This window comes from Streptomyces sp. NPDC002817, from assembly GCF_053592055.1.
On sequence record NZ_JBSFUY010000022.1, the window covers coordinates 1 to 55810 of the forward strand.

Here is a 55810-nt window from a genome sequence, read left to right on the forward strand (position 1 = left end):
TCTACCAGGAGCCCCGTTGCCATGACCTGGGCTTCCCCGAAAACCCTCGATCCCGTTGACAACCGGGGATCCGCTCTAACTCCGTGGTCTTGCAATTACCCGGACAGGCAGGCCTCGCCGCCTTGCCCCGCCATGGCCCGGCTCCGTAACGTGCGATGTCGAGGGGGTGTCATGGGGCGACGTGAGCGACCGCTTGACCCGACCGCGGGTGCCGTCGCCCGATTCGCCTACGAGCTGCGGAAGTTGCGGCAGGAGGCCGACGGCCTCACCTATCGCGCCATGGCCGCGCGGGCCCACTACTCCACCGCCACGCTCGCCCAGGCCGCGGCAGGCGACCGCCTCCCGTCCTTACAGGTCACCCTCGCCTATGTCGCCGCGTGCGGCGGCGACCCGGACGAGTGGGAGCGGCGCTGGCACCGGGCGGCCGAGGAGGAGACGGCGGACCGGCGTGCCCTGGACGACCCCGGCCAGGCCCCGTACCTGGGTCTGGCCCGGTTCGAGGCCGGAGACCACCAGCGGTTCTTCGGCCGCGACCGACTCGTCGAGCGGCTGGTGGGGATGGTGGGCCGCGAGCCCGTCGTCGTCCTGGTCGGTCCCTCGGGCAGTGGAAAGTCCTCACTCCTGCGCGCCGGGCTCGTCCCCCGGCTTCCGAAGGGGCCCCGTGTCCATGTCCTCGCGCCCGGCCCGTACCCCGCACGCACCCACGCCGACGCCCTGGCATCGGGGTCCGTCGTCCTGGTCGATCAGTTCGAGGAACTCTTCACCCTCTGCACGGACCCGGACGAACGCGCCCGCTTCCTGGACCTGCTGTTCGACGGCTCCCGGCAGCGGGTCGTACTCGCCGTACGCGCCGACTTCTACGGCCACCTGACCCGCCACCCACGCCTCGCCGAAGCCGCCCAGGACGCCACCCTGCTCGTCGCCCCCATGGGCCCCGACGAGCTGCGCGAGACCATCGTCCGGCCCGCCGCCCTCGGCGGCCTGGTCGTGGAACGCACGCTGACCGCACGCCTGTTGGACGACGTGTCCGACGAACCGGGCGCCCTGCCGCTGATGTCCCACGCCCTGCTGGAGACCTGGCGCCGTCGCCGGGGACGGAACCTGACGGAAGCGGCGTACGAAGCGGCCGGCGGTATCCATGGAGCCATCGCCCACACCGCGGAGGAGCTCTACGCGGGCCTCACCCCCGCACAGGCCGTGACCGCCCGCCGTATTCTGCTCCGGCTGGTCACCCCGGGCCAGGGCACCCCGGACACCCGGCGCCCGGCCGACCGCGCCGAACTGGCCGTCGGCGACGAGGCCGCCGGTGCCGAAGCCGTCGGGGGAGACGCTGCCGGGGATGACGCCGTCAAGGAGGACGTCGACACCGTCCTCGTCCTCGAACGCCTCGCCCGCGCACGGCTGATCACCCTCGACGACGGAACCGTCGACCTGGCCCACGAGGCACTCCTCACCGCCTGGCCCCGGTTGCGCACCTGGATCGACGAGGACCGCGAACGCCTACGCGCCCAACGCCACCTCACCGACGCCGCCCACACCTGGGCGTCACTCCACCGCGACCCGGACTCCCTGTACCGGGGCGTCCGGCTGGCCGGCGCCGAGGAACACTTCGCGAGACGTGAGTCCGAACTCACCCCTCTGGAACGGGAGTTCCTTGACTGGAGCACCGGTGCCCGTCACCGTGAGCGACGACGGGCCCGGACACGGTTCACCCTGCTGTCCGTCCTGGTGGTGCTCAGCCTCGTCGCGGGCCTCGTCGCCTGGCAGCAGAACCGGTCGAGCGAGCAGCGCCACACCGAGGCCGAGGCCCGCCGGATCGCCGGCGTGGCCGAGAGCCTGCGGATGTCCGACCCGGTCACGTCGATGCGCCTCGGCCTCGCCGCCTGGCGGGTCGCCGACCTGCCGGAGACCAGGTCCGCGCTGCTCGCGGCCGCCGCCCAGCACGAACAGCACGTCTTCACCGATCCGGACCGCGGCAAGCAGACCATGCGCAGGCTCAGCGCCGACGGACGCACCCTGCTCAGCCTGGGCACGGACCGGGTGACCCGCTGGGACGTCGACCACGACCGCCGCACCGCCGGACTGCCCGGCCTGGGTGCCACCATGACGCGGGCGGGCTTCCCCCGGACGGACGCGGACTGGCTCCCCGTCTTCGAGGGCACCGAGGTCGCGGTGCACGACCTCGCCACCGGGCGCGCCGGAGCGCCCCTGACCGACGCCGACGGCGGCGTGGAGATGAGCCCCAGCGGTCGCACCCTCGTCGTCCACGACGGGACGCGTATCCAGCTCTGGGACGCACGGTCCCGACACAAGCTGCTGGAGATCGAGAACCCCGGGACCCTCAGCGAGGGTGGCACCCCCTGGGCCCGCCTGACAGCGGTGCGCAAGCAGTTGCAGCGCGAGCGCCGTACCGCGGTGCTGTCCGGCGAGGGCATGCCCGACGCGACGGTGAGCCCCGACGACCGTCACCTCGCCCTCTGCGCGCCCGGCCGCCGCCTCCAGCTGTGGGACGTCGGGCGACAGCGCCGGATCAGTGCCCCCTGGCTGCCCGAGGTCTCCGTGGGCACCTGCCTCCAGGAACAGATCACCTTCAGCCCCGACGGCCGTCTGCTCGGGATCATCGACACCAGCGGCTTCCGCGCCTGGCGGATCGACACCGGCAGGCCGGTCGCCGCCGTGGAGTACAGCGGCCTCAAACTGGCCCAGTTCAGCGCGGACGGCACCTTCATGGCGGCCTCGGACGGCGACGAGATCCTGGTCTGGCGCCTGGCCACCCCCGTCTTCCCGGTCTTCCGCCACCGGCTCTCCGGCGAGGTCGTCAAGGAGATCCGGCTCGACACGAACACCCTGCGCTACCTCGGCGGTGCCGAAGGAGTGTGGGGCCCCACCGTGCACACGGTCACCCTGGGCAGAGCGACGACCTCCGACTGGAGCACCACCCGGACCTCCGCGGAACGGTTCAGCCCGGACGGCACCACCCTCGCCACGGTCCGGCCGGAGCCGGACGGCAAGCACCTCCGCTTCCGCCTCCTGGACGCCCGTACGGGCCGCGATCTCGCCGACCTCGGCCGTATGCCGTGCGAGATCCCCAAGGGCGACACACCGCTCATCCACTGCACCGTCACCCTGTCCTACGACTCGACGGGCAAGACGCTCGCCTACGGGGTGGCGCACTACGTCACCGCCCGGACGCCGGAGCGCATCCGGCTCTACGACATCCAGGACCGCCGGGTCACCACGACCCTGACCCCCGGCGAACTCGGCCCGGCACCCCTCGCCCACATCGCCTTCGGCCCGGACGACCGCTCCCTGCTGCTCACCGAGGAACCCGGCCCCGACACGGCCGAGACCCGAGTGTGGGACATCGGACGCCGCACGACGACCGCAACCCTGCCCGGCACGTCCGGCGGCACCCTCCTGCATCCCGACGGCGATCTCGTCGTCACCACGGGCGGCGAGGCCTACCGGCTGCCCGCCGGCACACGGCTGCCCTCGACAGGTCTCCCCGGCGGCGGGACCGCCATGGCCTTCAGCCCGGACGGCAGGCACTTCGCGGTCGGAGAGGGTTCCGGCCGGGTCGAGCTCTGGGACGGCCGGCTGAAAGGCAGACTCGGCGTCCTCGCCGACCCCGACACCACCACGTACCAGTACGTCTCCGCGGTGGCGTTCTCCCCGGACGGACGCACCCTGGCGGTCGTCGGCGACGAGGGCACGCTCCGTCTCTGGGACGTCGCCTCCCGTCGCCGTATCGGATCACCGCTGCCCACCCCGGGCGACACCGTCGGAGCCCTTGCCTTCAGCCCCGACGGCACTCTCCTGCACGCCGCGGGGGACCACACCCCCGTGCAGACGTACGAGATCACACCGGAGGCCGCCGCCGACACCGTCTGCCGACGGGTCCGCGACGGCCTCCCACCCGAGGAGTGGCACCGCCAACTGCCGGACGTCCCCTACCGGGAGACCTGCACGTCGACGTCCGCCGCCCGCACGAACGCCACCCGGTGACCGAACTGGATCTCGTAGTAGAGATCCTTGCCGACCACGACCCGGTGCGAGTCCGTGGTGAACGTGACCGCGTAGTAGTACTCACCCGGCACCTTGTCGCCGACCACGTACTTCTGGCCCTTGGGCAGTTTGTACGGCAGCGGCGACACCGCCTGTGCGGGCACTCCCGTCGGGTACGCGGAGGCCTCGGGGTACGCGCGCCCGTACACCGGGACGCTCTCCACGTCGGCCTTCGGCGTCACCACTTGGCCCTTCGTGCTCACCGCCGTCGGGTCCTTCTTCGGGTTCTCGAACCAGGCCTTCTGACCCAGGTACCAGATCGCGGTCCAGTTGCCGTCGCGCCCGGCGACCGCGTACTGCTGACCGGTGGAGACCCGCGAGGAGATGTCGTTCACCCCGGTGCCCGGCACCGTGCCCAGACCGATGTCCTTGATCAGGGGGTAGCTCTTGCCCGGCCCGGAGTACAGCCGCACCTCGCTGGAGCCGTGCGCCGCGCACGGCTCGCCCTTGGCGACGCAGCCCGTGTACTCCGGCTGGTTGGTCGTGTAGTCGGGGCGGATCGTCACCAGCCCGGCGTCCTTGCCGCCGGTGGCCTTGAAAGGGTGGCCGAGCAGCTCGAAGTAGTGCCGCCAGTCCCAGAACGGCCCGGGGTCGGTGTGCATGCCGCCGACGGTGGCCGTGGTCGGGCCCGGCACATTGTCGTGGCCGAGGATGTGCTGCCGGTCCAGCGGGATGTCGTACTTCTTGGCGAGGTACTTCACCAGTCGCGCCGAGGAGCGGTACATCGCCTCCGTGTACCAGGCGTCCGGATCGGCCAGGAAGCCCTCGTGCTCCAGACCGATCGACTTGGCGTTGACGTACCAGTTGCCTGCGTGCCAGGCCACGTCCTCGGCCTTCACATGCTGGGCGATATGGCCGTCGGTGGAGCGCAGTGTGTACTGCCAGGAGACGTAGGTGGGGTCCTGGACGAGGTTGAGGACGCCTTCCCAGGCGCCTTCGGTGTCGTGGACGACGATGTACTTGATGCTCTGTGACTTCGGCCGGTCGCCCAGGTCGTGGTTGCCGTAGTCGTTGTCGCCGAACTCCTCGTACGGCGCCGGGATCCACTCGCAGGACACCGACTTCGGGCACTCCGTGTCCCCGGTGTCGAACGTCCGGAGACCGGCCCGCTGCATGCCGGAGGTGTCGGGGGCGACGTCCGGCTGGGCCGCCAGGGCGACCAGCTGACCGGCGTCCGTGGCGCGTTCCTCGCCGGTGCGGATCACGCCGTACACGTCATTGGCGTACGCCGCCGCCGTCGCGGTGTCGTCGGCGCCCGAGAAGCGGGCCACCGCCGCGTACCAGTCCGCCGGGTCCTCGCTGAGCGGTTCGCCCAGGTCCTTCTGCGTGTGCGCCAGGAGTGCGGCGCCGCCGGCGATGTTCGCCACGGGATCGGTCCGCAGCTCCTCGGCGCTCAGTCCGGTCAGTTCCGCCGCCTTCGGCAACGTCGTGAGCCGGGCCGGGAACTCGGTCGGTGCCGGCACCTCCGTCTCGGGCAGCAGGGCCGCCCGGGCGCTGTCGCCGCGCGCGTCCTCCGTGCCCTCGCTGTGGTGCGGGGCCTCGGCGAGCGCGGTCCGGGCGTCGGTCAGGTGCATCGGGCCGTAGCCGCCGGTCACACTCGGCGCGCCGGCGTGCGCGTCCCAGCGGGACTGAAGGTAGGAGACGCCGAGGAGGACGCTCTGCGGGACCTCGTATCTGGCGGCCGCCGAGGCGAACGCCAGCTGGAGGCTGTTCGCCGAGGTCTGTGCGCCGGAGGGGGTCGCGCCGAGCAGGGGCAGCAGCAGTGCCGCGGTGGCGACCGCGCCGACGGCGGCTCGCGTATGTCTGTGCCCGGAGGCGCTGGTCGGGTCGGATCCTCGCATTGCAGCCTCCTGGGACGGTCGGTCGCGATGAGCCGTGCGGGGCCGGGCGTGCGTCAGTGGTACCGGCTGGCCGACGATCCGTCAATCATGCCCAGGGCAAGGAGAATTCCCTTGTCAACCGGGGGTCCCGGGAGTTTCGTGGCGGCACCTTTCGGGCCTGCGGGGCGTCAGTGGCTTACACCAATGGGCCGTTTGCGAGGGGCCGTGCGAGGGCGGACATACGAAGATCCGCGGTGCGTCGCTGTCTCAGGCGCACCGCGGACCTGCGTCCCCGTCAGCGAGTGCCGACCGCCGCGCGTACGGCCCGTCGGGCCAGCTGGCAGTCGTCGTGCAGCCGCCTCAGCAGTAGGCGCTGCTCCTCGCCGGACGGCGCAGCACCTGGGTGGGCCACTCCTGGTGCCGCCGGGGTCGTGTCGTGCATCGAACGCTGCACGGCCGTTTCATAGGTACGGATCTCACGGGTCAGTACGAGCATCAGGTTCACCAGGAACGCGTCGCGCGAGGCCGGGCCCGCCGACTGCGCGATCTGGCTGATCTGACGACGGGCCACCGGCGCGTCCCCGAGCACCGACCACAGCGTCGCCAGGTCGTACCCCGGCAGATACCAGCCCGCGTGCTCCCAGTCCACCAGCACTGGACCGGCCGGTGACAGAAGGATGTTCGAGAGCAGTGCGTCGCCGTGGCAGAACTGTCCCATGCCGTGCCGGCCCGCGGTCGCCGCGATGCCGTGCAGCAGTTTCTGCAGGTCACCCATGTCGCGGTCGGTGAGCAGCCCCAGCTCGTGGTAGCGGGAGATACGGGCCGCGTAGTCCAGCGGAGCGTCGAAGGTGCCCGCCGGCGGCCGCCAGGCGTTCAGCCGGCAGATCGCGCCGAGCGCCGCCCGGATGTCCGCTCGCGGCGGGGCCTCCGCCGGGTGCCGGTGCAGAGCCGCCACCCGTCCGGGCATCCGCTCGATCACCAGGGTGCAGTTGTCCGGGTCCGCAGCGATCAACCGGGGCACCCGCACGGGCGGGCGATGCCGGACGAACGAGCGGTATGCCGCTATCTCGTGGCGGATCCGCTCGGCCCACGCGGGGGAGTGGTCCAGTAAACACTTCGCTACGGCCGTACTGCGCCCGGTCGTCCCCACCAGGAGGACGGAGCGGCCGCTGCGGCGCAGCACCTGGACCGGAGCGAACTCCGGACAGATCCGGTGCACCGACGCGATCGCCGTACGCAGCTGCGCGCCCTGAGGGCCGGACAAGTCGAGTCTCCCGCTGAGCGGTTGGGTGCCGAGCCCCGGAGCGCGCCGCGTCCTGCCGGCACCGAGCACGGGGGCCGCCGGGCGAGCGGGGTCGAGGTAGGGGCCGCTGCCCGCCGGGCGGGGGTGCAGGGGCCGGGGCGGGGCGGACACGGAGGACGATGCTGCGTACATGGGAGAAACAGATCCCTTCGTGTGCCTGCAGTGCATGTCTGCGCTGTGCGCTACCCGGCCCGACCGCCCGAGGTGCACCCTGGGGAATGCTCCCGTCATATGGCAGCGGCCGGGTCGGGGTGGCGCGTTCCTACCTGACACCCATCGCCCAGTGGCACACCATCTGGCGCACCCTGGCGAACCCTGGCGAATAGTCGCTCGGCACCTCCCACCGGGCTACTGTCAACTCAGCCGAGAACCTGGGGGCTTGATGTGAGCGGACAACCCAACACCCGACTTTCGGACCTGTTCGGCCTGGCCGGCTGGTCCAAGGGTGAACTCGCGAGGCTGGTCAACCGGCAGGCGGCGGCCATGGGCCACCCCCAGCTGTCGACCGACACCTCACGGGTGCGGCGTTGGATCGACACGGGAGAGATCCCGCGCGATCCGGTGCCCCGTGTGTTGGCTGCCCTGTTCACCGAGCGTCTCGGCCGTGTCGTGACCATCGAGGACCTCGGTCTGGTCCGGCACGGGCGCGCGGGGAAACGGCAGGACGCCGGGAGTGTGGAACATCCCGACGGTGTGCCGTGGGCGCCCGAGCGGACCGCGGCGGTCCTCACCGAATTCACGGGAATGGACCTCATGCTCAACCGACGCGGCTTGGTGGGTGCGGGCGTCGCGCTCACCGCAGGATCCGCACTCAGCAGCGCCATGCACGACTGGCTGCACTCCGATCCGGCCCTGACGGCCGACGCTCCCAGGTTCGACGATCCCCTGCACGCCGACCCCGCTGGGTTCGACCGCTACGAGGCCGCCCCCATCGGATCGCAGGAGATCGAGGAACTGGAGCGTTCCGTCGAGGTGTTCCGGGCGTGGGACGCGGCTCGCGGCGGCGGGCTGCAGCGCAAGGCGGTCGTAGGCCAACTCAACGAGGTGGGCGGCATGCTCGCCTACCGACACCCCGAACATCTGCAGCGGCGCCTGTGGGGCGTCGCCGCCAACCTCGCCGTCCTCGCGGGCTGGATGTCGCATGACGTCGGCCTGGAGCCCACGGCCCAGAAGTACTTCGTCATCGCCGCCCATGCGGCCCGTGAGGGCGGCGACCGGCCCCGCGCCGGGGAGGCGCTCTCCCGAGCGGCTCGCCAGATGGTGCACCTGGGCCGGCCCGACGACGCACTCGACCTGATGACGCTCGCCCAGTCCGGCTCCGGAGAACAGGTGCTGCCGCGCACCAGGGCGATGCTCTACACCATCGAGGCCTGGGCGCAGGCGTCGATGGGCAAGGGGCAGGCGATGCGCCGCACCCTCGGACAGGCGGAGGACCTCTTCGTCTCGGACCAGGGCGACGTGCCACCGCCGAGCTGGATGCAGACCTTCAGGGAGGAGGATCTGTACGGCATGCAGGCCCTGGCCTACCGCACGCTGGCGGAGCACGAGCCGACCGCGGCCGTACACGCGCAGCACTACGCGGAGAAGGCCCTGGCCCTGCGGGTCGACGGGCGGCAGCGGTCGAAGATCTTCGACTTCCTGTCGATGGCCTCGGCCTGCTTCATCGCGGACGACCCGGAACAGGCGGACCGGTACGCCCGGCTGGCCCTGGTGTCGATGGGATCCAACTCCTCGCACCGCACCTGGGACCGGCTGCGCCAGATGTACCGGCTGACCGCCGAGTACTCCAGCTATCCGAAGATCCACGAGCTGAGGGAGGAGATCAAGCTGGCCCTGCCGAGGACGGCCAAGGGCGGCAACAGCGCACGGGCATAGGGGGTTTGTGCGCTGAAGCCCTCAATTCTCAGGCTGTCGATCTCAGCCGGTCACCTTGGCGATGAGCACGCAGGCGTCGTCCTCGCGCTCGGTCTCGCCGAACTCCTCCACGACCATCCGTGCACAGTCCTGTGCGGTGCGCGCCTCGTCGAAGCGCGGGGCCAGGTCGAGGAGAAGGTTCACGGCCGCCGTGCTGTCGTGCCCGGGCAACAGCCCGTCGGTGTGCAGCAGGATCAGGTCGCCGGCTTCGAGGGGCTCTTCGGCCTGCTCGTAGGAGGCACCCGAGGTCGCGCCGAGCAGGACGCCGTCCGGTGCGCTCAGCCTGCGCCCCGTCCCGTCGCGGAACAGCAGCGGGGCGGGGTGTCCGGCCTGTGCCCAGGCGAGTGTGCGGGTCTCGGGCCGGTAGCGGCAGCAGATGGCGCTGCCGAGTGCGGGTTGCACGGTGGCGTCGAGTAACTGGTTGAGCCAGGACAGCAGTTGTCCCGGCTGGGTGCCCGCCATGGCCATGCCGCGCACGGCACCCAGCAGGGTCGCCATGCCCGAGGTCACGGCGACGCCGTGACCGGTGAGGTCGCCGACGCTGAGCAGCATGTCGCCGTCGGCGAGTTCGAGTGCGTCGTACCAGTCGCCACCGATCAACGCGCTCGTCGAGGACGGCAGATAGTGCGCCGCCAGATCGAGGGTCGCGGGGCTGCGTTGCGGGAGCCGCAGGGAGCCGCGCCACGGCGGTAGCACAGCCTCCTGCAGCTCGACCGCGAGCCGGTGCTCGGTCTGCGCGCGGTGCTGGTGGTGCTGCAGCGAGTCACGGGTCTCGCTCACCACCCGTTGGCTGCGGCGCAGTTCGCTGACGTCCCGCAGCACGGCCCACATGGACGCGGTGCTGCCGTCGGCGTCGAGCACGGGCTCGCCCATCATGTGCACGGTGCGCACGGCACCGTCCGGGCGCAGGACGCGGAACTCCCCGTCGATGGGCTTGGCGTCGACGAGGCAGTCCGTCACCATCGACGTCAGCTTCGGCCGGTCGTCGTCGAGCACCAGGGACGGCAGTTCGTCGAGGGTGAGCGGGGGAGCGGCCGGGTCGCGGCCCAGGATCTGGTAGAGCTCGCCGGACCAACTGGCCTCGTCCGTCAGCAGGTTCCACTCCGCGCTGCCGACCCTGCTGAGCAGGGAGTCGCGCCGGGGAGCGGTCGGCGCGGCAGGGGTGGCGGGTGCCGGCTCGATGACTGCGGGCGCGGGTGGGCCCTCCCGCAGCTGCGCCAAGTGCTCGTCGAGGTCGTTGAGTTGGTGCAGCGCCAGGTCGTACAGCGCGCGCTGCCAGCGTCCCTGCGGGTCCGATCCGTCGTCCTGGGCGTCCCGTCGTACGGCGTCCACGTCGCCCTTGAGCCGTCGCGTCTGCGATATGAGCGCGTCGACCGAGCCGCCGCCCGGCGGCTGGGCGGCTGGGCGGTCCGCAGAGAGATGGGACGGCATGACGCGCTCCGATGCGGGGAGATACGACCAAGGCTGACGGAGGGACCGTTACGACTGTGGCACAGCCCGCGACGCCCTGTAAGGGATTCGGCAACACACGATACGGTGGTGCTTCTGGCATATGCCACAGTCTTCACGGAGAGGTTTCCCCGTGTGATTGGCGTACGTCGCCCGATGGGGCAAGTCGTAGTCAGAGTACGTGAGTTGACGGACCGTCCGGGCCTCCGGGTCGGCATTCATTTGTGTGTTCGACGGCTCCGTGTTCTATGAGGTGTAGCAGGCGTGGATCGGGTCGCGCCAGGGCTCGCACGCAGTGGGCTCGACGGTGGGTTCGGTGGGCGAGGAACGGCCCGGACCGCTTGGTGAGTGACGCAGGTCACATCAATTGATTCGGGCTTCGGCGTAATGCAAACGGCACCTGCGAGGTCGTACAGACATCGGCACATTCGGCCGACCTCCGACCGGCAGTGGAGACCGACCATGGACATCGACCTCGAGCAGCCCGCCCACGGATGCCTGATCACCGCCGACGAGCAGGAACTGCCCGTCCCCACGACGCTCCGCTACACCTCCGCGGACCCGCTCGCGGTGCACCTCGACTTCCCGCCCGAGGTCGCGCTCGACGGTGAGGTGGTCAGCTGGACCTTCGCCCGCTCCCTCCTGGAGGCAGGGCTGCGCGGCCCGGCGGGCGGCGGGGACGTGCACCTGTGGCCGTGCGGCCGTGCCCGTACGGTCGTGGAGCTCCACTCGCCGTACGGGCTGGCCCTGCTGCAGTTCGACACCTCGGCGCTGCGCCGCTTCCTGCTGCGGACGTACGCGGTGGTCCCGGCCGGTCAGGAGGACGTGAGCGCGGAGGTGGACCGCGGCCTGAGCGCCCTCTTCGGAAATGTCTGAGGGCGCTCCGGTGTCAGTACCGCAGAACTCCCGCGATGCCGCTCGCGTCGCCCAGCGTGCCGTCCGGTACGAAGCGGACGTCGGCGCCGGTCTCCAGGCACTGCTCGACGATCTCGTCCACGATGTCCTCGCGGGCGTCGAGATCGCCGCTCATGGCGGGGATCAGGTGGTCGCCGCCCTCGTCGCGGACGGTCACCCGGTAGTTCTCCTCGACGGCCAGCAGGCGTACGCGGCCCTCCCGGGCGCTCCGCCACACCTCGTCGACGCCTGCCGCGAAGGCCCGGCGACCGCGCGCCGTCTCCAGCTCACGAGCCACGGCAGCGGTGTTCTTGCGGGTCTCGGCCTCCTGCAGAGGTCGTACGGTCTGCCACACCGCGTCCGGGGTGCCGTGCGCGAGGCCGCCGTGCGGGACGTGGACGGCGTCCTTGGTGGCGCTTCCGACCTCGTCCAGTGCCGACAGCGCCGCGGTCTCACCCGTGATGTAGAGCGGCCGCGGGTCCTCCCGCAGGAGTCTGCCCATCGCGGTGTCGGCATCCCGTAGGAAGTGCCGGGTGCCCTCGTCGCGGAAGGTGCTCGGCAGATCGCCGATCCGCTCCTGGCGCTCGGCGTCGAAGTTCTCCCGGCTCCTGGTCAACGGGAAACCGCCGGTGCGGTGCTCGGTGACCCGGTCCGTGCCGCCGTTCCACAGCGTGACCTGGTCGGCGGAGACCGAGAGCACCCAGAACGGGCGCTCGGAGGCCTGCGCGGAGACGAGATTGCGGGTCAGGAAGGTGTCCGAGAGGACCACGCGTTCGGGTACGGCGCGGGCCAGCGACCACACCTGGTGCTCGCCCGGAGCGGCGAAGATCACCAGGCCGTCCTCGGCATGGGCCAGGTCGACCTCGGAGAGGGCCTGGTCGAGCTGTCGTTCGACGTCAGCGCGCCGCTCCCGGCTGACCGCGGGATCGGCCTCCAACTGCTTCTTGGCCTCGGCCACGACATTGCGCAGCCGGACCGGGTCCTGGGTGTTCTCGGGCTCCCGGCGATGTGTCGGCGTCAGCACGGACACGGCCGGATAGGGGCGCGGGCGCCGCAGCTCTGTGAGGGTCGTGGGACTGAGTGCGTGCTCCATATCAGCACGATAGGACTGATTGCCGGATAGGGCATTAGGGGCAATCAAGTCGGGCATTCAAGTCAATTCGCTGCTAGCGTCGCTCGAGTCGCCGGATGACGTTCTCCGCACCATCGAGGGACGGCCCTGTGCCGCGTACGACGGTGGTGCCCTCACCGTCGTAGGACGCACATGACCCAGGCCGACACACAGCCCCAGGCTCCCCCCGCCGCGAAACTCTCCCTGCCGACGCTCACCACCATGGTGGTCGGCTCGATGGTCGGCGCCGGTGTCTTCTCCCTGCCCCGCCGGTTCGCGCAGGAGACCGGTGTCGCCGGTGCCCTGATCGCGTGGGCCGTGGCCGGTACCGGCATGCTGATGCTGGCCTTCGTCTTCCAGACGCTCGCGGTGCGCAGACCCGACCTCGACGCGGGCGTGTACGCCTACGCCAAGGCGGGCTTCGGCGAATACCTCGGCTTCTTCTCGGCGTTCGGCTACTGGGCGAGCGCCTGCGTCGGCAACGTGACGTACTGGGTGCTGATCATGTCGACGGTCGGTGCGGTCGCGCCCGCGCTCGGCGACGGCGACACCGTGCTCGCGGTGGTGCTCTCCTCCGTGGGGCTGTGGCTGTTCTTCGCGCTCATCAGCCGGGGCGTGAAGGAGGCGGCGGTGATCAACCGGATCGTCACGGTCGCCAAGGTCGTGCCGATCATCGTCTTCGTCATCCTCGCGCTCTTCTGTCTCGAGCCGAGTGTGTTCGCCGACAACTTCGGCGGCGCCGACTACGCCGGTTCGCTGTTCAGCCAGGTCAAGGGCACGATGCTGGCCACCGTCTTCGTTTTCCTCGGCGTCGAGGGCGCCAGCGTCTACTCCCGGCACGCCAAACGCCGTGCGGACGTCGGCCGGGCCACGATCCTCGGCTTCCTCAGCGTCTTCGCGGTCTTCGCGTCGGTGACGATCGTGTCGTACGGGCTGATGCCGATGGAGGAGATCGCCGAACTGCGCCAGCCCTCCATGGCGGAGGTTCTGGAGCACGCCGTCGGCACCTGGGGCCAGGTCTTCGTCAGTGTGGGCCTGATCGTCTCCGTCCTCGGTGCCTATCTCGCCTGGACCCTGATGGCCGCCGAGGTGCTGTACGTGGCCGCCAAGGACGACGACATGCCGCGGTTCCTGAAGCGCGCGACGGCGGCCGATGTGCCTGTGCCCGCCCTCGTGATGTCCACGCTGCTCAGTCAGATCTTCCTCGTCATCACGCTGTTCTCGGACGACGCGTTCAACTTCGCCCTCGATCTGACCAGTGCGCTGACGCTGATCCCGTTCCTGCTGGCGGCCGCCTTCGCGGTGAAGATCGGATGGGGCGGGCAACGGGGGCAGCTGGCGATCGCGGCCCTCGCCACGATCTACACCGCGTTCCTCATCTACGCGGCCGGCCTGAAGTTCGTCCTCGTCTCCTTCATCATCTACGCCCCCGCCACCGTGCTGTTCGTGATGGCACGCAGGGAGCAGGGCAGACAGCCGTTCTCGCCGCGCGAGTACGTCATCCTCGCCGTCTCGGTCGCCGGCGCGATCCTCGGGATCGTCGCGCTGGCCCTGGGCTGGATCAGCCTCTGACCTCCCAGTCGTCCGGAAAGGTGCCCCACCGTGACCAGTCAAGACACCCGTCCCGCCTACGGCGTCCACTCCGAGGTCGGCAGACTGCGCAAGGTGCTGGTCTGCGCCCCCGGGCTAGCCCACCGCAGGCTCACCCCCACCAACTCCGACGACCTGCTCTTCGACGACGTCATGTGGGTGGAGAACGCCCAGCGAGACCACGCCGACTTCGTCAACAAGCTGCGCGAACGCGACGTCGACGTGGTCGAGTTGCACGATCTGCTCGCCCAGACCATGGCGGTCCCCGGCGCCCGGGACTGGCTCCTGGACCGGAAGATCGTCGCCAACGGGGTCGGCCTCGGCCTCGTCGACACCACGCGCGCCTACCTGGAGTCCCTCGAACCCGACCGCCTCGCCAAGTACTTGATCGGCGGCCTGGCCACCACCGACCTGCCCGAGGACCACCGCACTCCCTACCTCGAGCTGGCCCGCGAGTCGACCGGCGTGCGCGAGTACCTGATGCCCCCGCTGCCCAACACCCTCTACACCAGGGACACCACGTGCTGGCTCTACGGCGGGCTCACGCTCAACCCGCTGTACTGGCCCGCCCGGCACGACGAGACCCTGCTGATGAAGGCGGTCTACAGCTTCCATCCCGACTTCGCGGGTGCCACCGTCTGGTGGGGCGACCCCGAACTCGACTGGGGGCAGGCGACGTTCGAGGGCGGCGACATCATGCCCGTCGGCAACGGCGTCGTCCTCATGGGCATGAGCGAGCGCACCTCACGCCAGGCCATCACCCAGGTGGCCGCCGCCCTGTTCGAGAACGGTGCCGCCGAGCACGTCATCGTCGCCGGTATGCCGAAGCTGCGTTCCGCGATGCACCTCGACACGGTCTTCACCTTCGCCGACCGCGATCTGGTCACCCTGTACCCGACCATCATGAACGGCGTCCACACGTTCTCCCTGCGGCCCAGCGACAAGGCGCCCGGCATCGAACTCGTCGACGAGGGCTCGACGCCCTTCGTGGACGTCGTGGCCAAGGCGCTCGGGCTGCCGGGCCTGCGGGTCGTGGAGACCGGGGGAGATGTGTACGCCTCCGAACGGCAGCAGTGGGACAGCGGCAACAACGCGGTCGCGCTGGAGCCCGGCGTGGTCTTCACCTACGACCGCAACACCCAGACCAACACCCTGCTGCGCAAGGCCGGCATCGAGGTCATCACCATCGTCGGCGCCGAGTTGGGGCGCGGGCGCGGTGGCGGGCACTGCATGACGTGCCCGATCGTGCGGGACCCGGTGGAGTTCTGACCTAGCTCTTCGAGTCGATCACCGCGATGTTCCCCTGGGCCACCGCGCACAGCGTCTGCCGTCCGTCGGCGTCGACGGTGCTCACGTCGCAGCGGCTCACGACACGGGTGCGGCCGGCCCGCACCACCTGGGCGTGCGCGCGCAGGATCTCGCCCGTCGCCGGGCGCAGATAGTCGATGGTGAAGCCGGAGGTGATCAGGCCCGGCCCCACCACGGTGGCCGCGGCGAGCGTCAGCGTGTTGTCGGCCGCATAGGAGACCACTCCGCCGTGGACGAAGCCGTACTGCTGGAGCAACTCCTGCCTGATGTCCAGTTCGAGGGTCGCCTCGCCGTCCCCGAACGCCGTCACGCGGGCGCCCAGCAGTCTGCTGAAGGGCTGCTCCGCGAGGACCTTCTGCGCGAGTTCCAGATCCATCGTCAGGCCCGCCCCTCTCTCACTTCACTAGTGAAGTGAGGGTGGCGTGGCTCGGTGTCGTCTGTCAAGATCGGCCCATGGTCGAGCCGGATCAGCGTCTGTACTACCTGCTGCAGCGGGCGGCACACCGTCTGCGCACCACGCTGGACCGGCGCTGTCTCGCCGTCGCCGGCGTCACCACCGCACAGCTCGGTGCGCTGTTCGCCGTACAGGAAGCGCCGGGCATCACCCAGCAGGGGCTCGCACACACCCTCGGTCTGCGCGAGTCCGCCGTCACCGGACTCGTCGGACGCCTCACCACGGCGGGGCTGCTCTCGCGGCAGGCGCACCCGAGGCAGCACCGGGCCGTGGTGCTGGAGTTGACGGAAGCCGGGGAGACGGCACTGGAGGCGGCCCAGCCCGAGATCGACCGCTTCAACGCCGAAGTGCGCGCCCTGCTCGGCGACGACGGCTTCGGGCAGACCGCGGCCGCCATGAACCGCCTCGCGCACTGGGAGGAGTGAGTCCCGGACGAGCGGAACGCAGGCGACGGGAGACAGAGAAAGGTGCACGGCGTTCGGGTTCACCCGATGCCCAGCGCCCTGTCCGCGGCGGCTGCCGAGGGTTGCCACCGGCTCGTCGCCGGCTCCCGGACCCGGATCGCGTCACCCGCCCCGAGCTCGGCCGCCGTGAAGGCGCGGCCCCAGTGGGACGGGTCGGCGGCGACGGCTAGTGCGTCCACACGGCGGGCCTCGGGATCGGCGGGGTCGGCGACGGTGCGGACAGTCGCGTAGGCGTGTCGCCCGGGTCCAGGCGGTAGCGCCCCGTCGTGCCCCGAGGCACCGGGAGGGCGGAGCCGTCGAGGTTCTCGAAGGTCACGAGGGGTGCCCGGTCCACCGTGCAGGTTCGCCCGCCGTGCCGGGTCACGCTCACGCGCACCACGTCCGGACCGGTCGACGAGGCCCGCAGAACGAGCGCCCGCTCCGGGCAGACGGGGGAGGAGACGGTGGCCCGGCTCGGCGGGGCGGCCAGGAGGAGATCGGCGACGGTGGAGGCGACGGCGACGGATTTCACCGGTCGTCCTCCTCCGAACCGCAGGAACTGCCGCTGGGCGGCAAGGTCCCGTACAGGAGGAAGCTGTCGACCTTGCGCTGGACGCACTTGGAGGAGCCGTATCCGGTGTGGCCGTCGCCCTTGTTGTCGAGCACGACCGCCGAGCCGCCGAGCCGCTTCGCCGTCTCCACGGTCCAGCGGTACGGCGTCGCCGGGTCGCCGCGGGTGCCGACGAGGAGCATCTTCGGGGCGTGGACGTCCCGGACCTCGTCGCGGATGAAGTCGGTGCCCTTGGGGCGGCCGTAGCACGTCAGCACCTCGGTGAGACGGTAGCGGCCGAAGACGGGGGAGGCGTCCTCGTACTCGGCGCGCAGTCGGCCCAGGTCGCGGGTGATCTCGTCGGCGGTGGGCCGGTCGGGGTCGTCCGCGCAGTTGATCGCCATCAGAGCCGCCGGCAGGTTGTCCGGCGGGACCTCGTCCTCGTCGGCCAGATCGCCGTCGTTCCTCGCGCGGCCCGGGAGTGAGATCCCGCCCGACGCGAACGCCTCGATGCCCCGGGTGTCCCCGTCCTCGACGAGCTGGGCGAGGGCCCGCTCCAGCAGGGGCCACAGTTCCCTGCTGTAGAGGGCCTGGCTGATGGCGCCCACGAGGTCCTGGCCGGTGAAGTCGTAGCCCCAGTCGGACGGCAGCGGATCCTGGTCGAGCGAGTCGACGAGCCGCACGACCTGCTCCCGGGCCTTGCGCGGATCCTGGCCGAAGGGGCAGGCGATGTCCTCGGTGCACCAGTCGACGAAGTCCTCCAGCGCGGTCTGCTGGCCCTCCGCACCCACCCTGCTCTGCTCGGTGAGCGGCTCCGTCAGTGTGTCCACACCGTCGAGCACCAACCGGCCTACCTTCTTGGGGAATTGAGCGGCGTAGACCGCGCCGAGCCGGGTTCCGTAGGAGAAGCCCAGGTAGTTGAGCTTCTTGTCGCCGAGGGCCGCGCGCATCACGTCCATGTCCCGGGAGGCGTTGACCGTGCCGATGTGCGGGAGGACGGGGCCGGAGTGCTCGGCACAGGCGGCGGCGACCCGCTTCAACTGCCGCAGCAGCGCCCGCGGGTCGTCGCCTCCCTCGGCCGCCGCGAGCGCCTCGTCGGTGCCGTCTCCGCAGCTGACCGGCGAGGACCGGCCGACGCCGCGCGGATCGAAGGACACGACGTCGTACCCCTTGGCCAGACCCATGAACTCGTTGCCGCTCGCGGCGAGTTCACTCACCCCGGCGCCACCGGGGCCGCCGAAGTTCAGCAGCACCGAACCTCTCGACTTCCCGGTGGCCCGATAGCGGGCCAGGGCCAGTTGGAGCGTTCCCGACGCGGGCTTGGCGTAGTTGAGGGGGACCGTGACCTTGCCGCACCGGAGATCCTTGGGCGCCTCCATACCCTCGCACTTCGACCACCTGACCTTCTGGTCGTAGAACCGTGAAAGGTCGGGCCCGTCGCGGTGGGTGGTCGCCGTCGGCAGACCCACGCCCAGCAGGGCGAGGCCGACCGCTCCGGTCATCACGCAGCGCCGCGTGGACAGCTTGGCCAGCATCGATGCCTCCAGTGGCGCCCGCTGCGGACCGCGAGAACGGCGCCCTCGATCACGATAGGCGGCCCCCGGAAGCGCCGCCTCCGGACGGGCGGGCCGGTGCGGAGTGCCTTATCCTGCGCCCCTCCACATGCATTCGACGGTTTTACGACCAGTTCGACAACCGTGACGCTCGATGGGGTGAAAGGCCGATAAGCCATAACTCGGATGGTTCGCCTGCGTTTTATGCCATGCGGGTGAGTGCCCGCGAACCATGTTCTGGAAGGCAGGGAACCTATGAAACGGGTTACCCGAAACGGTGTGATCGCCGTCGCCGCCGTGTCCGGCGCGATGGCTGTGGCGATGCCCGCTTACGCCGACTCCGCGGCGGACGGTGAGGCGGCCGGCTCGCCCGGGGTCGTCTCCGGCAATACGATCCAGCTCCCGGTGCATGTCCCGGTGAACGTCTGCGGCAACACGGTGAACGTGGTGGGGCTCCTGAACCCCGCCGCGGGCAACACCTGTGCGAACGAGGGCGGCGAGGACGGCCCGGCGCCCGCGGGCGCCGCCGCGCAGAGCAGCGGAAAGGATTCGCCGGGGGTGGTCTCCGGCAACGGTGTCCAGCTTCCGGTCCACCTCCCGGTGAACGTCAGCGGGAACGGTGTGAGCGTGGTCGGAGTCGGCAACGCGGCCGCCGGCAACGAGTCCGTCAACACCTCCGGCGGCCGGCCCGCCGAGACCCCGGTGAAGCCGGCACCCGAGCCGGAAGCCGCCCCTCCGAAGCCGCACCCGGGTCCGCAGGCCGACCAGCCCGGGCCGGGGCAGCCCGGGGCCTCGCTCGCCCACACGGGAGCGGACCGGACCCTCCCCGCCGTCGTGGGCAGCGCCGCGCTGATGCTGGGCGGAGTCGCCCTGTACCGCCGCTTCCGGCCGCAGTCGGAGCGCTGACCGCTCCCCGTGGAGACGGAAGGCCCCACCGGGCGATGACCGGTGGGGCCTCCGCCGACACCGGCCGGGCACACGCGTTCCCCTTTCGTCACGAAGCCGGAGCTCTCCCGTCGGCCACCGCCGCGAGCAGGACCGTCCCGTCCGGTGCTGTACGCCGGTACCGCGGGCGTCACCCCTGGTGGAAGCGCCGGTGGAGCGTGTGCACCTCCTCGGCGAGCGTCGGCACCGGGCCCTCCACGGCCACCCCGGGCGCCACCTCGTGCACCGGCAGGGTCCGCACCGGTGGCGCCGGAACCCCCAACTGGCTCAACCACTGGGTCAGTTGTTCCGAGGAAGCGACGTAGACGATGCGGCCGAGGCCCACCCAGGCGTGGGCGGCCGCGCACATCGGGCAGTGCTCACCGGAGGTGTAGACGGTCGCCGCCGCCCGCGCCTCGGGCGACATGTGGGCCGCGGACCAGCGCGCCAGCTCGAACTCGGGATGGCGGGTGCGGTCCCCGGAGGCCACCCGGTTGTGGTCCTCGGCGAGCACCTCGCCGTCCGCCCCCACCAGCACCGAACCGAACGGCTCGTCCCCCGCCTCCAGAGCCTCGGCGGCCAGCTCCACACAGCGGCGCAGATACGGCAGCTCGGCGTCCTTCACGACCATGACGTACGACCCTTCCGGCGGTGTGATCTTCGCTCAGGCACCCTATGTCCGCCCGAGCGCGGCCGGGAGGGCGCGGCGCCCGCACCTTCTGGTGATGGCCCGTAAACGTGTTGCCGCACGGGCTCTCTGGTGCTGGAGTGAATCCATGGATCACGCCGCGGTACTCGCCCTGTACGACCGGGACATGCGTGAAGGCGCACAGCCGGACAGCCCCGAGTCCCGGATCGAGCGGGTCGGCAAGCTGGTCCGCCAGGTCTCCTCCGAGCGGGGCTGGAACGGCGTGGTCTGGTCCGACCTGGACGCCGGCGGCGCGGACGCGGCGATCGCCGAGCAGATCTCGTACTTCTCCGGGCTCGGTCGCGAGTTCGAGTGGAAGCTCTACGGGCACGACCTGCCGGTCGACCTCGGACAGCGGCTCAGGACGGCAGGGTTCACCGCGCAGCCCGAGGAGACCCTGATGATCGGCGAGGTCGCCGACCTGACCCTCGACGCCGAGCCGCCCGAGGGCGTCCGCGTCCTGCCCGTGACCGACCGGGCGGGCGTCGACCTCGTCGCGGACGTGCACGAGGCGGCCTTCGGAACCGACAGCACCCGGCTGCGTCACCAACTGCTCGCCCAGCTCACCGCCGACCCGGACACCGTGGTCGCCGTCGTCGCCCTGGCCGGGGACACCCCGGTCAGCGCGGCCCGGATGGAGCTCGTGCCGGGCACCCGGTTCGCCGGTCTGTGGGGCGGCGGCACCGTCGAGGCCTGGCGCGGCCGTGGCATCTACCGAGCCCTGGTCGCCGTGCGCGCCCGCGAGGCGGTGGAGCGCGGCTACCGCTATCTCCAGGTGGACGCCATGCCGACCAGCCGGCCCATCCTGGAGCGGCTCGGCTTCGAGCCGCTGACCACGACGACGCCGTACCTCTACACGCTGTGACGTGGAGCATGTTCCCCGGGATGTCACATCCGCTGGAGCTCGATCCGTCCTCATGACATGACGACGAACCAGAGCATCCTCCTCGCCGGCGCCGGCGGAGTCCTCGGCCGGCACATCACCCAGGCCCTGACCGAGGCGGGCCACAAGGTCACCGGGCTCGGCCGGAGCCAGGGCAACGGCATCCGGGCCGACGTCATGGACCGCGACGCCCTGCTGCGGGCCGTCGACGGTCACCACTTCGACACGGTGATCCACGCCGCGACCGCCCTGCGCAAGGCCCCCATGCGCCACCGCGACATGTACGCCACCGACGCGCTGCGCACCGAGGGCACCGCCCACCTGATCGAGGCCGCCCAGGCTGCCGGGGCCCGCCGCTTCGTGTCGGAGTCGATGGTCTTCGGCTACGGCTACGGCGACCACGGCGACCGGGAGGTCACTGAGGACGACACCTTCGGCCCGCGCGGCAGCGACCCGGAACTGGAACGGCACCTGGCCGGCATGCGCACCAAGGAGCGGCTGACCTTCGAGGCCGAGGGGCTGGAGGGGATCGCCCTGCGCTACGGCGCCTTCTACGGTCCCGGCGGCACCGAGAACCTGCTGCCCATGCTCCGCAAGCGCCGGCTGCCCCTCCCCGCCGACCACGGCCGGGTCCTGCCGTGGATCGAGCTCACCGACGCGGCCCGCGCGATGGCCGCCGCCGTCGAACGCGGGCGTCCGGGCCAGGCCTACAACATCGCGGACCGCACGCCCCTGGGATTCCGGGGCCATGTCGCGCGCGTGGCCGAGGAGTTCGGTCTGCCGAAGCCGATGACCGTACCGATGCAACTGATGCGACCGATGTCGTACGCCTATGTGTTGGTGGCGTCGTCGCTGCGGGTCTCCATCGGGAAGGCGGAGCGGGAGCTGGGCTGGACGCCGGTGTACGCGTCGAGCCACGAGGGCCTGGCGGCGCTGCGTGCCTCACAGGTCTAGTTGGTACTCCACCGCCTTGTGGGTGGGCACGTAGCCGAGGGACTCGTTGACGGCGAGCATGGGCGCGTTGCTGTTCGCCGTGTCGGTGAGCAACCCGGCGAGTTCCGGGTGCCGTGCACGGGCCCGGCGGATCGACGCCGCCTTCATCCAGCGGGCGAGGCCACGGCCGCGGTGCTCCGGCAGTACCGCCGTACCGTAGTGCTGTCCGTCGCCCCGGCCGTCACCCGGCACGACGAGTTCGGAGAAGCCGACGACCGATCCGTTCGCCGCGTCCACCGCGGCGACGGTGTGCAGCAGTTCACCGCGCCCCGCGACGGCCTCGGCCGCGGCGACCACCCGCTCCACGTCCCAGACGACCGTGCCGTAGTCGGTGCCCTCCATCGGCATGTCGTCCATGGCGCGCCGTGAGTCGGCGTACGACTGGGCGAGTTCGTCCGGCACGATGCCGTCCCACTCGGTCAACTCGTAGCCGGGGCACGGCTGTTCCCTCGCCGCGGTGACATCCGCTTCGGCCAGCGCAAGTCTGGCGTACGTTAGGGAGAGCACCGGGCGGAAGTCCCGGGCCGCCAGGAACCGGTCGGCGGGGGAGCCCTGTTCGGCCTGCGCGACGACGGTCCGCCGCCCCTCGGCCCGCGCCGCGGCCACGGCGGCCTCCAGCAGGAGGGTGCCGACGCCCCGCCGCCGCTCGGCGCCGTGCACGGCGATCTCCAGTTCCGCGAGATGGTCCTGCCCGGCCTTCGTGAACAGCCGCAGGAAGGCGGACCCGGCGGGTACTCCGTCGGCCGCCGAGGCCAGCCAGGCCAGACGGCGGCTGGAAACGCCGGGTTCGGGGTCGGCCAGCGGGATGATGCGCACGGTCAACGGGGCTCCGTCAGCGTCGGGTCGGGCGGTGGGCCGCAGAAGCAAACCACCGCCGGACCACGCCCGCAAAGGGATTTCGGTGCCGCCGATCGCATCCGCCGCACCGGTCGGACTCGTCGCGTGACCCGTACTCGCCGCACCGTCGCGCCCGCCCTGCTCGCCGGGTCCGTCTACTTGCCGAACCCGTCGCGCACGGTCAGCGGCGCGCCCTCGGCCTCGACCGGTCCAGCGCGGCGACGCCGAGCGCGGCGAGGCCGATCTGGATGAGCCACTCGGCCCAGTCGATGCCCTTGGTGTCGGCCACGTCGAACCCCGCGGCGATCGCCGAGCCGAGCAGTGCGGCCACGATGCCGACGACGATGGTCAGCAGGATCCCGATGCGCTGCCGGCCCGGGATCACGAGTCGGCCCAGCACACCGATGACGATGCCGATCACGATCGCGCTGATGATGCCCGAGATCTCCATCTCCGCCCCTCTTCTCCAGACCCCCGCAGTGGTTCGGATGCCCCCGGGCGGCGCGTACAGTCCGTCCGGTTTCCACCACCGGTCAACACGGCGTCAAGCTCTGGCCCGGTGTTCGAAGTGATGCCTGTTCAGTTCCCGGCTTGCCATGTACCGTTCAATTCACCGTCGCCCGGCACTCGTACAACCGAAGTTCTACGCGCGCAGAGCGGTCCCCATTTTCTACGCGCGTAGCCCCCGACTCTTCACGGAGGTACGCCGGATGCCCGGACCCCGCCACCGACTCACCACCTCACTCGCGGTACTCGGCCTGCTCGTGGCGGGCACCGCCGTCCACACCGCAGCCACCGCCACACCCGCCGAGGCGGCCACCCCACACCGCATCCTCTTCGACAACGCCCACGCCGAGACGGCCGGCAACGCCGACTGGATCATCTCCACCGGCCAGCCCGACCCGTTGGGCCAGGACTCCTCGCCCTCCGCGGAGACCGACTGGACCGGCGCCATCTCCTCCTGGGGCGTCGCCCTGCAGAAGACCGGTGACTACAGTCTGAAGACGCTCCCGTCGGGCGGCAGCCTCAGCTACGGCGGGTCCGGCGCTCAGGACCTCGCGAACTTCGACACGCTGGTCCTGCCGGAGCCCAACACGCTGTTCACGACCGCGGAGAAGACGGCGATCATGAACTTCGTGAAGAACGGCGGCGGCCTGTTCATGATCTCCGACCACACCGGCGCCGACCGCAACAACGACGGCGAGGACGCGGTCGAGATCCTCAACGACCTGATGACCGCCAACAGCGTCGACTCCACCGACCCGTTCGGCTTCTCCATCGACTCGCTCAGCATCGGCTCGGACTACCCGTCGGCCATCAGCGACAGCACCAACCCGGTGCTGCACGGCTCGTTCGGCACCGTCACCAAGAGCCTGATCGCCAGCGGTACGACGGCCACCCTCAAGCCCGCGGACAACTCGTCGGTCAAGGGCCTGCTCTACCGCACCGGTTACTCCGGCAACACCGGAGCCTTCTTCGCCACCAGCACCTTCGGCAGCGGCCGGGTCGCCTTCTGGGGCGACAGCTCACCCATCGACGACGACACCGGCCAGTCCGGCAACACGCTCTACGACGGCTGGAACGACACCGGCGCCACCAACGCGGCGCTCGCGCTGAACGCCACCGAGTGGCTGGCCGGCGGCAGCGACGACGACGGGGGAGACGACGGCGGCACCTGCACCGCAGCCCAGCTCCTCGGCGACAACGGCTTCGAGTCCGGCAGCACCACCTGGACCGCCACCAGCGGTGTCGTCACGAACTCCAGCAGTCAGTCCGCCCGCACCGGGTCCTACTACGCCTGGCTCGACGGCTACGGCTCCGCGCACACCGACACCCTGTCCCAGGCGGTGACCGTCCCGGCGGCCTGCACCACCGCCACGTTCAGTTTCTCTCTGCACATCGACACCGCCGAGACCACCAGCACCGCCTACGACACTCTCAAGGTGCAGGTGCTCAACAGCTCGGGCACGGTGCTCGGTACGTTGGCCACGTACTCCAACCTCAACGCGGCCAGTGGCTACACCCAGCGCAGCTTCAGCCTGGCGGGCTACGCCGGGCAGACCGTCACCCTCAAGTTCACCGGCACCGAAGGGTCCACGCTCCAGACGTCGTTCGTCATCGACGACACGGCGCTGAACGTCAGCTGATCCTCGCCGGAACCCATCCGGTGGCGGCCGCCACCTCGGCCGCAATGTCGATCACGGTGCGCCCGTCGGTCCCCACCCGCAGGGTGTCGGCGGGCGCACGCTCGTCCAGCAGCCGTGCCTTGCGTGCGCCGCTCCGGAGCTCCGCGTCCAGCTCGGAGCCCAACTCCCGCCCCGTCAGCCGCCGTTCGGCCGTCTCGTCGGTCGCGGTGAGCAGGACCCTGACGATCCGGACGGTGTCACCCATCGCCCGGCGGAACACCCCCGTCGCCTCGTCCAGAACGCTCACCGTGTTCACGTACACGAGGCGCCGGTAGCCGAGTTCGGCGTAGTTGCGCCACACGGCGGTCAGGTTGCGCTCGCCGATCACCGCCCGGTGCGGATCCCCCTCGGGTGCGGGGTGCACCTGCCCCATGAAGTCCCCGTCGATCACGGCATGAGCGACCCGCGCGCTCCGCAGTCGCGCCGAGACCTCCCAGCCCACACTCGTCTTGCCGACGCCGGCGCGACCGCCGATGAGCAACACCTCGCAGTGATCCATGGGAGGAGCGTGGCAGCCGCCCCTTGCCCCCGGACACCTCTTTTTCGTGCCGCGTTGACATGCAGGTAAATGCCTGCATAACGTGGAGTGTGCGATCAGAGGGCGACTCGGCCATGGACAAGGTCTTCAAGGCGCTGGCCGACGACACGCGCAGACGGCTGCTGGACCGGCTGCACGAGCACAACGGTCAGACGCTCGGCGAGCTGTGTGAGCGCATCGCCATGACACGTCAGTCGGTGACCCAGCACCTGGCCCTCCTGGAGGCGGCCAACCTGGTCAGCACGGTGCGGCGGGGGCGGGAGAGGCTGCACTACCTCAATCCGGTCCCGCTCCATGAGATCCAGGAGCGGTGGATCGACAAGTTCGAGCGCCCGCGCCTGAGCGCGCTCGGAGCCGTGAAGCGACGAGCCGAGGAAGTCATGGCCGACAAGCCCGCGTTCGTGTACGTCAGCTACATCGAGAGCACACCCGAGAAGGTCTGGGACGCCCTCACCGACGCCGACCTCACCGCCGCCTACTGGGGACACAGCAATGTCTCCGACTGGCAGCAGGGGTCCCGCTGGGAGCATGTACGGACCGACGGCTCCGGCGTCGCCGACGTCGTCGGCACCGTCGTGGAGAGTGAGCGCCCCACCCGTCTTGTCACCAGCTGGGCCGCGCCCGAGGACGAGGGGCAGGACGACAAGTGCTCCCGGGTCACCTTCGACATCCGGCGGTACGGCGACATCGTCCGGCTCACCGTCACCCACGAGAACCTGGCCGACGACAGCGAGCGCGCCGCGGCGGCCTCCGGCTGGGCGGCGGTGCTGTCCAACCTCAAGTCGCTGCTGGAGACCGGCAGTCCGCTCCCGCAGGAGCCGTGGCTGGTGCCGTGACACGGAGCGGCCGGCCCGCGGGGGCGCGGACCGGCCGGGGTCGCTTCCTCTCCGGGTGTTCCTACGCCCTGGGGGCGCTCTTCGCCGCGGTGACGGTGCACATCAGCCCCAGGATGACGGCCAGGGCGCCGATGATGACGTTGTTCAGGATGACGCCGGCGTCCGGGCTGTCGCCGACGATCCACGCCGAGACGATCATCCACAGGCCTACCGCGCAGAAGGCCCAGCTGAGGCCGTACATGCGTTCCGGGGTCTGGGTGAACCCGAGGGCCAGCAGTCCGATCGCGATGCCCACGATCAGGTTGTGGGGCACGAGGGCGGGCTGGCTCGTCGTGTAGTGGAGTATCCAGGGGGATACGGCGCAGTACAGACCGAGCAGGAACACCGGTCCGTCCACGAGCGCCACATCGCGACCGCCGAGCATACGGGCGTACCGTGCCCGCATTTCGGAAGCATCAGGGTGGCTGGTGATGTCACCTCGGGTGGGCGAGACGTTGGCCATGACTCGTCTCCTTTGACTCGCAGGCCGGACCGCGTTGTGTGCGGTGTGCGGTAAGCGCCGCGCAGGTACATTCTGCGCTTATTTTTCCCTTATGTGTAGAGGTGGCAACAGCCTCCGGGGAGCGCCGACTCTCCCCGGAGGCTGTCGTGTCCCTTTTCGGGAGCGGTCCCGGCGGTGGATGCAGGGGCGGGGCCGGAGTTGTGCCGGTCGGCAGTCGTGTGCATCATGCATGCAACGTTTCTGCGTCGAAAGGGTGTGCGCCCCGTCGTGGGGGCACCCCTAGCCGAACGCCTCGTCGCGCATGCGCCGGTGCAGCAGGTGAAGGCCGCGGCGCGCGTGGCTCTTGACCGTGCCCAGCGGCCAGCCGGTGCACTCCGCGATCTGCGCCTGGGTCAGGTCCTCGTAGAAGGTCAGTCTCAGGACCTTCTGCTGGGCCGAGGGCAGCTTCGCCAGCTCCTGACGGACGAGGACCCGGTCCAGGACCGACTCGGGCTGCCGAGCGGACGGATCCGTGAGCGGCAGGGAGGATCCGGCGACGGCGAGGAGGTCGGTGCGGCGGGTCCGGGCGGTGAGCGCGTCGGCGATCTTCCGCCTGGTGATGCCGACGATCCAGCCGCCGAACGCGCCCCGCTCGGGGCGGAATCCGCCGCGGCCCCGCCACACTCCCAGGAACACCTGCTGGGTCACGTCCTCGGCCTCCCTGAGGTCCCCCAGGGAACGCCAGGCGAGTGTGTGCACCAGCGTCGACCAACGGTGGTAGGCCGCTTCCAGACATGCCTCGTCGCCGGCCGCCAGGCCCCGGGCGAGCTCCTCGTCGGCGTACGACTCCTCCACCGGTGCCCACAGGGGCGCGACGGCGGACGGGAGCGTGCCGTTCCGCTGCTGGCTCATGGCGACCGCTCCTCACGTCGGGCGTCTTCCGGACGCGTCCTGTGAGCCATCGTGGAAGCGGTCGAGCAAGGTCATCAACTTGCATCGATTCTGCGTCGTATAGTCGCCCCATGACTGAGCCGCCGGTCGACCCGGGGCCCCGGGTCCCTCCGGGACCGTTTCCGGAGACCGCCGACGTGCCCTTGACGACCGGTGCGCTGGCCCGGCGTCTGGGGGTCTCGCCCACCACGCTGCGCTCCTGGGACCGCCGGTACGGCATCGGGCCCGCCGTGCGCGCCGACGGGCGTCACCGTCGCTGGAGTCCCGGGGACGTCGAGGTGCTGGAGAGGATGTGCCGGCTGACCTCGTCGGGGGTGCCGCCGGCCGAGGCCGCCCGCCTCGCCAGGCGGGCGACGGGCTCTCCGCCGTCCGTCGTCGACGCCCCTGAACAGCCCCGTCCGCGTTCGCGGGCGGCGGGCACACTGCCGCTCGGCGATGTACGCCAGGAGTGCCGGGGGCTCGCGCGAGCCGCCGTGCGGCTCGACGCCCCTGCCCTCGAACGACAGCTCGAGGCCGCCGTGGAGCAGTACGGAGTCACCGGCGCCTGGCAGGAGGTGATGGTGCCCACGCTGCACGCGGTGGGGCGCAAGTGGGCGTCCTCCGGCGACCGTTACGTGGAGGTCGAGCATCTGCTGTCCTGGCATGTGTCGACCGCACTGCGCCGGTGCACACCGTCCGCCGCGCCGCAGGGCAAGGCCTCGGCCGCCGGGCCGGTCGTCCTGGCCTGCGCGCCCGGTGAACAGCACACCCTGGCGATCGAGGCGCTCAACGCCGCGCTGTGTGAACTCGGCCTGCCCACGCGGATGTTCGGTGCGGCAGTGCCCGGAGAGGCGCTCACCGCCGCGGTGCAGCGCCTGGGGCCCGTGGCGGTGTTCCTGTGGGCGCAGGCACGGTCCACCGCCAGCCTGCCGCTGGCCCGGCATGTCGCCGACACCTCGTGGGGCGTCAAGGGCGCCCGGCGGCAGCCCGTGGTGGTGCTGGGCGGGCCCGGCTGGTCAGGACCGGCGGCGCGTGAACTGCCGCGGCCACCGACCCTCAAGGACGCGGTCGCGATCCTGTCCGGAGCGTTCGCGGGCGCCGGCGAAGGGCACTGACGCGCTCGAGACGGTGCGGGCTCGCTTCAGTCGAGTCCGCGGGCCCGCTTGAACCGGGCCAGGCCGTCGGACAGGTCGACCACCGGGTCCGGATAGTCGTCGATCGCCGCCCGGTCCAGGCCGCGCAGCTTCCACGGCTCGTGCACCGAAGGGGCGTCGAGGCCGGACAGTTCGGGCACCCAGCGCCGGACGTACGCGCCGTCCGGGTCGTACCTCTTGGCCTGAGTGACCGGGTTGAGCACCCGGTTGGGACGGGAGTCGGTGCCGGTGCCCGCCATCCACTGCCAGTTGAGCTGGTTATTCGCCAGGTCGCCGTCTACCAGGAGCTCCAGGAAGTGCCGGGCGCCGACGCGCCAGTCGACGTACAGCGTCTTGGTGAGGAAGCTCGCGGTGAGCAGCCGGCCGCGGTTGTGCATCCAGCCCTCGTGCCGCAGCTGGCGCATCGCCGCGTCGACGACCGGGAAGCCAGTGCGCCCGTTCTTCCAGGCCTCGATGTCCTCACGTGCCGACTCCTCGGACCGCCAACGGTCGTGCTTCGTGCGGTAGTCGGCGGTGACTGCGGCCGGGCGCGCCGCGAGGACCTGGCGGTGGAAGTCCCGCCAGGCGAGCTGTCGTACGAAGGCCTCGGCGCCCGGTCCGCCCACCTTGCGCGCCCGGTGGACCAGTTCGACCGGGGACAGGGTGCCGAAGTGCAGATGCGGCGAGAAGCGCGAGGTGGCATCGCCGGCCAGGTCGTCGTGACGGTCCTCGTACGAGGCGATGCCGCTGCGCAGCCAGGACGCCATACGGGCCCGGCCCGCCTCCTCCCCACCGGTCGCCAGACTCTCCGAGAGGCCCGACAGCCCGCCGCGGTCGGGCAGTCGCTCCGAGCCGACGCCGTCCGGGACCCGTACCGTGCGCGGGGCCGCGACGGGCTCGCGCAGCCGTACGCCGCTCCAGTGCCGGAAGTACGGGGTGAAGACGGCGAAGTGGTCCGAGGAGGCCGGGGCCACCGCGCCCGGCGGGACCGCCGAGGTGACCGTTTCGTGGACGTGGAGTCGTCGGCCCTCCGTTTCCAAGGCGCGTCTGAGCCGCTGTTCGCGCCGGTGCGCGTAGGCGCTGACGTCGGCTGCCATGTGCACCTCGTCGGCGTCCGTCTCGGCGGCCACCTTGCACACCTCCTCGACGACGTCACCGCAGCGGATCACCAGGCGGCCGCCCCGGCGGCGCAGCCCCGCGTCGAGGTCCCGCAGACAGTCGGCGAGGAAGGCCAGCCGGTTCGGTGCGGCGAACCCGGCGTCGGTCACTCCCCGGTCGCGCACGAACAGGGGGATCACCTGAGCGGCCTCGTGCGCGGCCCGCAGCGGTGGATGGTCGTGGAGGCGCAGGTCGGCGGTGAACAGGACGATCGAGACGGTCATGGTGCGAGCTCCGGGGAGGGAGGGGCGAAGGTCGGTGGGGCGCGGGGTGGTCAGCCGGCGGGGGAGGGGTGGTGCGCGGAAGGTGCCGCAGTGCGAGCCGCGGTCCGTGCGATGTTGCGGGCCATCCCGCCGAACACCACGGCGTGGAAGGGCGAGACGCTCCACCAGTACGCGTGGCCGAGCAGTCCGTGCGGATGGAACAGGGCCCGCTGGCGGTAGCGGGTGCGGCCGTCGTCGTCGGTCTCCGCGCACATCTCCAGCCAGGCGAGGCCGGGCAGCCGCATCTCGGCCCGCAGCCGCAGCAGATGCCCCGGCTCGATCTCCTCCACCCGCCAGAAGTCCAGGGAGTCGCCGACCCGCAGCCGCGCCGCGTCACGGCGGCCCCGGCGCAGACCGACGCCGCCCACCAGCCGGTCCAGGCGGCCGCGCACGGCCCAGGCCAGTGGGAAGGAGTACCAGCCGTTGTCCCCGCCGATCCCCTCGATGACCCGCCACAGGTCCGGGCACGAGGCGTCCACGGGCAGCTCCCGCACATCCGTGTACAGGCTGCCGCCGGCCCAGTCGGGGTCGGTGGGCAGCGGGTCGCTGGGGGCACCGGGGACCGACGCCGAGGACCAGCGCGTCGTCACCTGTGCGTCGCGGACCCGCTGGAGTGCCAGACGCACCGCCTCGTCGAAGCCGAGGGGATGACCGGGTGGATCGGGTACGTACCGGGCGATGTCGTGCTCGTGGCAGACGACCTCGTGACGCAGGGACTCGGCGAGCGGTCGCGCGATGGCGGCCGGTACGGGCGTCACCAGTCCGACCCAGTGACTGGACAGGCCGGGGGTGAGCACGGGCACGGGGAGAATGATCCGCCGCGGCAGCTCAGCGACGGCCGCGTACCCGGTCATCATCTCCCGGTACGTGAGGACGTCCGGCCCGCCGATGTCGAACGCGCGGTTGACCTCGGCCGGCATACGCGCGCTCCCGACGAGCGCGCGCAGCACGTCCCGCACCGCCACGGGCTGGATCCGGGTGCGCACCCAGCTCGGAGTCACCATCACCGGCAGCCGCTCGGTGAGATAGCGCAGCATCTCGAAGGAGGCCGAGCCCGAGCCGATGACGACCGCCGCCCGCAGGACGGTGGTGGGCACGCCGGAGGCCAGCAGGATGCGGCCCACCTCGGCCCGCGACCGCAGATGCGGCGACAGCTCCCGCTCCGGCACGCCCTCGGGGGTGAGCCCGCCCAGGTAGACGATCCGCCGTACTCCCGCGGCGCGGGCCTGCTCGCCGAAGATCCGGGCCGCGCGCCGGTCGGTCTCCTCGAAGGTGTCGCCGGTGCCGAGCGCGTGGACCAGGTAGTAGGCGACGTCGATCCCGCGCATGGCCTCGGCGACCGCGGCCCCGTCCAGGACGTCCCCGCGCACGACGTCCGTCTCGCCCGCCCAGGGATGGTCGCGCAGTTTGCCGGGGGACCGGGCCAGACAGCGCACCCGATGCCCCTCGGCCAGCAGCTCGGGGACGAGCCGGCCTCCGATGTATCCCGTAGCGCCGGTCACCAGGCAGCTCAGCCCGGATCCGGTGTCCTCGGCGTTCATCAGTCCTCGGTCCTCCGTGTCGACGTCCCCCTGTGATCACTTCCACCGGCGGAGCCGTAACGGATGCGGTCGTTTCTATAGGCTGCTCGCGTGGCCACAGCAGACGACCCGGACCAGCGCACGACGACGGCCGGACCTCCCGCAGTTCCCCCGGGGACCGATCTTCAATCGCTCGCCGTGCAGCTGCGGCGGATGAACGGCGAGATCAACCGTCTGGTCCACGGGTTCGCCGGGGAGCACGGACTGCACGCCACCGATGTGCAGGCGCTGGCGGCGATCCTGGACGCCGACGAACCGATGACGCCGGGGCGGCTGCGCGTGCACCTGGGGCTGACCTCCGGAGCGGTCACCGCCTGTCTGGACCGGCTGGAGGGCGCCGGCCACATCCGTCGTGTCAGGGAAAGCAGCGACCGGCGGGTGGTGCACCTGTACTACGCGTCCGATGCCAAGGTCGCGGCCCGCACCTACTTCCGCCCTCTCGCCAGGGCCGCCGAGCAGGCTCGCGCGCGTTTCACGGAGGAGGAACTCGCTGTGGCGGCCCGCTTCCTCGCGGCGATGAACGAGGAGATGTCGACGCTCAGATCCTCCGGGGCCTGAGGAACTTCGCATCAGCTGCATCCAGGGACCCCCTCCCCGCAGAAAGCTCAATGATTGAGATTGTTTATTGTTGAGATACCTGTTCATCGACCGGGAGAACCATGTCCCTCACCCCGCGGCGAGGCCGATTCCTCGCGCCGCTCCTTCTGCTCGTCGTCTGGCTCGGCATCGGTGGCGCCCTGGGCCCCTACGCCGGACGGCTCGGCGAGGTCGCCACCAACGACCAGGCCGCCTTCCTGCCCCGCAGCGCCGAATCGACCGAGGTCATCGCCGCCCAACGGGCCTTCCGGCAGGACGAGTCGCTTCCGGTGATCGTCGTCTGGACCGACGAGAAGGGCGGCCGGATCCAGGACCGCCGGGCCACGGCCGGTCGCGCGCTCGCCTCCCTCGGCGACCTGCCGGGCGTGGTCGGCGACGTGTCGCCCGCGCTCGTCTCCAAGGACCGCGAGGCCCTGCAAGGCGTCGTACAGCTCAGGCCCGACCTCGGTGACGGGCTGCCCGACACCCTCGACCGCATCCGTGCGGCCGCCGAGCGCGTCCCCGGCAGCACCGTCCGGCTCGCGGGCCCCGCCGCGACCCAGGCGGACCTGTCCGAGGCCTTCGCCGGCATCGACGGACTGCTCCTGGCCGTCGCCCTGGTCACCGTCCTGGTCATCCTGCTGCTCGTCTACCGCAGCCTGCTGCTGCCCCTCGTGATCATCCTCGGGGCCGTCTTCGCGCTCGGGCTCGCCTGCGCCGTCGTCTACGTGCTCGCCGACCACGACGTCGTCAGGGTCGACGGCCAGGTCCAGGGCATCCTGTCCATCCTGGTCATCGGTGCCGCCACCGACTACGCCCTGCTCCTCACGGCGCGCTACCGGGAGGAACTGGCCGAGCGCACCGACCGGTTCGCGGCGGCGCGGGCCGCGCTGCGGCAATCGTGGGGCGCGATCGTGGCCAGTGCGGCGACCGTCGCCCTCGGGCTGCTCGCCCTGCTGATCAGCGACCTCACCAACAACCGCGCGCTCGGACCGGTCGGTGCCATCGGCATCGGCTGCGCCGTGCTCAGTTCGCTGACCTTCCTGCCCGCGGTGCTCGTCCTGCTGGGCCGCTCCGCGTACTGGCCGGCCGCCCCGCGCCCCACGACCGCCGGTCACGGTGTCTGGCGCCGCGTCGCCGCCCTGGTCGACCGCGCGCCCCGCAAGGTGTGGGCCGTGAGCCTCGCGGGACTGCTGGCCTGCGCGGCCTTCGCCCCCACCCTCAGCTCCCGAGGCGTCCCGCTCGCCGAGACCTTCGTGGACCGGGCGCCCTCGGTGACCGCGCAGCAGACGCTCGCCCGGCACTTCCCCGGTGGCTCCGGCAACCCCACCGTCGTCATCGCCGACGCCGACCGCCTCGACCGGGTCGTCCGGGCAGCCCTCTCCACCGAGGGCGTCGCCGCGGCGGCGGGCGTCACGGAGTCCGGGCGGCCCGGCGGTGACCCGCTGGTCGTCGACGGTCGGGTACGCGTCGACGTCACGCTGGCGTCCGCCGCCGACAGCGACGCCGCCAAGGAGACCGTGGCCCGGCTGCGCACGGCCCTGCACGCGGTGCCCGGCGCGGACGCCCTCGTCGGCGGCTACACGGCCCAGCAGTACGACACCCTGCGGACGGCCGAACGGGACCGCACGCTCATCGTCCCCGTGGTCCTCGTGATCATCTTCGTGATCCTGACCGTCCTGCTGCGCTCCCTGCTGCTGCCCGCCCTGCTGGTGGCCACCGTGGCGCTCAACTACCTCGCCACGCTGGGCGTTTCGGCCCTGGTCTTCCCGCACGTGTTCGGCTTCGGCGGCACCGATCCGTCCGTGCCGCTGTACGGCTTCGTGTTCCTCGTCGCCCTCGGCGTCGACTACAACATCTTCCTCATGTCGCGGGTTCGGGAGGAGTCCCTGCGGCACGGCGTGCGCCAGGGGGTGTTGCGCGGTCTGGTCGGCACCGGGGGTGTGATCACCTCGGCCGGCGTGGTGCTCGCGGCGACGTTCGCGGCGCTCGGGGTGATCCCGCTGGCGTTCCTGGTGCAGATCGCGTTCATCGTCGCCTTCGGGGTGCTCCTCGACACCCTGGTCGTGCGCTCGCTGCTCGTACCCGCCCTGGCCCGCGATCTCGGGGCCGTCGCGTGGTGGCCCGGGGCCGGAGCGTTCCCCGCGACCGAAGGGAGCTCGGCGGCCGCCTCCAAGTGACCGGTTCCGTCATACGGGTTCGGTCCGGTGCGGCATGAACACGTCGGTCGCGGGCAGGCGAACAGCCACGACGCTCGCTCGTCGTTCCGAGTCGAAGCTCGATGCTGGAGGTGTCTGCGGTTATGGGCGCGAAGGTGTTGGAGCGATTCCCTGCGGGAGCTCCGCGTGGATCGTGGCCTGCGGAGGAGTACGCGGCCGAGCGCCGCGAGCAGGGTGAACCGGCGACGGTCGTGATGGACCTCAAGTCGGACGCGTTCCTCGTGGTGGTCCCGGCGGAGGGGGACTGAACGGCGTACCACCCGACTCCGGGGTCTCGGGTGCGGTGTTCCAGTGGCCCGTGCCGTTGAGCGTGTTCGGCGCGTCGGGGTACCCGGCGGCTGTGTCAGGGAGGGGCGAGATCCGGTCGGGTTGCACGTGACGGACGCCACAGCATCGCCTCGGAACTCGGCTCTCAGCCGCTCCGACTCCTGAACTGTGGACGAGTCACGGCAATCTCCCTCCGGCGCGGGCGCGGTGTTACGGAAGCTGGTGCCGCCGCCCGCGCTCTGCGGCTTCCTTCTGCTTCTGGCCCTGATATTCGCGGCGTCGTACGGCGTCGGCGCCTCCGCGGGACCCGTCGCGCCAGGCATGCACGGCACCGGCTCGAGCTCCGGCGGCGGCTCCGGCGGCGGTGGGGGCGGGGACGACATGGGCGACATGGGGAACATGCGCGGGGGAGACCACTGATGGCCACCGAACCCGCGATCGCCCTCGTGACGACCGACCTCACCGTCGGCGGCATGACCTGCGCCGCCTGTGTGAAGCGCGTCGAGAAGAAGCTCGGCAAGCTGGACGGGGTCACGGCGACCGTCAATCTGGCCACCGGACGGGCCCGGGTGAGCCATCCGCCGCAGATCAGCACCGAGGAACTGGTCACCACGGTGGAGAAGGCCGGATACACGGCCGCGCTGCCCGCACCCCCGAAGAAGCAACAGGCGCAGGACGACGGCGAGTCCGACGGCTCCCAGCAGGAGCGTGACCGTCTGCTGATCACCGCGCTGCTCTCGCTGCCCGTCCTCGTGCTGTCGATGGTGCCCGCACTCCAGTTCCGCAACTGGCAGTGGCTGTGCTTCGTGCTCGCCGCGCCCGTCGCCGTGTGGGGCGCGTGGCCCTTCCACACGCGGGCGGTACGAGGGTTGCGGCACTCCGCGGCCACCATGGACACGCTGGTCTCGCTGGGCGTGGCGGCGTCCTTCTCCTGGTCGGCGTACGCGCTCTTCCTCGGCGGAGCCGGTGATCCCGGCATGCGGATGCCCTTCACACTCGTGCCCTCGGCCTCGGACGGCATCGCGCACATCTATCTCGAAGCGGCTGTAGGCGTACCGCTCTTCGTTGTCGCCGGGCGCTTTCTGGAGGCGCGCGCCAGGCGCGGAACCGGGGCGGCGCTGCGGTCGCTGGCCCAACTCGCCGCCAAGGAGGTGGCGGTGCGGGAAGGCGGTTCCGAACGGCTCATTCCCGTCGAGGAGTTGAGGACGGGCCAGGTCTTCGTCGTGCGGCCCGGCGAGCGCGTGGCCACCGACGGGCAGGTGATGGAGGGCAGTTCGGCCGTGGACCTGTCCCTGGTCACCGGGGAGAGCGAACCGGTCGAGGTCGGGCCGGGCTCGGCGGTGGTCGGCGGGGCCGTCAACGCCGGTGGGCTGCTGCTCGTCCGGGCCACCGCCGTCGGGGCGCACACGCAGCTCGCACGGATCACCCGGCTGGTGACCGAGGCCCAGGCCGGCAAGGCGAGGGCACAGCGGCTGGCCGACTCGGTCGCCGGGGTCTTCGTCCCCGTCGTCCTCGCACTCGCCGTCACCGTGCTCGGGTTCTGGCTCGGTGCCGGAGCCGATCCGCAGGCCGCGATCACCGCGTGCGTGGCCGTGCTGGTCGTGGCCTGCCCGTGCGCGCTGGGGCTGGCGACGCCGACCGCGCTGATGGCCGCCACCGGGCGCGGGGCCCAACTCGGCGTCCTCGTCAGCGGCCCGCAGGCCCTGGAAGGGCTTCACCACCTCGACGTCGTCGTACTCGACAAGACCGGCACCCTCACCTCCGGACACATGAGCGTCGCCCGGGTCACCGCCGTACCGGACGGGCTGGGCAAGGACGAGGCACTGCGCCTGGCCGGGGCGGTCGAGCAGGGCTCGGAGCATCCGCTTGGGCGGGCGATCTCGGCGTACGCGCGTCGGACGGTGGGGGAGTTGCCGGAGGTCGGTGACTTCCGTGCCCTGCCGGGCAAGGGAGTTCGTGGCCGCGTCGAGGGGCGACCGGTCGAAGTCCTGGCACCGGACGACGACGAGTTGCCCACCGAGCCGGCCGACGCGCACACGCCGGTCGTGGTCCGCGTGGACGGCGTCACCGAGGCGCTCATCGACGTCGGGGACGTCGTACGGCCGGGCAGTTACCGAGCCGTCGACCAGCTGCGGCGTCTGGGCCTGCGCCTCGTGCTCGCCACCGGCGACCACCAGGCGCCCGCCCGGTCCGTCGCGCGGGAGCTCGGCATCGACGAGGTGCACGCCCGCTGCACCCCCGAGGACAAGGCAGATCTCGTCAAGGACCTTCAGGAGCAGGGCTGTCGGGTCGCCGTCATCGGGGACGGCGTCAACGACGCCGCGGCCCTGGCGGGTGCCGACCTCGGCATCGCCATGGGCGGCGGCACCGACGTGGCCATCGGGGCCGCCGACGTGACGCTCGTGCGCGGCGACATCGAGGCCCTCGCGGACGCGGTACGGCTGGCCCGGCGCACCCTGGGCACCATCCGCGTCAACCTCGTCTGGGCCTTCGGCTACAACGCCGTCACCGTGCCGCTCGCCATGGTCGGCCTGCTCAACCCCATGCTCGCCGCCGCCGCGATGTCGGTGAGCTCGCTGCTGGTGGTCGGCAACAGCCTGCGACTGCGCGGATGGCAGCCCTCGGCCACGGCCGTTGGGAGGAGGCACACCGTATGAACCAGGGCACTCAGTGGCGGCCCACCCGGCGTCGGCTCACCGACACCCTGCTCGCCGCGCTCGCGCCCGTCGCCGTGTGCGGCGTCGCCCTCGGCGGGCTGACCACCTGGGTCGGCACCGGAAACGGGGGCAGCCCGGCACGGGTCGCCGTCACGAACGGGCGGGTCTTCCTGCCGTACGGCGACAGCACGGAGACCGCCGCGTTCTTCGACCTCACCAACACGGGCGGGGCGGACGACCGGCTGGTCGAGGTGACCTCCTCCGCCACGGACGCGGAGATCACCCTCAGCCGGCACCGCATGGTCGACGACAGCGCCGCCACCAGGACCGAGGTGGCTTCGGCTCCTGTCCCCGCGGGCCGCGAGCTGGCCATGGCGCCGGACGGTCTGGACGTCGTCCTGACCGCCGGCACGCGCTGGAAGACGGGCGATCTCGTGCCGTTCACGCTGCACTTCGAGCGCACCGGAGCCGTCGCTACCCTCGCGGTGGTGGTCCGGCCGAGCTCGTGACCGGGCATGCCGCCCGCGCGGGGGCATCCCGTGTGAGCGAAACAGTGGCGATTTCCGTACCCCCGTGTGATGACCCGTGCCCGGATGCGAGGATGAGGCGCCATGACAGCAGGGTGGTGTTCTCGCACAGTACGGGCCGCGGTGTTCGCGGCCGTCTGTGTGCTGCTCGCCGCCCTGGGCCACGTGATGATGTCCGGCAGTGACGTCCCGGTGTGGGCGCTGGCCGTCGGGGCGGTCGTGACCGGCGGCGCGGGATGGTGCCTGGCCGGTCGTGAGCGCGGGCTGCCGTTGATCGTGGCCGTCGTGGTCGCCGCCCAGACCGGGCTGCACTCGGCCTTCTCGCTCGCCCAGTCGGCGACCGGGGACACGGGTTCCACGGGGCACGACATGGGGTCGACGGACATGGGCGCCATGCACATGGGCTCGATGCACATGCACTCCGTGGACTCCATGGATATGGGGCACGTCGATCACGCGGGCCACTCCATGACCGGCTCGTCGTCCTTCGGCATGCTCGCCGCCCACCTGCTGGCCGCGTCGCTGTGCGGGCTGTGGCTGGCGTACGGCGAGCGGGCCGCGTTCCGTATCCTGCGGGCCGTGGCCGGATGGCTGGCCGCACCGCTGCGGCTGCTGCTCGCCGCTCTGCCCATCCCTCCTGAGCGTCCACGCGTCCGTGCGCACCGGCCTTCCTCGGACCGGGTGCCGCGGCTCCTCCTCGTCCATGCGATCACTTCTCGGGGTCCGCCCGTGGGGACCGCTGTCGCCTGACGACAGCCGGTATCCCCGAGGCCGTCCCTGAGGCGCCTCGGGCCTTGGCCGTACGCCGCCCTCGCAGGTTGCCGTACGGCCGTCTCCCCACGCACCGGACCGCTCGCGCTTCCCATGCGCCCCGGTCCGGATCACGGATGACCGAGAAGGACACCAAGTGATCACTTCTGCCCTGTCGGCCGCGCGCGAGAACCACGACGCGGCGATGTCGATGGACGAGTCGATAACCGCCTGGGCGCTTGCCGCCCGCGGAGGTGACGCGGACGCGGTCGAGCACTTCGTACGCGCCCTGCACCTCGACGTGACGCGCTATGTCGCCCACCTCTGCGGCGACCCCCAGGCCGCCGACGACCTCGCCCAGGACACGTTCCTGCGCGCGCTCGGCAGCCTGCACCGGTTCGAGGGCCGCTCCTCGGCCCGTGCCTGGCTGCTGTCCATCGCCCGCCGCGCGGTGATCGACAGCTACCGGTACGCCTCCGCCCGGCCCCGTCTGTCCGACGTACCGGACTGGCAGTTGGCCGTCGAGAACGCGCAGCCGCGGGACCTGCCCGGGTTCGACGACGGCATCATGCTGCTCGACCTGCTGGAGTCGCTGCCGGACGAACGCCGTGAAGCGTTCATCCTCACCCAGCTGGTGGGCCTGCCCTACGCGGACGCCGCCGAGGTCAGCGACTGCCCCGTCGGCACGGTCCGTTCCCGCGTCGCCCGGGCCCGGGCGACCTTGATGGACCTGCTGGACGAAGCGGAGCGGCCTGCCCTGCAGGCGGCCTGAACAAGGCAAGCGGGTGTCGGTGCCGAGCGGTGAGCCGCGGCACCGACACCCGCGTCGGCGTCCGAGGCGTCAGGCGGCGACGGCGTACCCCGCCTCGACGATGGCCGCGCGCAGTTGCGCGTCGTCCAGGTCCGCGCCGTGCACCGTGACCGCGTTCGCCGCCAGGTCGACCACGACCTCGCTCACTCCGGCCACCTCGGAGACCTCCTCCCTGACGCTCGCCGCGCAGTGCTCGCAGGTCATGCCGGTGACGGTGTACTGCTTCTGCGTCATGCCGAACTCCTGGATGCCGTAAGGGTCTCGGATGGCGTACGGACCCGCCGGGGCGGGTGTGCAGACCGACGCCGTCACCTCAGGAGCCGGTCCGGCGGAGCGCCCAGTTCCCTGGGATGCGGCCTGAGTTCCCGGCGACGGATCGATCCCCGACGTCCGCCGGCTCAAGGGGAATTCGTCCGAACGGCCGGGAACTCGAACCTCGCCTCGCCCGACTACTGGTTCGACAGCGCACCCCGACACGTCGATCCGGAGAGCCGCGTGACACCGGAGACAGAGGAAGCGTTCGCCGCGATCAGAGCCGAGTTCGGGGCGGAATCGATCACTCGGGTCGAGCAGATGCTGGAACCGGGCGGAGGCGAACGGCATCCGCTGCAGAAGGGGGCCAAGTGGATCATGCCGGGTCTCTCGCCCACTCCCTGGCACGACCCCTACGCCCATGCCGAACTGGCCCCCGTCGTCCATGAGCTCGAAGCCAGTCATGGGGCGATCAAGGAAGAGCTGAATTCCGCATGGAACCGGCGTCGGGAGGATTTCTCGGACTACGAGCACTATCTGACCCGCCAGGAGAACTGGCAGGCCCTCTACCTCTTCCGTGGGGGAGGCCTGGTCGAACGGTCGGCCGTCACGGCTCCCACCGCCTATCGGGTGGTGAAAGACCTGGCCGTCGACACGGAGAAGATATGCCCTCTCCTCGAGTGTCATTTCTCCACCCTGCTGCCGGGTGCCGTCATCGATCCCCACTGCGATCTGTGGAACTTCAGCATCAACCTGCATCTGGCGGTGGACATCCCCGACGGGTGCAGCATCACGGTCGCCGGTCGGACGCGCACCTGGGAAGAGGGAAAGTGCCTGCTCTTCGACTACTCCTTCGAGCATGAAGCCCGCAACATGGGCCATCGCCCGCGGACCTGCCTGCTCATCGACCTCTGGCACCCGGAGACCACCCGTCCGGAGCGCCGGGCGCTGGTCGCACTGATCACCGAGATCCGTCGGTTGATGGGGGAGGGATGAATCGAGGGTAGGAATTCGGCTCGACAAACCCTGATTTCTCTGTCCGGCAGTATTCGACTGCCGGTCACCCGTGCTGCCCTGGTATTCCATCAAAAGGCGATGCCTGTCGAGAAGTTGGGCATTCACAAGCCCGATCCCGGCTGCTACGGTCGCTCATTGAAAATGATTCCCCGCTGGAATTCCTTCCCTGGGAATTCCTGTTTCCGTTATCCCGAGGGAGGTGCTCGCCGATGCCCCTGCTCGTTCTCGCACTGGGACAACTCGTCATCTCGCTCGACTACAACATCGTGTACGTGGCTCTGCCCGACATCGGTGCCGGGCTGGGATTCTCCGACCACGATCTGCAATGGGTGGTGAGCGCCTACGTCGTGGCCACCGGAGGCTTTCTGCTGCTGGGCGGCCGGGCCGCGGACCTGCTCGGCCGGCGCCGGATGTTCGTCGTCGGGGCACTGCTGTACGCCGGGTCGTCCCTCGTCGGCGGCCTCTCCGAGACACCTGGCGTCCTGGTCGCCGTCAGGGGGATCCAGGGCATCGGCGGCTCCCTGCTGTTCCCGGCGACCCTGTCCCTGATCAACACGCTGTACGACGAAGGGCCCGCCCGGAACCGGGCCCTGGCCGTGTGGGGTGCGGCGGGAGCCGGTGGACTCTGCTTCGGGTCCCTCCTCGGAGGAGTCCTGGTCGAGGCGTTCGGCTGGCCGTCGGTGTTCTTCGTCAACGTCCCCCTGGCCGCGGCGCTCGCGGTGGCGGCCCTGCTGCTCTTCCCGGCGGACGGGCCGCGGGACCGCTCCCGCCGGTTCGACGTGCTGGGCGCGCTCACCGCGACGGGCGGGGTGACCCTCCTGGTGTTCCTTCTGGTCCACGCGCCCGCCGAAGGCTGGGACACCCCGGGGGCCGTCATGAGCGCGGTGCTGTCCGCCGGGCTGCTGGTGCTCTTCGCCTTCGTGGAGCGGCGGGCATCTGATCCGCTCGTGCCGACACGGCTGTTCGCCCACCGCGGCCTGCTCGCGGCGATGGGGGTGACCGCCCTGTTCAGCGCGACGTTCAGTTCGGTGCCGTACTTCCTGACGCTGTACTTCCGGACGGTCCACGGTTACAGCGCCGTCGCTACCGGGCTCGCGTTCCTCGTGCCCGCCGTCGTGGTGGCCGCCGGCACCCAGGCCGGGGAACGGGCCGTCGCCGCCTTCGGGGTGCGCCGCATGCTGGTGGGCGGTATGGCGCTGGGTGCCGTCGGCGCCACGGCGCTCGCTCTGGCGCTCGCCTCGGACGGCTCGTACACCGAACTCCTGCCCGGGATCGTGCTGTTGGGGCTCGGTCAAGGGGCGGCGTGGACCGGGATGTGGATCACCGCGTCCGCCGGGGTCGCCCCCGGGGATCAGGGCATCGCCTCGGGAATGGCGTCGACCACCCTCCAGGTGGGGGGCGCGGTGGGCCTCGCCGTACTGGTCGCGGTCGCCGGCGGCGTCGGACAGAGCGCGTCCGGCCCCGGGCTCCTGGACGGTCTCCGCACCGCCGTGTTCGCGATAGCCGCCGGCATCGGCTGCGGAGTGCCGGCCCTGCTGTGCCTGCGCGGAACCGTCAGGGTCACCAGCCCCTAGAACCCACCCTCCTTGTCGACCTCCTTGCCCAGTCCGGGCTGCCCGCCCGTCCTCCGCCATGCCAGGAGAACCTCCATGCTTCCCACCGCCGCCGGCACCCACGCCCCTCCGGCCGCCGTCCTGTGCGGGCTGGCCGGCTGGGTGCCGTCCCGCGTGGTCACCAACGAGCATCTCGCCCGGCGGTTCGACACCGACGAGGCCTGGATCCGGACCCGCACCGGGATCGGCAGCCGCCACGTCGTCGACCCCGGACAGGCGACCTCCGACCTCGCCGTGGAAGCCGGCCACCGGGCTCTCGCCTCAGCCGGGGTCGACGGCGTCGACGCCGTCGTCGTCGCCACGACGACCCCGGACCGCAGCTGTCCCGCCACCGCGCCCGCGGTCGCCGCACGTCTCGGTCTGACGGGGGCCGCCGCCTTCGACATCAGCGCCGTGTGCACCGGATTCGTCTACGGCCTTGCCTCCTCCGCCGGTCTGATCGCCGCCGGTGTGGCCGGGCGGGTCCTGCTCATCGGGGCGGACACCTACTCGACGATCGTGGACCCGCTGGACCGGGCCAACGCGATCCTCTTCGGCGACGGTGCCGGAGCCGTCGTCCTGCGCGCCGGGCACCGCGACGAGCCCGGCGCGCTCGGCCACTTCGACCTCGGCAGCGACGGCGCCCACGAGGATCTGATCACGGTCGCGGCCGGCGGCTCACGGCAGCGCTCCCTGCCGGGTGAACCCCGGCGCGAGGACCGGCACTTCGCCATGCGGGGCAAGGAGGTCTATCGCCACGCGGTGACACGGATGGCCGAGTCGGCGCGTACGACGCTGTCCCGGGCCGGCTGGAAGACCGACGACGTCGACCACTTCGTACCGCACCAGGCCAACCTGCGGATCCTGCACTCGGTGGCGGACGACCTCGGGCTGCCCCGGGAGCGCTGCCTGACCCACGTCGAGTCCGTCGGCAACACGGGTGCCGCCTCCATACCGCTCGCCCTCGCGGACGCCGCCGACCGCCAAGTCCTCCAGCCCGGCGACCGGTTGCTGCTCACCGCCTTCGGAGGCGGCCTCACCTGGGGCTCCTGCCTCCTGACCTGGCCCACCCTCACCCGACAGCAAGGGACCACTCCATGACGACCACCTACGAGCAACTCGTCGCGCTCCTCACGAAGTTGCACCACGCCCCGGCCGAGCTGATCCGCCCCGAGGCGACCCTCGGCGAACTCGACGTCGACTCGCTGACGACGGTCGAGATCAGCATCCGCATCGAGCGCGACCTCGGTGTGCTGGTCGGTGACGACGAACTCGGGCCCGGCCTCACGCTCGGCGACATCGTCGGACTCATCGACGCCCGGCAACCGGCCGTCTGAACCCACGGAAGGAAGCACCGACATGCGGATCACGGAACAGCCCGGCAACGCCATGGGCGCCACCGTCGAGGACTTCGACCACGCCACCGCCCCGGCCGCCGACATCGACGCGCTGCTGAGCACGGTCTACACGAAGAAGATCGCCGTGCTGAAGGGGCAGGACCTCTCTCCCCGGGAGTTCCTCGAACTGGGCAGGCGGCTGGGACGCCCGGAGACCTACTACGAGCCGATGTACAAGCATCCGGAGGTCCCGGAGATATTCGTCTCCTCCAACGTGCCGGAGAACGGCAGACAGATAGGCGTGCCGAAGACCGGAAAGTTCTGGCACGCCGACTACCAGTTCATGCCGGACCCCTTCGGCATCACCCTGATCCACCCCCAGGTCGTTCCGGAGAGGAACCGCGGCACGTACTTCATCGACATGGGCCGGGCGTACGGGAAACTGCCCGAGGAACTGAAGAAGGAGATCGGCGGAACGTACTGCCGGCACTCCGTGCGCAAGTACTTCAAGATCCGGCCCCACGACGTCTACCGCCCCCTCTCCGAGATCATCGACGAGGTCGAGCGGAAGACGCCGGCCGTCCTCCAGCCGACGACCTTCATCCACCCCATGACCGGTGAGACGGTCCTCTACCTCAGCGAGGGCTTCACCGTCGCCATCGAGGACCAGGACGGCGAACCGCTCGACGAGGAGCTGCTCAAGCGGCTGTTCGAGGCCACCGGACAACTCGACGAGACCTTCGAGCACGACAACATCCACCTGCAGAGCTTCGAGAAGGGCGACCTGCTGGTCTGGGACAACCGCAGTCTCATCCACCGGGCCCGGCACACCACCACGCCCGAGCCGACCGTCTCGTACCGCGTCACGGTGCACGACGCGCGCAGGCTCCACGACGGGATCAGGGCGGCATGACGCACGACGCCCTGCTGGAGCGGGTGCTGACGCCGTACAAGGACCACTGCAAGTACCTGCGTTCGGCCGTCGTGACGGAAACAGCCGGTCGGGCGTCCGCCCGCTGCGAGTTCGAGATCCCCGAGTCGTGCTACATCGACGACACCGGCCATCTGAATTCCGTCGAGGTGAACATCTGCTTCAACCAGATGATGTATTACCTCGTCGCCAGGTCCGTACAGGACCGGCTGGCCGCGGCGTTCGCGGACTGGACGCTGGACGACTTCTTCGAGCACCAGCTCCCGGACATTCTCATCGCACGGTTCGCGGCGAACTTCCGGCGTCCGGTCGATCCCCGGGCATTCTCCGGGGAGATGGAGTTCCGGTCCGTCACCCGGCGGGCCCCGGCCGGCGGCAGCCCCTTCCTGCACGCCGAGACCGCCTTCCGCTACTGGGACGCCGGATCGGGCCGCTGTGACGGCGAGGCGACCCTCGCGATCGTCAACGTCCCCTGACTCTCGAAGGGTTCACCCATGAAGACGCTCGTCCGGACCACGCGTCACCACGCCGAGCACCGACCGGACCTCCCTGCCGTGCTCTGCGAAGGCCGCAGCCTGACCTACGGCGACCTGCACCGCGAGAGCAACCGCATCGCCCACGCCGTCCAGGCCGCCGGACTCACCGAGGGCGACCGGATCGCGTACCTCGGCAAGGAGTCCGAGCACTACTACGAGATCCTCTTCGGCTGCGCCAAGAGCGGCACCGTCCTCGTGCCCGTCAACTGGCGGCTCACCGCACCCGAGGTCAGCCACATCCTCCAGGACTCCGGCACCCGACTGCTCTTCCTGGAGGACGAGTTCGCGCCCATCGTCGAAAGGATGCCGACCGCGCCTCCGGAGACGATCGTGGCGCTGGGGGAGTCCTTCGCCACCTGGAAGGCGGCACACCCCGAGACGGAGCTGCCGGAGAGCGCCACCCCGGACACCCCCGTCGCCCAGCTCTACACCAGCGGCACCACCGGACTGCCCAAGGGCGTCGTCCTCGCCCACCGCAGCTTCTTCGCGATCCGCGATGCCCTGGCGAGCGAGGGGCTGGACTGGATCGACTGGCGGACCGGTGACATCGCCCTGATCGGCATCCCCGGATTCCACATCGGCGGCCTGTGGTGGGCCACCCAGAACTTCAACGCCGGCACCACCGTCGTCGCCCTGCGCGCCTTCACCGCCCGCCAGGCCGTCGACCTCATCCGCGACCTCGGCATCACCACCGCCTGCGTCGTCCCGGCCATGCTCCGCATGATGCTGACCGAACCCGGCGTCAGCGCGAAGGACTTCACCACCCTGCGCAAGACCGTCTACGGCGGGTCCCCGATCTCCGAGGCCCTGCTGGAGGAGAGCCTCGCCGTCCTCGACTGCGAGTTCGCCCAGATCTACGGCCTCACCGAGACCGGCAACACCGCCGTCTGTCTGCCCCCGGCCGCCCATGTCCCCGGCAGCCCGCTCATGCAGGCCGCGGGGCACCCGTACCCGGGCGTCCGCAGCAAGGTGATCGACGGTGAAGGGCGTGAACTGCCTCCCGGTGCGGTCGGCGAGGTCTGCCTGGCTACGCCGGCCCACATGGTCGAGTACTGGGGGCTGCCCGAGAGGACCGCCGAGACCCTCGTCGACGGCTGGATCCACACCGGGGACGCGGGCTACGTCGACGAGGACGGCTACGTCTTCATCCGGGACCGCATCAAGGACGCCATCCTCGTCGCCGGCGAGAACGTCTACCCGGCCGAGATCGAGAACGTACTGGAAGGACACCCGGGCGTCGCGGAGGCGGTCGTCGTCGGCGCCCCCGACGAACGCTGGGGCGAGTACGTGCACGCCTTCGTCGTCCCGGACCCCGAACAGCGGCCCAGCCCCCGGGATCTGCACACCTTCCTCGTGCCACGGCTCGCGAGCTTCAAGCTGCCCGCCCGCTACGAGTTCATCGACAGCGTGCCGCGCAACCCCAGCGGAAAGATCCTCCGCCGCGAACTGCGCGACCGCTTCTGGAACGACTCCGCGCGCAAGGTCAACTGACAACCCCCACCGGAGAGATGACGACATGACCGCTCCCCTCACGCTGGAGGGCTTCCGCGCGGACCTGGCGGAGTTCCTGTACCAGCGGCCCGACGAAGTCGACCTCGACGACAACCCCCTCGACGCGGGACTCGACTCGCTGCGCATCGTCACCCTGATCGAACGATGGCGGGAGAGCGGCGCGGACGTGACCTTCGTCGAACTCGCCGAATGCGCCTCCTTCGCCCAGTGGTGGCACCTGCTCTCCGCACGGCGGGAGGCGACCACGTGACCACGCGCCATCCACTGCCGGCCGCCCAGGAAGGCATCTGGACCGGCCAGCGGCTCGACCCGGACAGCCCCGCCTACAACACGGCCGAGTACGTCCACATCGACGGGCCCGTGGACCCCGCCGTCCTCGACGCCGCGCTGCACCAGGTGGTGGCGGAGACCGAGGCGCTGAACGTCACCTACGCCGAGGACACCGAGGGCCGCCCCTGGGAGACGAACACCCCGGCCGACGACTGGCACCTGCACACCGCGGACCTCACCGCCGAACCCGACCCGCACACGGCGGCCCTGGCCTGGATGGACCAGGACATGGCCCGCCCCGTAGACCTCACCCGCGGCCCCGTCTTCGGCCACGCCCTGCTGCGCGTCGCACCCGAGGAACACCTCTGGTACCACCGCGTCCACCACATCGCCCTCGACGGCTTCGGCCTGTCGCTGGTCGCCCGGCGGGTCGCCCAGGTCTACACGGCCCTGAGGGAAGGGGAGCCGGTGCCGGAACACGGCTTCGGCACCCTGGCCTCGGTCCGGGAGGAGGAACGCGCCTACCGGGAGTCCCCGCGCTTCGCCAGGAACCGCGCCTACTGGGCCGACCGGTTCGCCGACCGGCCGCAGGTCGCGACACCGGCCCGGCGAACGGCCCTGCCCGCGCGGACCTTCCACAGGAGGGTGCTCGACCTGGACCGGGCGGAGACGGAAACGGTGCGCACCGTCGCCCGTGACCTCAAGGTCACCTGGTCCGAAGTCCTGTTGGCCGTCACCGCCGCCCACCTGCACCACCTGACCGGCGCGCCGGAGATCGTGCTCAGCCTGCCGGCGATGGGCCGCCTCGGCTCCGTCTCCCTGCGGGTCCCCTGCATGGTCCGCAACATCCTGCCTCTGCGCGTCGCCGTCACCGCCTCGGACACCCTGCGCGACCTCGGGGCGAGAGTCTCGGCCGAACTGCGTGCCGGGCTGCCGCACCAGCGCTACCGCTACGAGCAACTGCGGCGCGATCTCGGACTCGTGGGCGGGCAACGGAGGTTGTCCGGCCCGGGCGTCAACATCATGCCCTTCGCGTACGACCTGCGCTTCGCCGGACACCGCAGCACCGTCCACAACGTCTCCGCGGGCCCTGTCGACGACCTGTCCATCAACGTCTACGACCGCTCGGAAGGCGGCGGGCTGCGCATCGCCGTGGACGCCAACCCCGATCTCTACGACGAGGCAGACGTCGCCGCCCTCCAGGAAGGACTCATCGCCCTGCTCCGGGCAGCCGTCGCGGCCCCCGACCGGTCGCTCGGCGACCTGCGTGCGCGCGCGGCCGTACCGGTCCTGGACGGGGGACCGCTGCCCGGCCCCGCCCGCCCGGTACTCCACCTGATCGCCGACCAGGCCGCCCGGCGCGGCGAAGCCGTCGCGGTCGAGCACGACGGACGCCGTATCACCTACGCCCGACTCGTCGGCGCGGCACGCGATCTCGCCCGCCGACTGGCCGCCCGTGGGATCGGCCGCGGCGACCTGGTGGCCGTCGACCTGCCCCGCGGCATCGAGGCCGTCACCGCCGCGCTCGGCGTCCTGCTCGCGGGCGCCGTCCACTGTCCGCTCGACCAGACGGCGCCCTCGTCGCGCAGGTCGGAGTTGCTGGCGGACGCCCGGCCCGCGCTCGTCCTGACAGCCGCCGACGTCACCACCCATGACGCCGCGGCCCCCGACCCGACCGCCCCGACACCCGACGACCTCGCCTACGTCCTCCACACCTCGGGCTCCACCGGACGCCCCAAGGGCGTCGAGATCGACCACCGGGCCCTCGCCCACTTCGTGGCCGGCGCGACACACCGCTACGGCCTCCAACAGGCCGACCGTGTGCTGCAGTTCGCGCCCCTGCACTTCGACACCAGCATCGAGGAGATCTTCCTCACCCTGTGCGCGGGCGCCACGCTCGTGGTCCGCACCGACGACATGACCGACTCGGTCCCCGGGTTCCTGGACGCCTGCGCGCGACTGCGGATCAGCTTCCTGGACCTCCCCACGGCCTACTGGCACGAACTCGCCTATGCCGTCTCGACCGGCACCGCCACCCTGCCCGCCGGGGTACGCACCGTGGTCATCGGCGGCGAGGCCGCCCTCCCCGAGCGAGTCGACCGCTGGCGCAGGGCCGTCGGTACCTCGGTCCGGCTGCTGAACACCTACGGCCCGACCGAGGCCACCGTGGTCACCACCGTCGCCGACCTCCACGACCCCGCCCTCGCCCCGGGAGACGTCCCCATCGGGGCCCCGCTCCCGGGCACATGTGCCGCGGTCGTCGACGGCGAACTCCATCTCATCGGTGACAACCTGGCCGTCGGCTACCGGGGACACCGGCTGCCGGACGCCGACCGCTTCGCCCCCCTCGACGCACTCCCCGGAACCCCTCGTGCCTACCGCACCGGCGACCTCGTACGGATCGGCGACGACGGGCAACTGCGCTACCTGGGCCGCTCGGACACCGAGTTCAAGATCAGCGGGCACCGTGTGCACCCGGCCGAGGTCGAGAGCGCCCTCCTGAGCCATCCGGGAATCGGGGACGCCGCCGTCGTAGGACAGGTGCTGGAGGACGGGACGCGCCGCCTGACCGCGTACCTCGTCCCCGACGGGCCCGCCCCGGCCGTGGCCTCGATCCGGGACCACCTCCGGGCGGTACTGCCCGCGGCGATGATCCCGTCGGCCGTCGAGTTCCTGGACCACCTGCCCCGGACCGGCTCGGGCAAGACCGACAGGAAGGCGCTCGCCGTACCCGCGCCCCGAGCGGAACCCCCGGCACCCGAAGGGGAGTTGGAGCGCACCATCGCCGCCGCCTGGCGACAGGTGCTCGGCGTACCGGCCGTCTCCGCGCGGGACGACGTCTTCGACCTGGGCGCCCAGTCGCTCCAGGCCATCCAGGTCGCCAACCGTCTCGGCGTACACCTGCGGCGTGAGGTGAAGGTCGCCTGGCTCTTCCAGCACCCGACGCCCGCCGAGCTGGCCCGCCACCTGGAGCGGCAGGACCGCCCGGCCGCCCCGGGCCTTCCGGCGACCCTGCTTGCCGACTCCGTCCTCGACCCGGACATCCGCCCCGGCGACGGCCCCCGCGCGACAGGGACACCGGACAGGATCCTGCTCACGGGTGCCACCGGATTCGTCGGCGTCCACCTGCTGGCCGAACTCCTCACGACCACACGCGCGGAGGTCGTCTGCCTCGTCCGGGCCAAGAGCCCCGCCGAAGCCACGGTCCGCCTCCAACAGGCCCTGAAAACCCACCTGATCGACCTCCCTGGCGCGGCGCGCGACCGCATCACGGCCGTCCCCGCCGACCTCGCCCGCCCCCGACTGGGCCTGGACGGGGCGCAGTTCGCCGAACTCGCCCGCACCTGCGGCGCGATCTTCCACAACGGCGCGACCGTGAGCATCATGCGCGAGTACGCCACCCTCCGCGCCGCCAACACCGAGTCCACCCGCGCCCTGCTGCGCATGGCGGCCGTCCGCGCGACGCCCCTGCACTTCGTGTCGACCCTCTCCGTGGCCCCGCCACGCACCCTCGGCCCCGAAGTCCCGGAGGCGTTCCTGCCGTCCCATCCCGGACTGCGCCACGGCTACCAGCAGTCCAAGTGGGCCGCCGAGCGACTGCTGGAGCAGGCCGCCGAGCGGGGAATGCCGGTCACCGTGCACCGGCTCGGCCGGATCGTCGGCCCGGCCGCCACCGGGTACGTGAACGAGCGGGACTTCCTGTGGAGCGTGCTGTGCGCGGGGATCCCCGCAGGGATCGTCCCCGACCTGTTCGAGGAGGAGACCTGGACCCCGGTCGACCACGTCGCCCAGGCACTCGTCCACCTCTGCCTCCGGCAACGACCACCGGGAGCCACCGTCTTCCATCACGCGGCCACCGCCCCGGTGCGCCTGAGTGACGTCTACGACTGGCTGGAGGAGTACGGCTACGAGCTGCGGCGCCTGCCGTTGGCGCGGTGGCGTGCGGAGTTGCCGCCCGCTTCCGACGCGGCGCGGAGCATGCTCGCCTTCTTCGAGGCCGCGGACACGACGGCCGCCGTCGACGGGAGCGGACCCGACCTGCGTCTGGGACACGTCCGGGCCGAGAACGTCACCGCCGGCCTGCGCGGCAGCGGGATCATCTGCCCTCCCGCCGACCGGGACCTTGTCTTCCGCTACCTCGACCACTGCGTCACCACCGGGGCGCTGCCCGCTCCGGCCGGGAAACGGGGCCCGCTGGCAACTCCCTTGAAGTAGTGGGGAGTTCCCGGGAACTCACGGGGCCGGGCCCCCGACTACTGCAACAGAACCCGTCGCGTCACGAGCACCCCGCACCAAGGAGCCTGCATGCCGAAGAAACGGCCCTCCGCGATCGCCGTGGCCGGCGCCCTCTGTCTGGTCACCGCGGCCTGCGGCTCCTCGACGGACACCGCGGACGGCGACACCGCCAAGGCGTCCGCCGCCGCCGCGAACTCCGGCTACCCGGTGACCCTGGAGAACTGCGGAGCCTCCGAGAAGTTCACCGAGGAACCCCGCCGCGTCGTCGTCATGAACGGCGCCTCGGTCGCCGAGGTCTCCACCCTGCTCGCCCTCGGCGTCGGCGACCGCGTCGTCGCCAACCAGCAGACCTACGGGATGTCCGAGGTCGCGGGCCGCGCCGACGCCATCGAGAAGCTGCCCACCGGTGACGTCAAGCTCAACGACGCCTACGACATCCCGCGCGAGGCGATGATCGGGCTCCGCCCGGACCTGGTGCTGTCGACGACGTCGTACGGCTTCGACGAGAAGAACGGCTTCGCCACCCGTGAGCAGTTGAAACAGGTGGGGGCCCACACCTACGTCTCCCCGCAGGGCTGCGACCAGGACACCTCCAGGATGACCATCGCCGACAGCTACACGCTGCTGCGCGACATGGGCAAGGTCTTCGGCAGGAGCGCCCGGGCCGAGAAGATCGTCGCCGCCTCCGAGAAGCACATCGCCGAGGTCTCCGCCGAGGTCGAGGGCGAGAAGCAGCCCAAGGTCATGGTCCTGTTCTCCAACATGGCCATGGGCGGCAACGACTTCAGCTCGGTCGTCGCCAAGGGCATCTACAACGACATCCTCGCCAAGGCCGGCGGCTCCAACGCGTTCGAGAACGCCTCCGCGACCTCCTTCGCCGACCTCAGCAAGGAGAAGGTGGCCGCCACCGACGTCGACGCGCTCGTCGTCATCGGCTACAACGACCCGAACCCGGCGGCCTACGCCAGGAAACTGCTGAAGGAGTTCCCCCAGTGGCCGGCCGCGAAGAACAACACGTACGTGGCTCTGTCGGACTCGATGTACCTCGGCCCGAGCAACGACCTGGCCGTCGAGAAGATCGCGAAGGTGCTGCACCCCGACAGGTTCTGAGCCGGCTGCGGTTGCCCCTGGGGGTCCTCGGGCTCCTCGTCGTCCTCGTCGCCGTGATGGTGGTGGCGGTCAGCATCGGCGCGGTGAACATCCCGGTGGGTGAGGTGTGGAGGATCCTCCTGCACCACCTCACCGGCCGCGGAGCCACCGGCGACCCGGCCCTCGACCAGATCGTGTGGACCTTCCGAGCCCCCCGCGTGGCCCTGGCCGCGCTGGTCGGCGCGGGCCTGGCCGTGGCCGGGGCGGTGTTGCAGACCCTGGTCTCCAACCCGCTCGCCGACCCGATCGTCCTCGGCTTCTCCTACGGAGCCTCCCTGGGGGCCGTACTGGTCATCACCCTCGGCGGTGTCGCGCTCGCCGGACTGGGCGGACTCGGTGTCTCGGGAGCGGCCTTCGTCGGTGCCCTGGCGGCCGGGGCACTGGTCTTCGCACTGGGGCAGCGGCGGGGCCGGCTGGCACCGACCCGGCTGGTCCTGGCCGGGGTCGCCGTCGGGTACGTCCTGCTGTCGGTCACCAGCTTCGTCCAGCTGATGGCGACCCCGACCGAGCTGCGCACGGTCATGTTCTGGATGCTCGGGAGCGTCGCCGGAGCCCAGTGGAGCCAACTGCCCACCGTCACCGTGGTGGTCCTCACGAGCACGGTCCTGCTGACCCTGTTCGGGCGTCGGCTCAACGCCCTGCTGGCCGGCGACGAGTCCGCGACCGCGCTCGGCGTCGACGTCAACCGGCTGCGGGCCGCCCTACTGGTGATCAGCGCCCTGCTCACCGGCACCGTCATCGCCGTCGCGGGCGGCATCGGCTTCGTCGGCCTGATGATCCCCCACCTGGTCCGCATGACCGTGGGTGCCGACCACCGACGCCTGCTGCCCCTGACGGCACTCCTGGGAGCCAATTACCTGGTCCTCGTGGACCTGCTTTCCCGCACCCTCACCCGCCCCAACGAACTGCCGCTGGGCATCCTCACCGCCCTGCTCGGCGCCCCCTTCTTCCTGTGGCTGCTGCGCCGCAACAAGGGCCTGGACACCGTATGAAACTGACCGTGGACCAGCTCCACATCACCCTGGACCGCAAACCGATCCTCCGCGCGGTGGATCTGGAGGCGGGCAAGGGGGACATCGTCGGGCTCGTGGGCCCCAACGGCAGCGGCAAGTCCACCCTGCTGCGCACCGTCTACCGCTCGCTGCGGCCGGCCGACGGAGTGGTCAGGGTGGGCGGCGACGACGTATGGGAGCTGTCCGCGCGGACCGCTGCCCGCCGCACCGCGGCCGTCCTCCAGGACGCCGGCACCACGACCGGACTGAGCGTCACCGAGATCGTCGCCCTCGGCCGCACGCCCCACCACGGTCTGCTGGGCCGGGACGGCGCCGACGACCGTGAGGCCGTGGCCGAGGCGGTCGCACGCTGTGGCGTCGGCCCCTTCGCGGACCGCGACTACGCCACCCTGTCCGGCGGCGAACGCCAGCGCGTCCTGCTGGCCCGCGCACTCGCCCAGCGACCCCGGCTCCTGGTCCTGGACGAACTCACCAACCACCTCGACATCCGCGCCCGCTTCGAGCTCCTGGACCTGATCCGCAGCACCGGCATCACCACCCTGGCGGTCCTGCACGACCTCGACCTGGCCGCCCGGCTCTGCGATCACCTGGTCGTCCTCCACGAGGGCGCGGTGGTGGCGGCGGGGCCCGTCCTGGACGTCCTGACCCCGGACCTGCTGCGGGACGTCTTCGGCGTACGGGGCGGCACGGAACGCCACGCGGACGGCGTCGTCCGCATCACCTACGCCGCGCAGCCCCTCGCCCACGAGAAGGCCGTCGCACGGCACCCGTGATCGTCTTCTCACTCCTCAGATGACAGCCTCACCCTCTCCTGCGGGTGCCCGACGTTCAGTTTCCTGAGACCAGCACCCGGGCCCGCGCCACGAACACATCGTGCAGATCCTGGACCGCGCGCGGCACCGGGTCCGCGCGGCGGCGCTGGAGCATCAGCAGGACGCGGGTCGAGTCGTCGGTGAGCGGGCGGTGGGTGAGCGCGCCGCCGCGCACCAGCGGATCGTCCACGACGCTGAAGTCCGGCAGCACTGTGACACCGAGCCCTTCCGCGACCATCAGCTTGCCCATCTCGGCGCCGTCGGTGGAGTACGAGAACGAGGGCGCCCTGCCGTCCAGCAGCCGGTGCACATAACGGTGCATGACATAGCCCGAGCGCATCGCGATCAGCGGCGTGTCCAGGAGGTCGGTCACCGACAGGGCGGTGCGTGCGGCCAGCGGACTGTCGGGCCGCAGACACACCACGGGGCGGCCGCGCAGCAGCTCCGTGCTCTCCAGTTCGGCCGGTACGTCGTCGCCCTCCAGATGGTTCACCAGGCCGAGATCGAAACCGCCCTCGGACAGCGCCCGGTGGATGTCGGTCTGCTGGGCGCCGACCACCTCGACCTGGGTCACCGGATGGCCGGCGCGGAACTCCCGCACCGCCGGGATCAGCAGCGGCACGGTCGCCGCGTTCACCGTCCCCACGCGCACCATCCGGCTGATGCGGTGCTGCTCGCCCGCCGCCGACCTCAGCCGGTCCACCGCGTCCAGCACATTGATGATGTGCGGCAGCAGTTCCCGGCCCTCCGCGCTCATCGTCGCGCCCGACCGCTTGCGCTCCAGGAGGTCCACGCCCAGCTCGCGTTCCAGGTTCCGTACCGTCTCGCTCAACGCGGGCTGGGAAAGGCGCAGTTCCTCCGCGGCCCGGCGCAGGGAACCGAGCCGGGTCACCGCGGCGATGTATTCGAGCTGTTCGGTGCGCATGGCAGGAAGAATGCGACGCATTTCCCGGTGCGTTCAAGGGTTTCCCTGTCACACCTTCGTGAAATTCAATGGTCCGCGATACGAGACCGGTCGGGTTTACCTTGACGGCCCGGACCGGCGGCTGTCACGATCGAGAACATGATGATGCGACTGGACCTCACGCGGCGACGCCATGTCGACCTCGCGCGCGTCTCCAGCGCCTCCTGTTGCCCCGCGGCCTGATCACTCTCCCGAGATCCGCCGCGCTTTTCGCTCTCCCCGCCTGAATTCAACGCGTCCGCGTTCCCTTTGACGACCTCCTTGAATTCGGCGTGCTCGAAAACATTCCGCAACTGGAGTTCCGCATGCCCGCAGAGCCCGTGAAATTCGCCTACTGGGTCCCCAACGTCAGCGGGGGCCTCGTCACCAGCAAGATCGAGCAGCGCACCGACTGGGGCTACGACTACAACCGCGAACTCGCCGTCCTCGCCGAGAACAACGGCTTCGACTACGCGCTCAGCCAGGTCCGCTACATGGCCAGCTACGGCGCCGAGTACC

At 71.1% G+C, this 55810-nt stretch carries 52 protein-coding genes (1 of these 52 cut by a window edge); 34 read left to right on the plus strand and 18 right to left on the minus strand.

Annotated elements, in window-relative coordinates; all coding sequences use genetic code 11:
- The first annotated feature begins 171 nt into the window (after positions 1-171).
- Positions 172-4005, plus strand: coding sequence for an nSTAND1 domain-containing NTPase (locus tag ACWD3I_RS32395; RefSeq protein WP_365413761.1), 3834 nt, complete (start codon positions 172-174; stop codon positions 4003-4005).
- On the opposite strand, the gene ACWD3I_RS32400 is transcribed toward ACWD3I_RS32395, so the two are convergent.
- Positions 3951-5906 (minus strand): N-acetylmuramoyl-L-alanine amidase, encoded by a 1956-nt coding sequence (locus tag ACWD3I_RS32400; RefSeq protein ID WP_365413759.1) that lies wholly within the window; start codon positions 5904-5906, stop codon positions 3951-3953. The genes ACWD3I_RS32395 and ACWD3I_RS32400 overlap by 55 nt on opposite strands.
- 274 nt (positions 5907-6180) lie before the next feature.
- Positions 6181-7320 (minus strand): aminoglycoside phosphotransferase family protein, encoded by a 1140-nt coding sequence (locus tag ACWD3I_RS32405; protein WP_451084240.1) that lies wholly within the window; start codon positions 7318-7320, stop codon positions 6181-6183.
- 252 nt (positions 7321-7572) lie between these two features.
- Here ACWD3I_RS32405 and ACWD3I_RS32410 point away from each other — a divergent pair, with 252 nt between their 5' ends.
- Complete coding sequence (locus tag ACWD3I_RS32410; protein ID WP_365413230.1) at positions 7573-9063, plus strand: DNA-binding protein NsdB; 1491 nt, start codon at positions 7573-7575, stop codon at positions 9061-9063.
- A 42-nt stretch (positions 9064-9105) separates the two neighbouring features.
- On the opposite strand, the gene ACWD3I_RS32415 is transcribed toward ACWD3I_RS32410, so the two are convergent.
- Positions 9106-10533 (minus strand): PP2C family protein-serine/threonine phosphatase, encoded by a 1428-nt coding sequence (locus ACWD3I_RS32415; RefSeq protein WP_365413232.1) that lies wholly within the window; start codon positions 10531-10533, stop codon positions 9106-9108.
- A 480-nt stretch (positions 10534-11013) separates the two neighbouring features.
- Here ACWD3I_RS32415 and ACWD3I_RS32420 point away from each other — a divergent pair, with 480 nt between their 5' ends.
- On the plus strand, positions 11014-11427 hold the full coding sequence (locus ACWD3I_RS32420; protein ID WP_365413234.1) for an SsgA family sporulation/cell division regulator: 414 nt from the start codon (positions 11014-11016) through the stop codon (positions 11425-11427).
- A 13-nt stretch (positions 11428-11440) separates the two neighbouring features.
- Here the strand turns inward: ACWD3I_RS32420 and ACWD3I_RS32425 are convergent, their stop codons facing one another.
- The gene (locus ACWD3I_RS32425) at positions 11441-12538 is read right to left on the minus strand and encodes a baeRF3 domain-containing protein (RefSeq protein WP_365413236.1); all 1098 of its coding nucleotides are present in this window, start codon (positions 12536-12538) and stop codon (positions 11441-11443) included.
- Between the two features lie 171 nt (positions 12539-12709).
- Here ACWD3I_RS32425 and ACWD3I_RS32430 point away from each other — a divergent pair, with 171 nt between their 5' ends.
- Both ACWD3I_RS32430 and ACWD3I_RS32435 read left to right on the plus strand, forming a co-directional pair.
- Positions 12710-14128 (plus strand): basic amino acid/polyamine antiporter, encoded by a 1419-nt coding sequence (locus tag ACWD3I_RS32430; protein ID WP_365413238.1) that lies wholly within the window; start codon positions 12710-12712, stop codon positions 14126-14128.
- Positions 14129-14158: 30 nt separating this feature from the next.
- Positions 14159-15415, plus strand: coding sequence for an arginine deiminase (locus tag ACWD3I_RS32435; RefSeq protein ID WP_365413240.1), 1257 nt, complete (start codon positions 14159-14161; stop codon positions 15413-15415).
- A 1-nt stretch (position 15416) separates the two neighbouring features.
- Here ACWD3I_RS32435 and ACWD3I_RS32440 read toward each other — a convergent pair whose 3' ends face one another.
- Positions 15417-15830: a PaaI family thioesterase gene (locus ACWD3I_RS32440; protein ID WP_365413242.1), complete on the minus strand. Its 414-nt coding sequence runs from the start codon at positions 15828-15830 to the stop codon at positions 15417-15419.
- 77 nt (positions 15831-15907) lie between these two features.
- On the opposite strand from ACWD3I_RS32440, the gene ACWD3I_RS32445 reads away from it, so the two are divergent.
- Positions 15908-16333 (plus strand): MarR family winged helix-turn-helix transcriptional regulator, encoded by a 426-nt coding sequence (locus ACWD3I_RS32445; protein WP_365413244.1) that lies wholly within the window; start codon positions 15908-15910, stop codon positions 16331-16333.
- 59 nt (positions 16334-16392) lie between these two features.
- Here ACWD3I_RS32445 and ACWD3I_RS32450 read toward each other — a convergent pair whose 3' ends face one another.
- The 3 genes from ACWD3I_RS32450 to ACWD3I_RS32460 are packed head-to-tail and all read right to left on the minus strand — an operon-like array spanning position 16393 to position 18436.
- A complete protein-coding gene (locus tag ACWD3I_RS32450; protein WP_365413246.1) occupies positions 16393-16551 on the minus strand; it encodes a hypothetical protein in 159 nt (52 codons plus the stop codon).
- Positions 16539-16883: a DUF4232 domain-containing protein gene (locus ACWD3I_RS32455; protein ID WP_365413248.1), complete on the minus strand. Its 345-nt coding sequence runs from the start codon at positions 16881-16883 to the stop codon at positions 16539-16541. Before ACWD3I_RS32455 ends, ACWD3I_RS32450 begins: the two co-directional genes overlap by 13 nt.
- On the minus strand, positions 16880-18436 hold the full coding sequence (locus ACWD3I_RS32460; protein WP_451084241.1) for an alpha/beta hydrolase: 1557 nt from the start codon (positions 18434-18436) through the stop codon (positions 16880-16882). Before ACWD3I_RS32460 ends, ACWD3I_RS32455 begins: the two co-directional genes overlap by 4 nt.
- 273 nt (positions 18437-18709) lie before the next feature.
- Here ACWD3I_RS32460 and ACWD3I_RS32465 point away from each other — a divergent pair, with 273 nt between their 5' ends.
- Positions 18710-19360 carry a chaplin family protein gene (locus tag ACWD3I_RS32465; protein WP_451084242.1) on the plus strand — a complete coding sequence of 217 codons (651 nt, stop codon included), beginning with the start codon at positions 18710-18712 and terminating at the stop codon, positions 19358-19360.
- A gap of 169 nt (positions 19361-19529) precedes the next feature.
- On the opposite strand, the gene ACWD3I_RS32470 is transcribed toward ACWD3I_RS32465, so the two are convergent.
- Positions 19530-20009, minus strand: coding sequence for a nucleoside deaminase (locus ACWD3I_RS32470; RefSeq protein WP_365413767.1), 480 nt, complete (start codon positions 20007-20009; stop codon positions 19530-19532).
- Positions 20010-20154: 145 nt separating this feature from the next.
- Here ACWD3I_RS32470 and ACWD3I_RS32475 point away from each other — a divergent pair, with 145 nt between their 5' ends.
- Together ACWD3I_RS32475 and ACWD3I_RS32480 are read left to right on the plus strand one after the other, a co-directional pair.
- Positions 20155-20931 carry a GNAT family N-acetyltransferase gene (locus ACWD3I_RS32475; RefSeq protein WP_365413769.1) on the plus strand — a complete coding sequence of 259 codons (777 nt, stop codon included), beginning with the start codon at positions 20155-20157 and terminating at the stop codon, positions 20929-20931.
- Positions 20932-20988: 57 nt separating this feature from the next.
- Positions 20989-21903, plus strand: coding sequence for an NAD-dependent epimerase/dehydratase family protein (locus ACWD3I_RS32480; protein WP_365413771.1), 915 nt, complete (start codon positions 20989-20991; stop codon positions 21901-21903).
- Here the strand turns inward: ACWD3I_RS32480 and ACWD3I_RS32485 are convergent.
- Both ACWD3I_RS32485 and ACWD3I_RS32490 read right to left on the minus strand, forming a co-directional pair.
- Complete coding sequence (locus ACWD3I_RS32485) at positions 21892-22764, minus strand: GNAT family N-acetyltransferase (protein WP_365413773.1); 873 nt, start codon at positions 22762-22764, stop codon at positions 21892-21894. The genes ACWD3I_RS32480 and ACWD3I_RS32485 overlap by 12 nt on opposite strands.
- 196 nt (positions 22765-22960) lie before the next feature.
- Positions 22961-23230 carry a GlsB/YeaQ/YmgE family stress response membrane protein gene (locus ACWD3I_RS32490; RefSeq protein WP_266896702.1) on the minus strand — a complete coding sequence of 90 codons (270 nt, stop codon included), beginning with the start codon at positions 23228-23230 and terminating at the stop codon, positions 22961-22963.
- 259 nt (positions 23231-23489) lie between these two features.
- Here ACWD3I_RS32490 and ACWD3I_RS32495 point away from each other — a divergent pair, with 259 nt between their 5' ends.
- Complete coding sequence (locus tag ACWD3I_RS32495) at positions 23490-24926, plus strand: hydrolase (RefSeq protein ID WP_451084243.1); 1437 nt, start codon at positions 23490-23492, stop codon at positions 24924-24926.
- Here the strand turns inward: ACWD3I_RS32495 and ACWD3I_RS32500 are convergent.
- A complete protein-coding gene (locus ACWD3I_RS32500; RefSeq protein WP_365412982.1) occupies positions 24919-25464 on the minus strand; it encodes an ATP-binding protein in 546 nt (181 codons plus the stop codon). The two genes, ACWD3I_RS32495 and ACWD3I_RS32500, sit on opposite strands and share 8 nt — an antisense overlap.
- Positions 25465-25577: 113 nt before the next feature.
- Between ACWD3I_RS32500 and ACWD3I_RS32505 the strand changes: the two genes are divergently transcribed.
- Positions 25578-26339 (plus strand): ArsR/SmtB family transcription factor, encoded by a 762-nt coding sequence (locus ACWD3I_RS32505; protein ID WP_365412984.1) that lies wholly within the window; start codon positions 25578-25580, stop codon positions 26337-26339.
- Positions 26340-26400: 61 nt separating this feature from the next.
- Here ACWD3I_RS32505 and ACWD3I_RS32510 read toward each other — a convergent pair whose 3' ends face one another.
- Together ACWD3I_RS32510 and ACWD3I_RS32515 are read right to left on the minus strand one after the other, a co-directional pair.
- The gene (locus ACWD3I_RS32510) at positions 26401-26841 is read right to left on the minus strand and encodes an SPW repeat protein (protein WP_266831482.1); all 441 of its coding nucleotides are present in this window, start codon (positions 26839-26841) and stop codon (positions 26401-26403) included.
- A 279-nt stretch (positions 26842-27120) separates the two neighbouring features.
- Entirely contained in the window at positions 27121-27732 is a 612-nt protein-coding gene (locus ACWD3I_RS32515) for an RNA polymerase sigma factor (protein WP_365412986.1), read from the minus strand.
- Positions 27733-27842: 110 nt separating this feature from the next.
- Here ACWD3I_RS32515 and ACWD3I_RS32520 point away from each other — a divergent pair, with 110 nt between their 5' ends.
- Positions 27843-28865, plus strand: coding sequence for a MerR family transcriptional regulator (locus ACWD3I_RS32520; RefSeq protein WP_365412988.1), 1023 nt, complete (start codon positions 27843-27845; stop codon positions 28863-28865).
- 26 nt (positions 28866-28891) lie between these two features.
- Here ACWD3I_RS32520 and ACWD3I_RS32525 read toward each other — a convergent pair whose 3' ends face one another.
- Positions 28892-30265: a cryptochrome/photolyase family protein gene (locus tag ACWD3I_RS32525; RefSeq protein WP_365412990.1), complete on the minus strand. Its 1374-nt coding sequence runs from the start codon at positions 30263-30265 to the stop codon at positions 28892-28894.
- Between the two features lie 50 nt (positions 30266-30315).
- Positions 30316-31845, minus strand: a complete 1530-nt coding sequence (locus tag ACWD3I_RS32530; RefSeq protein ID WP_365412992.1) for an SDR family oxidoreductase — start codon at positions 31843-31845, stop codon at positions 30316-30318.
- A 90-nt stretch (positions 31846-31935) separates the two neighbouring features.
- Between ACWD3I_RS32530 and ACWD3I_RS32535 the strand changes: the two genes are divergently transcribed.
- The 8 genes from ACWD3I_RS32535 to ACWD3I_RS32570 all read left to right on the plus strand — a co-directional run bounded on the left by ACWD3I_RS32535 (position 31936) and on the right by ACWD3I_RS32570 (position 39652).
- A complete protein-coding gene (locus ACWD3I_RS32535; RefSeq protein ID WP_365412994.1) occupies positions 31936-32442 on the plus strand; it encodes a MarR family winged helix-turn-helix transcriptional regulator in 507 nt (168 codons plus the stop codon).
- A gap of 101 nt (positions 32443-32543) precedes the next feature.
- Positions 32544-34640, plus strand: a complete 2097-nt coding sequence (locus tag ACWD3I_RS32540; protein WP_451084244.1) for an MMPL family transporter — start codon at positions 32544-32546, stop codon at positions 34638-34640.
- A gap of 101 nt (positions 34641-34741) precedes the next feature.
- The gene (locus ACWD3I_RS32545) at positions 34742-34927 is read left to right on the plus strand and encodes a hypothetical protein (protein ID WP_365414106.1); all 186 of its coding nucleotides are present in this window, start codon (positions 34742-34744) and stop codon (positions 34925-34927) included.
- Between the two features lie 241 nt (positions 34928-35168).
- Positions 35169-35366, plus strand: coding sequence for a hypothetical protein (locus ACWD3I_RS32550; protein WP_451084245.1), 198 nt, complete (start codon positions 35169-35171; stop codon positions 35364-35366).
- Positions 35366-37603: a heavy metal translocating P-type ATPase gene (locus ACWD3I_RS32555; RefSeq protein WP_451084246.1), complete on the plus strand. Its 2238-nt coding sequence runs from the start codon at positions 35366-35368 to the stop codon at positions 37601-37603. The genes ACWD3I_RS32550 and ACWD3I_RS32555 overlap by 1 nt, the downstream gene beginning before the upstream one ends.
- Positions 37600-38112, plus strand: a complete 513-nt coding sequence (locus ACWD3I_RS32560) for a copper chaperone PCu(A)C (protein WP_365411195.1) — start codon at positions 37600-37602, stop codon at positions 38110-38112. Before ACWD3I_RS32555 ends, ACWD3I_RS32560 begins: the two co-directional genes overlap by 4 nt.
- 102 nt (positions 38113-38214) lie before the next feature.
- Positions 38215-38880 (plus strand): hypothetical protein, encoded by a 666-nt coding sequence (locus ACWD3I_RS32565; protein ID WP_365411198.1) that lies wholly within the window; start codon positions 38215-38217, stop codon positions 38878-38880.
- A gap of 157 nt (positions 38881-39037) precedes the next feature.
- A complete protein-coding gene (locus ACWD3I_RS32570; RefSeq protein ID WP_451084247.1) occupies positions 39038-39652 on the plus strand; it encodes a sigma-70 family RNA polymerase sigma factor in 615 nt (204 codons plus the stop codon).
- Between the two features lie 69 nt (positions 39653-39721).
- Here ACWD3I_RS32570 and ACWD3I_RS32575 read toward each other — a convergent pair whose 3' ends face one another.
- Positions 39722-39925 (minus strand): heavy-metal-associated domain-containing protein, encoded by a 204-nt coding sequence (locus ACWD3I_RS32575; RefSeq protein ID WP_365411201.1) that lies wholly within the window; start codon positions 39923-39925, stop codon positions 39722-39724.
- Between the two features lie 261 nt (positions 39926-40186).
- Here ACWD3I_RS32575 and ACWD3I_RS32580 point away from each other — a divergent pair, with 261 nt between their 5' ends.
- The 12 genes from ACWD3I_RS32580 to ACWD3I_RS32635 all read left to right on the plus strand — a co-directional run bounded on the left by ACWD3I_RS32580 (position 40187) and on the right by ACWD3I_RS32635 (position 54309).
- The gene (locus tag ACWD3I_RS32580; RefSeq protein ID WP_365411204.1) at positions 40187-40939 is read left to right on the plus strand and encodes an aspartyl/asparaginyl beta-hydroxylase domain-containing protein; all 753 of its coding nucleotides are present in this window, start codon (positions 40187-40189) and stop codon (positions 40937-40939) included.
- 230 nt (positions 40940-41169) lie between these two features.
- A complete protein-coding gene (locus ACWD3I_RS32585) occupies positions 41170-42534 on the plus strand; it encodes an MFS transporter (RefSeq protein ID WP_365411207.1) in 1365 nt (454 codons plus the stop codon).
- Positions 42535-42609: 75 nt separating this feature from the next.
- Positions 42610-43653: a beta-ketoacyl-ACP synthase III gene (locus tag ACWD3I_RS32590; RefSeq protein ID WP_365411210.1), complete on the plus strand. Its 1044-nt coding sequence runs from the start codon at positions 42610-42612 to the stop codon at positions 43651-43653.
- The gene (locus tag ACWD3I_RS32595; RefSeq protein ID WP_365411213.1) at positions 43650-43889 is read left to right on the plus strand and encodes an acyl carrier protein; all 240 of its coding nucleotides are present in this window, start codon (positions 43650-43652) and stop codon (positions 43887-43889) included. The genes ACWD3I_RS32590 and ACWD3I_RS32595 overlap by 4 nt, the downstream gene beginning before the upstream one ends.
- A 22-nt stretch (positions 43890-43911) precedes the next feature.
- Complete coding sequence (gene scoE, locus ACWD3I_RS32600; protein WP_365411216.1) at positions 43912-44802, plus strand: (3R)-3-[(carboxymethyl)amino]fatty acid oxygenase/decarboxylase; 891 nt, start codon at positions 43912-43914, stop codon at positions 44800-44802.
- Positions 44799-45296, plus strand: a complete 498-nt coding sequence (scoD, locus tag ACWD3I_RS32605) for a (2E)-enoyl-ACP glycyltransferase (protein WP_365411219.1) — start codon at positions 44799-44801, stop codon at positions 45294-45296. Before scoE ends, scoD begins: the two co-directional genes overlap by 4 nt.
- An 18-nt stretch (positions 45297-45314) precedes the next feature.
- Positions 45315-46847, plus strand: coding sequence for a fatty acid--CoA ligase (locus ACWD3I_RS32610; protein WP_365411222.1), 1533 nt, complete (start codon positions 45315-45317; stop codon positions 46845-46847).
- A 25-nt stretch (positions 46848-46872) separates the two neighbouring features.
- The gene (locus tag ACWD3I_RS32615; RefSeq protein WP_365411225.1) at positions 46873-47118 is read left to right on the plus strand and encodes a phosphopantetheine-binding protein; all 246 of its coding nucleotides are present in this window, start codon (positions 46873-46875) and stop codon (positions 47116-47118) included.
- Entirely contained in the window at positions 47115-51353 is a 4239-nt protein-coding gene (locus tag ACWD3I_RS32620) for an amino acid adenylation domain-containing protein (RefSeq protein WP_365411228.1), read from the plus strand. The genes ACWD3I_RS32615 and ACWD3I_RS32620 overlap by 4 nt, the downstream gene beginning before the upstream one ends.
- A gap of 90 nt (positions 51354-51443) precedes the next feature.
- Positions 51444-52484, plus strand: a complete 1041-nt coding sequence (locus ACWD3I_RS32625) for an ABC transporter substrate-binding protein (RefSeq protein WP_365411231.1) — start codon at positions 51444-51446, stop codon at positions 52482-52484.
- 56 nt (positions 52485-52540) lie between these two features.
- Positions 52541-53515 (plus strand): FecCD family ABC transporter permease, encoded by a 975-nt coding sequence (locus ACWD3I_RS32630; protein WP_365411258.1) that lies wholly within the window; start codon positions 52541-52543, stop codon positions 53513-53515.
- Entirely contained in the window at positions 53512-54309 is a 798-nt protein-coding gene (locus ACWD3I_RS32635) for an ABC transporter ATP-binding protein (RefSeq protein WP_365411234.1), read from the plus strand. Before ACWD3I_RS32630 ends, ACWD3I_RS32635 begins: the two co-directional genes overlap by 4 nt.
- A gap of 55 nt (positions 54310-54364) precedes the next feature.
- On the opposite strand, the gene ACWD3I_RS32640 is transcribed toward ACWD3I_RS32635, so the two are convergent.
- On the minus strand, positions 54365-55273 hold the full coding sequence (locus ACWD3I_RS32640; protein WP_365411237.1) for a LysR family transcriptional regulator: 909 nt from the start codon (positions 55271-55273) through the stop codon (positions 54365-54367).
- A 144-nt stretch (positions 55274-55417) separates the two neighbouring features.
- Here ACWD3I_RS32640 and ACWD3I_RS32645 point away from each other — a divergent pair, with 144 nt between their 5' ends.
- Positions 55418-55495, plus strand: coding sequence for a putative leader peptide (locus ACWD3I_RS32645; protein WP_353962852.1), 78 nt, complete (start codon positions 55418-55420; stop codon positions 55493-55495).
- A gap of 122 nt (positions 55496-55617) precedes the next feature.
- A protein-coding gene (sfnG, locus tag ACWD3I_RS32650; RefSeq protein ID WP_365411240.1) for a dimethylsulfone monooxygenase SfnG crosses the window boundary here: on the plus strand, positions 55618-55810 show its 5' end (the start). 917 nt of this gene lie beyond the right edge of the window; 193 of the gene's 1110 nt are visible here — the first part of the coding sequence; it begins with the start codon at positions 55618-55620; its stop codon lies beyond the right edge, outside the window.

Bases quoted from the DNA above. Each gene is read 5' to 3' on its own strand.
- ACWD3I_RS32395 (WP_365413761.1), top strand. From the start codon at position 172: ATGGGGCGACGTGAGCGACCGCTTGACCCGACCGCGGGTGCCGTCGCC.
- ACWD3I_RS32400 (WP_365413759.1), bottom strand. From the start codon at position 5,906: ATGCGAGGATCCGACCCGACCAGCGCCTCCGGGCACAGACATACGCGA.
- ACWD3I_RS32405 (WP_451084240.1), bottom strand. From the start codon at position 7,320: ATGTACGCAGCATCGTCCTCCGTGTCCGCCCCGCCCCGGCCCCTGCAC.
- ACWD3I_RS32415 (WP_365413232.1), bottom strand. From the start codon at position 10,533: ATGCCGTCCCATCTCTCTGCGGACCGCCCAGCCGCCCAGCCGCCGGGC.
- ACWD3I_RS32420 (WP_365413234.1), top strand. From the start codon at position 11,014: ATGGACATCGACCTCGAGCAGCCCGCCCACGGATGCCTGATCACCGCC.
- ACWD3I_RS32425 (WP_365413236.1), bottom strand. From the start codon at position 12,538: ATGGAGCACGCACTCAGTCCCACGACCCTCACAGAGCTGCGGCGCCCG.
- ACWD3I_RS32430 (WP_365413238.1), top strand. From the start codon at position 12,710: ATGACCCAGGCCGACACACAGCCCCAGGCTCCCCCCGCCGCGAAACTC.
- ACWD3I_RS32440 (WP_365413242.1), bottom strand. From the start codon at position 15,830: ATGGATCTGGAACTCGCGCAGAAGGTCCTCGCGGAGCAGCCCTTCAGC.
- ACWD3I_RS32445 (WP_365413244.1), top strand. From the start codon at position 15,908: ATGGTCGAGCCGGATCAGCGTCTGTACTACCTGCTGCAGCGGGCGGCA.
- ACWD3I_RS32460 (WP_451084241.1), bottom strand. From the start codon at position 18,436: ATGCTGGCCAAGCTGTCCACGCGGCGCTGCGTGATGACCGGAGCGGTC.
- ACWD3I_RS32465 (WP_451084242.1), top strand. From the start codon at position 18,710: ATGAAACGGGTTACCCGAAACGGTGTGATCGCCGTCGCCGCCGTGTCC.
- ACWD3I_RS32470 (WP_365413767.1), bottom strand. From the start codon at position 20,009: ATGGTCGTGAAGGACGCCGAGCTGCCGTATCTGCGCCGCTGTGTGGAG.
- ACWD3I_RS32475 (WP_365413769.1), top strand. From the start codon at position 20,155: ATGGATCACGCCGCGGTACTCGCCCTGTACGACCGGGACATGCGTGAA.
- ACWD3I_RS32480 (WP_365413771.1), top strand. From the start codon at position 20,989: ATGACGACGAACCAGAGCATCCTCCTCGCCGGCGCCGGCGGAGTCCTC.
- ACWD3I_RS32490 (WP_266896702.1), bottom strand. From the start codon at position 23,230: ATGGAGATCTCGGGCATCATCAGCGCGATCGTGATCGGCATCGTCATC.
- ACWD3I_RS32495 (WP_451084243.1), top strand. From the start codon at position 23,490: ATGCCCGGACCCCGCCACCGACTCACCACCTCACTCGCGGTACTCGGC.
- ACWD3I_RS32500 (WP_365412982.1), bottom strand. From the start codon at position 25,464: ATGGATCACTGCGAGGTGTTGCTCATCGGCGGTCGCGCCGGCGTCGGC.
- ACWD3I_RS32505 (WP_365412984.1), top strand. From the start codon at position 25,578: ATGGACAAGGTCTTCAAGGCGCTGGCCGACGACACGCGCAGACGGCTG.
- ACWD3I_RS32510 (WP_266831482.1), bottom strand. From the start codon at position 26,841: ATGGCCAACGTCTCGCCCACCCGAGGTGACATCACCAGCCACCCTGAT.
- ACWD3I_RS32515 (WP_365412986.1), bottom strand. From the start codon at position 27,732: ATGAGCCAGCAGCGGAACGGCACGCTCCCGTCCGCCGTCGCGCCCCTG.
- ACWD3I_RS32520 (WP_365412988.1), top strand. From the start codon at position 27,843: ATGACTGAGCCGCCGGTCGACCCGGGGCCCCGGGTCCCTCCGGGACCG.
- ACWD3I_RS32525 (WP_365412990.1), bottom strand. From the start codon at position 30,265: ATGACCGTCTCGATCGTCCTGTTCACCGCCGACCTGCGCCTCCACGAC.
- ACWD3I_RS32530 (WP_365412992.1), bottom strand. From the start codon at position 31,845: ATGAACGCCGAGGACACCGGATCCGGGCTGAGCTGCCTGGTGACCGGC.
- ACWD3I_RS32540 (WP_451084244.1), top strand. From the start codon at position 32,544: ATGTCCCTCACCCCGCGGCGAGGCCGATTCCTCGCGCCGCTCCTTCTG.
- ACWD3I_RS32545 (WP_365414106.1), top strand. From the start codon at position 34,742: ATGCTGGAGGTGTCTGCGGTTATGGGCGCGAAGGTGTTGGAGCGATTC.
- ACWD3I_RS32555 (WP_451084246.1), top strand. From the start codon at position 35,366: ATGGCCACCGAACCCGCGATCGCCCTCGTGACGACCGACCTCACCGTC.
- ACWD3I_RS32560 (WP_365411195.1), top strand. From the start codon at position 37,600: ATGAACCAGGGCACTCAGTGGCGGCCCACCCGGCGTCGGCTCACCGAC.
- ACWD3I_RS32565 (WP_365411198.1), top strand. From the start codon at position 38,215: ATGACAGCAGGGTGGTGTTCTCGCACAGTACGGGCCGCGGTGTTCGCG.
- ACWD3I_RS32575 (WP_365411201.1), bottom strand. From the start codon at position 39,925: ATGACGCAGAAGCAGTACACCGTCACCGGCATGACCTGCGAGCACTGC.
- ACWD3I_RS32585 (WP_365411207.1), top strand. From the start codon at position 41,170: ATGCCCCTGCTCGTTCTCGCACTGGGACAACTCGTCATCTCGCTCGAC.
- ACWD3I_RS32590 (WP_365411210.1), top strand. From the start codon at position 42,610: ATGCTTCCCACCGCCGCCGGCACCCACGCCCCTCCGGCCGCCGTCCTG.
- ACWD3I_RS32595 (WP_365411213.1), top strand. From the start codon at position 43,650: ATGACGACCACCTACGAGCAACTCGTCGCGCTCCTCACGAAGTTGCAC.
- scoE (WP_365411216.1), top strand. From the start codon at position 43,912: ATGCGGATCACGGAACAGCCCGGCAACGCCATGGGCGCCACCGTCGAG.
- scoD (WP_365411219.1), top strand. From the start codon at position 44,799: ATGACGCACGACGCCCTGCTGGAGCGGGTGCTGACGCCGTACAAGGAC.
- ACWD3I_RS32610 (WP_365411222.1), top strand. From the start codon at position 45,315: ATGAAGACGCTCGTCCGGACCACGCGTCACCACGCCGAGCACCGACCG.
- ACWD3I_RS32615 (WP_365411225.1), top strand. From the start codon at position 46,873: ATGACCGCTCCCCTCACGCTGGAGGGCTTCCGCGCGGACCTGGCGGAG.
- ACWD3I_RS32625 (WP_365411231.1), top strand. From the start codon at position 51,444: ATGCCGAAGAAACGGCCCTCCGCGATCGCCGTGGCCGGCGCCCTCTGT.
- ACWD3I_RS32630 (WP_365411258.1), top strand. From the start codon at position 52,541: ATGGTGGTGGCGGTCAGCATCGGCGCGGTGAACATCCCGGTGGGTGAG.
- ACWD3I_RS32635 (WP_365411234.1), top strand. From the start codon at position 53,512: ATGAAACTGACCGTGGACCAGCTCCACATCACCCTGGACCGCAAACCG.
- ACWD3I_RS32640 (WP_365411237.1), bottom strand. From the start codon at position 55,273: ATGCGCACCGAACAGCTCGAATACATCGCCGCGGTGACCCGGCTCGGT.
- ACWD3I_RS32645 (WP_353962852.1), top strand. From the start codon at position 55,418: ATGCGACTGGACCTCACGCGGCGACGCCATGTCGACCTCGCGCGCGTC.